A 56771-nucleotide genomic window follows, 5' to 3' on the forward strand; every position below is an offset into this window, starting at 1 on the left:
ATGAACATGATGTACTCCGTCGATCCCATCCAACTTTTCGAGTGCCAAAACGATCCGATCAAACTCCAGCTCGTCGGGAACCGCGCCCATCAAGAGCCGGACTGTCCGCGGCATCAGGGTCACCCCCTGCCAGATGACATAACCGGCGATGATTAGGGTGATGATCAGATCCGCGATGTAGAGATCGTATAGCAGGATCAGCGCGCCAGCAACGATCACACCGACCGACGCGAGAGCATCGGAGACGTTGTGCAGAAAGGCCGCCTTCATGTTGATGCTGTCATGCGAACCGCGATAGACGATGAAGGCAGTCACCAGATCGATGACCAGCGCTATGCCCGCCACGCCTATGACGGTCCATCCCTCGACCGGTTGGGGATCGGCGAACCGGTTGATTGCCTCCACCAACAGGTAGAAGCCGATGATAAGCAGCGTCGTGAGGTTGATGAGTGCGGCGACGACTTCGCCTTGCGCATAACCGAAGGTCATAAGTTTGTCGGCGGGTCGCCGCCCGATTTTGCGCGCGAACCAGGCCAGGCCAAGCGAAGCCGCATCGCTGAAATTGTGCAAGGCGTCGGCTATGAGCGCGAGCGACCCTGAGACGATCCCGCCAATGATTTGGGCAACTGTAAGCAAAACGTTGATCGCCACTGCAAAGATCAGCTGGCGATCGCTGAGATTTTCTTCGCCGTGACTATGTCCGGCGTGACCGTGGGATTGCTCCATTACTCGCGTCCCATTGTGAAGGGTTCAATGCTAAACGCGACTGCCGGTCGCTCTGCGGGATGCTCCAAACCCGAATTCGGAAGATCCACCGCGTCTGATAATTCATCAAGCCCGGCGAAAATGAGTGCGAGAAGGGCGAACCCGACGAGAAAAACAAGAAGCGATTTGAAGTGCCCCGCTGTGTGTGCCGCTTGATGAAGAAGCAAAGCTCTTACCGCCGCAGCCAGGAGCAACCCTGCAAGGACGGTGAGGAGCCAAGGCAGCCCGAAACTATCGACACTGTGTACCATCCAGAATGCCAACAGCGCAGAACCGATGAAGGCCAGAGCGAGACCGACCTGTAGCGCGATGCGGTCCATTCGGCTTGAGCTAGCGGCTATGAACCTGGAGCCAATCTGACGACTGACCAAGACATTCGCCATGGCCAACCCTGCCGCGGTGACTATTGCCAAAGTCACGGAAGCGGCTGCTGCAATACCGAGGGTCAAACCATAGCCGATCAGATCGACGATGGAGAAGATCGACGATACAGCAACATTGGACAAATCCTCGTCATGATCATGCTGCTTTCTTTTGCCGTCCGCGAAACGGCCTCTGAGATAGCCGGCTGCCTTGCACAGAAGAACATAGGCTCCTCCACCGAGCAAAAAGAGCACAGGGATGGCCCAGCTGTCGACTGCCGATTGGACGAACGGCGTAACCGCTAGCGCAGCGGTCGCAAACAGAACGCCCGCAGCAGCAGGATACAACAGATCGGACCGGCGCAATCCCGCCCCCACACGTTCGACCCACAACGTCCCTACGACCAAGCCGGTGCTTGCGAATATCGCAAGAAGCAAAACATGCGATCGGCTTTGTGTCTCAAAGATAGTGTCGAAAAGGCTCATTAGCTTTTCAAACCCCGTACCGCCGGAAGTTCGTCTGCGACTTTCTTCCGCGCGACAGGCAAATCTCCATCAAAATCTTTTCGGGGAGATGTCCTCATAAGCAAGGGCTGATCGTCATGATCCTCTTCGCGGTGGCTATGGCCGCTCCGTTCACCCTGATCTCGGTTGTCATTGCTCATCCGGCTCCTCCGGAGACTTGCAAAGGCTTCACCCACAGGAATATTACGGCAATAAAAGCCGCATTGGCTGCCCAGAACGCGAAGATGTGCCATCGACCAAAGCCTCTTTTCTCTTCGTCTCCCAACGAAAGAAAGAGAGCGTATAGCGCGGCCATCAGCACGACGAACGCGAGACTGACCCAGAAGAGTTGAAAATTCTCGATCGGCGTTCCGATGATGGTGAGCGGGATGAAGGCGAGCGTCATGGTCACGACATGGTCGCCGATCACGCTTGTGCTGGCGGAGGTCACCTGACCGGAGCGCGCGACGCTCCAGGTCGTGAACACCTCGGGCAGCGATGCGACGGCGGCAGTGATGAAAAGACCGCCGACGATATTCGGGATGCCGAGTGCGCTCACGATCCTTTCGGTCGAGAATACGGTGAAGTAGGCCCCGACCGCCAGGGCGCCGACGCCCGCTATGGCCATCCATTTCTCCTTTAGACTCCACTCTACCTCCTCTCCCTTCTCTCGGCCCCGAACGAGAGCCTGAAGGAGATAGGCGAGATACGCGATCAGCAGCAGCCATCCATCGATCGGCTGCAACCCGCGCCAAGGGGCGGGAAGCGTCAGTAGAGCGAAGACCGCGAGGATCGCCAGGTAAGGCAGCGCCTGGACGGTAAGAGCCCCCTTATCGACCGCGACGTAATGATCACGACGATGCTTCTTGTGCTCCTTGTCAGCACCTTCAAGGGCCCCTTTACGGGTCGCCAGATAAGCGGTCGTCACGATCACCGGAATCACCAGAACGGTCGAACCCAGCATGGCGCCAAGGCCGATATCGGACACATCACGAGCAGCGCTCGTCACATTGATGCCCATCTCTGGCGAAGCGGCGGCTAGACCTAAAAAGGAGCCCCCCGCCGCGACGGAGAACCCCCATTGCTTGCGTAATTTCTTGAGCGGTGCGGACAGGCGTTCCGCGCCCCAATGAGCGGCCCAGACGGCGGCGAGGAGAACCGCTGCCCAGACCGCGATCACTTGCGCCAGCCCTCGTGCTCTGTGCCCTCTTCCTCATGGATGTCCATATGCGCATCGCGCAGGATCTCGATGCCGCCGTAGATCGCTATGCAGGCCACACCGATCCCGACGACGAGATCGGGCCAATTCGATCCGGTGAAAAACACTACGATACCCGCTATGATAATCCCGCCGTTCGAAACGAAATCATTCAAACTGAACGTGGTGGCTGCACGTAAATTGACATCCTTATTCTGCAAACGTTTCAGCAGGTAAAGGCACCAGAGGTTCACCGCACCGGCAACCAGCGCCATCACCATCATGACGCCGCCGATCGGATCCGAACCCTCCATGAAGCGCCGGATGGCATCGAGAATCACACCGCCTGCGAACACAAGCAGCATGACCCCGGAAAAACGCGCGGCTCCGCGCTTCCAGACCCGGGAGCGGGTGAGCGCAAGCAGGCTCAATGCATAGACAATCGCGTCCGACGAATTGTCGAGCCCATTGGCAATCAGCGCGTTGGAATCGCCGATTACCCCGGTGATGAAAAACCCTATCGCAATCGCCACATTGAGCCAGAAAACGATCCAGAGAGTGCGGCGCTTTTCGGCCGAATCGAGGTTGAGTTCGCCTTCGCCGCTCATGACGCATTCCTTCCGTCTCTCGCCCAGCTTTCGGCGGCAACCCGCTCGACAGGTGTGAAAAACCTCATCTCCGCGCGGAATAGCGGATCGAAAAGCTTGGTGCCCCACTCTTCCCAACTACTATCGCCGACCATCGCGATCCGGCCGAAGCTGTCCTTGTGCTTCGCATCGAATTTCAGGTCGCGCCAGAGACCGCCCATATCCCAGCCAGAAAAGTCGGGAGCAAGTTCGATAAGCATCGGAACCGTCCCAGGAACTCGCGCCGCGACGCGCTCGAAAAACGGAACGAAGCGGTCATAGTCGCTATCGGAAAGCGTTCCGTCCGCCCTGATGAGCAACAGACCGTTATCTTCGATTGCGGTGAGCATGGCGATTTCTCCTCTTGAATGTTCCGCGCGACCGTCGAGCGGCTTTGGCGCGTCCTCTGGACAGCGGTAAAAGATGCGCTCGAAACCTCGATAGTTGCAGGTGAAGGGCCGTCCCGGGCTACAATCTTCGATCGTAAGATGGCGCACTTGCATTGGCCGCGCATGCCGTTCGAAGGGCTTATGGTCATGGTATATGCGATGGCCTCACCCTCATCGCGCCAGATGCCGACAGCGGACAGATCACCGTCCGAAGGTTGCACCTCTGCATAGAAGCCATCGGCGAAAAACACCCACGCCGTGCCCGTATCGCAGCCGGGCGTTCTGCCGAGGCTCCGCGCGCCCGCAATTGAGTCCGATACCGGATCGCTTCGAGACTTGTCAGTCCCGAAGCGATCTGAGGCAGACAAATTGACCTAGCTAACTTCAATTAGCCCTCCCCTTCAAGTAACATCCCGAAGTTCTTTACGTTCCTCAGGCGTGACGTTGCGACGCAGGCGGTCCCACCATCTTTGGCGCCAGCTTCGCTTCTCCTTGCCATCATCGAGTACCAGGCGAGCGATCGCTGGCAAAACGAACAGCGTGAGCGCAGTGGCTGTGATCAGCCCGCCGATAACCACCGTAGCCAAGGGACGTTGCACCTCAGCACCTGTTCCTGTGGCAATCGCCATCGGCACAAAACCCAGCGACGCCACCAACGCGGTCATGAGCACCGGTCGCAGTCGCGCCAGCGCGCCATCGGCAATCGCCTCATCCAGTGACATCCCGCTGTCGAGTCGCTGCCGGATCGCGGTCATCATGACGAGACCGTTGAGCACCGCCACGCCGGAAAGCGCGATAAAGCCGACCGCTGCCGACACCGAGAATGGCAAGCCTCGCAGCGCCAGAGCGAACACCCCGCCAGCCAAGGCCATGGGAATGGCACTGAACACGGCAAGCGCTGGAACCCATCCACCCAAAGCCATGAACAGCAAGAGGAGAACCAGAGCGAAGGCAATCGGGACGACGATGGTGAGCCGCGCCTGCGCTTCCTGCAGGTTCTGATACTGTCCGCCCCATTCGATGAAGGAGGCCGGCGGCATATCGACGCCGGTCGAAACCCTTTCCTGCGCTTCCTCAACAAAGGAGCCGAGATCGCGCTCGCGTACGTTGGCCGAGACGATCACAAGCCTTCGGCCCTGCTCTCGCCGAACCTCGGCAAGGCCATCGACGACCTGAAAATCGGCCAATGTCCGCAAAGGAACGGTGACCCCGTTTTCAAGCACGATCGGGAGCGCGCCGAGCTGGTCGAAATCGTCGCGCGTAGCATCCTCGAGGCGCACGACAACATCGAAACGGCGATCGCCCTCGAACACCAGTCCTGCTGGCCGCCCGCCGAGCGCGATAGCAACCGACTGTGCCACTTCCTCGACGGTCAGACCATAGCGCGCGATGGTCGGGCGATCGAAGGCGATGTCCAGCGTAGGAAAGCCGGTCACCTGCTGCACCTTCACGTCCGCGGCGCCTTCGACACCTCCAAGCACGCCCGCGACCTCGCCCGCAGCTTCGGTGAGCGCAGTGAGGTCATCGCCGTAGAGCTTGACCGCGACATCGCCGCGCACACCGGCGATCAGCTCGTTGAAGCGCAGCTCGATAGGCTGGCTGAACTCGTAGAGATTGCCGATGAGGCCTCCGAGCGCGCTTTCCATTTCACCAACAAGCTCATCTTTCGGCAAATCGGGATCGGGCCATTCGTCGCGAGGCTTCAGGATGACATAAGCGTCCGAAGCATTGGGGGGCATTGGATCGCTGGCGACTTCGGCCGTGCCCGTCCGTGAGAACACAAGATCAACTTGGGGAAACTCTTCGAGCCGGTCTTCGACCCGCCGCTGCATCGCCAGCGAGCGTTCGAGCGATGTCGAGGGGATGCGCAAGGATTGCACCGCGATGTCGCGTTCATCGAGCTGCGGGGTGAACTCGCTGCCCAGAAAGCCGAACACAAAAACCGCTACTGTGAAGAGACCAACCCCGGCACCAATCATCGGCCAGGGCCGCGCAATGACCTTGCGCACGGCGGGACCGTAGCGCTCTTTGGCCCAGCGAATGGGCTTCACCTCCTTTTCGGTCAGCTTCTTGTTGAGCAGGACCGCAATCATCGCTGGCACGAAGGTCAATGAAAGAACGAAGGCCGAAGCCAGCGCGAGCATCATCGTGATCGCCATGGGCGAGAACGTCTTGCCCTCGACCCCGGTAAAGGTCAGCAGCGGCGCGAAGACGAGGAAGATAATCGCCTGACCGTAGACGGTCGGTTTGATCATTTCCTGCGCTGCGAGACGCGTTTCGGTCAGCCGCTCACCCAAGGTAAGCAAGCGTCCTTCGCGATGTTGCCGGGCCGCAAGCCGGGCGACGCTGTTCTCGACAATGATGACCGCACCATCGACGATCAGCCCGAAGTCGAGCGCGCCCAGGCTCATCAGATTACCTGAGACACCAAGCCGGTTCATCCCCACCGCTGCCATCAGCATCGAAACGGGAATGACCAGTGCGGTGATTATGGCGGCGCGGATATTGCCGAGCAAGAGGAACAGGACGGCGATCACGAGCAATGCGCCTTCGAGCAGGTTCTTTTCGACGGTGGAGATCGTCGCATCGACTAGTGAGGAACGATTGTAGACAATCTCAGCGACAACTCCGTCCGGAAGCGATGCGCGGACCTCTTCAAGTCTCTCGGCAGCACCAGCCGCAACGGTCCGGCTGTTCTCGCCCGCGCGCATCAACACGGTTCCCACCACCGCCTCTTCACCGTTCAGTGAAGCAGCACCGGTTCGCAGGTCGCCGCCGATCTCCACATCGGCCACATCGCCGATGCGGATGGGCACGCCCTCGCGGGTCGCAATGACGGCTTCTTCGATGTCGGCAATGCTGCCCAGCCTCGCGTCCACGCGGACAAGCAGGGCTTCGTCGGCACGATCGACGAAATTGGCGCCTGCCGCCAGATTGGCGGCTTCTAGAGCATCGATGAGTGAGTCGAATGACAGGCCATAGCCGGTGAGACGTGCCGGATCGGGCTGAACAAGGAATTGCTTTTCGAACCCGCCAATCGAATCCACGCCGGCCACGCCGTCGATCGAGCGCATCAACGGCGCGACCACCCAATCCTGCACAGTGCGCAGATAGGCCGCCTTAGCCACCTCACTCTCGAGGCGGTCGCCGCGTTCGGTGATGAAGCTGCCATCGGACTGCCAGCCTGTGCGGCCACCAGTGGTCGCACCCTTGCCACCGGGATGCTCATACTCGATCGTATACATCAGCACTTCGCCAAGGCCGGTGGAGATCGGCCCCATGGTAGGCTCCGCTCCTTCGGGCAATGAAGCGCCAATCGGCGCGAGCCGTTCGTTCACCTGCTGCCGGGCGAAGTAGAGGTCGGTGCCCTCCTCGAAAATCGCGGTGACCTGGCTGAAGCCGTTGCGCGAAATCGATCGTGTCATCTCCAGGCCTTCGATCCCGGCAAGTCCGGTTTCGATGGGGAAGGTCACCTGCGTCTCGACCTGCGAAGGTGAGAGCGCGGCAGCGCTGGTGTTGATCTGGACCTGCGTGTTGGTGATGTCGGGAACCGCGTCGATCGGCAGGCGCACCAGATTGAACGCTCCGTAGATCGCTGCGAACACGGTCAGGACGATGATCGCCCAGCGGAAACGAACGGCGACATCGAGGATGACTCCGATCGGGCCGTGACGGTGGCTACCTTCGTCCGAAGACATGGGAGAAGATGCCGTGGTTTGATCAATGGCCATGTTCTGCGCCCTCCTTTTCGAGCTCGGACTTCAACAGGAAGGCATTGGCAGTCGCGATCCGCTGACCGGGCTCGAGCCCGGAGAGGATCGTCACCATTCCGGCAGACCGGCTGCCGATCTCGACCTCCCGAGCCTGAAATCCGCGTCGTGTCCGCACGAAGACAACATCGCGTCCTTCGAGCACCTGCACAGCATCTTCGGGTACCGCGATACGGCTCTGGTCCAATTCGCCCGAGGGGCGAATACGCGCCTGAAGGAACGATCCGGGCTGCAGACCGGGAACGGCGCGCGTCAAGGTAAGAACCGCTGTCGCGCTACGGCTCTCGGCATCGAGCGAAGGCGTTACCGACCGGACGCGAGCGCCGATCTCCCTTCCATCGCCGAGGATCAACGCAGCCTCGTCGCCAGGCTGGATGCGTGAAGCATCTTCGGAAGGCAGCGCAACCTCGATCTGCAAGCCGCTGGGATTGACCACGCTGTAAAGCTCCTCCCCGGCGTCGACGAACGAGCCGAGCACGATTGGAGCGGCGGTCACACGGCCCGAAAGCGGACTGGTGACAGCGAGCGAGCGTCCATCGCCGCTCACGCCTGCCGCGGCGACGGCCGCCTGCGACCGGTTCAGTTCGGAACGGGCAACGTCAAGATTGGCGCGCGCCGCTTCGAGATCCTGGCGTGCGGTCACGTTGGCTTCGAATAGCCGGCGCTCCCGTTCATAGGCCGCCGAAAGCTCGGTTACGCGGGCGCGGGCGGCACTAAGCTGGGAAGCGAGTGCAGCCGCATCGGCGCTTTCGATCCGAGCGACGGTCTCGCCCTGCCGGACATAATCGCCAAGCGTCTTGCCAACGCTGCGCACGACACCGGAAGCCCGTGCATCGATGCGTGCGCTGGCGGTCGGACTTGCCGCAACCGTTGCAGGAAATACGAGTTCGACAGCGGCACCCGTTTGCACCGCTGCGACCTCGATCTCGGCGGTGCGGATCTGCTCTTGCTCGATTAGCACGAGCCCCTCGGGCAGTTCTGTCTCTGCGACCTCTTCGTCCGCGTGGGTGTCGACCTGGCTGTCAGGCCAGAACATCAGCATCAAGGCCGAAACAAGTATGACAATTCCGGCGATGATCGCCAGTCTTTTGCGGTTCATTTTGGTATTCCTCATTGTGCGGCCAGCCTGATCAGTTCGGCGGCAGCTTGTCCCCGGTCTTCTTGCGCAGCAATCAACGCCTCGCGAATGGCATCGCGCGCTTCGGCTGCGCTCAACACTTCGATCAACGGAAAACGGCCATTGCGATAACCGATGCGGACGAGCCGAAGAGCCTCCTCGGCCTGGGGGAGTGATGTCGTGGAAAGCGTCTCGACGCGCGCTTCGGCAGCAAGATATTGCGATCGTGCGCGCGTCACGGCTTGCTCGAAATCGGCCAACGCTACAGCCTCGCGAGCATTGGCGGCGCGCAGCCTTGCTTCGGCTGCAGCGATATTGCCCTGATTACGATTCAAGAAGGGAAGCGGGATCGAGACACCGAGAAGAAAGGCACTGTCATTGCTTTCCTCGAAGCGTCGAACACCGGCGGAAACGACGGGATCGGGAATGCGCAGGCTGCGCTCACGATCGATCTCGGCGGCGGCGGCGGTGCTTTCCGCACGCGCCACTCGCAATTGCAGACCGCTTGCTGTCGCCATTACAGCACCGGGCGGTTCGATCCCGGGGAACCTGCTCGGAACAAGCGGCGGCGCCCCCTGATCGCCCCATAGCGAGGCGAGGGCCGTTCGGGCTGCAAGACTTGTCGCTTCGGCGGCCTGAAGTTCGGCTTGCGCTTCCGCCAAGGCCGCTTCGGCCCGAAGAGCACGGAGCGGGGGCTCGCGCCCGACTTCTACGAGGAGACCGGCAATGCGGGCGAGCTCTTCGTTTCGCTCAACCACATCGAGGGCCAGTTCGACGCGCGAGGCTGCTGCAGCCGCTGCTACGTAGCGTTCACGGACAAGAAATCCGAGTTCGGCCCCCGCAAGGTCAGCCCGCAGATCCGCCAGCTGTGCCTGCGCCCGGGCAGCCTCGACGCGTGTGCCGCGTTTACCTCCAAGTTCGAGCCGCTGTCCGACAGCAAGCGTATATTCGGTGGCGCTTAGCCCGGAGAAGGCCCCACTCCCGGCGATGTTCTCGACCTCGAGCGATATTTCAGGGTTGGGCCGCAACCGCGCCTGTCCGACAAGAGCCTGCGCCGCCTCGGCTTCCGCTCGAGGGCCGACGATGCGCGGGTTTAACTCGGTGTTAGCGGGTTCGGCAACCACGCCTGTCCGGCCCAACGCCTCGTCGAGCGTCAGAAGCTCCCGCTCCTGCGCTGCCACAGGCGTGACAATTGCGGCGAGGGTTAGCCCTGCTATCAGGGCCCCTCGCCATTTGATGGCTGGCATTTTTCAAAACTCTCTCTGCTGACAAATCGAAATGCGCTGCGTCAAGCAGCGCAGTGACGGTCGTCAGGCGCGAGGAGGGCGTTTGGGTAAATTGCTCGCATCGCCGAATAATTCTTCGGCCATATGCGACCCAACCGTGATGTTAAGCCGGTCGGGCATGTCGTTTAAAAGCTTCGATTTCAGTGCTGCGGCGACGTGATGGCAATGCCCGTGGGCGCATTCCTGCTGCTCCGGGCTTTCGTTTTGCGGGCTCTCGTCCGCATCAATGTCGAACATCTGGACCGAATAGGCTATTTCTGACAGCTCGTCCGCACATTGCGCTGCTTCGACCGCCGGAGACGCCATCAGCGCTGCGACCGCCAAAAGGGCGGCGACAATCCTGACGGGAATCAAGGCGTTCAGATCGAACATCCTGTGGCCCCTAACAAGGTGAAACGAAAGTTGAAACAAAAATCTTCTCGGTTGCTGTAATGTGATATTGTCACGAAGCGTCCGGACAATGAATATTGTTCGAGTAGTTTCTTTTTCGACCAAATTCCATGGAATGAATGCAGCGTTCTTATAAGGCGAAAGCTGATTAATATTCAAATTACCCAAGTTCCGTCATAATCAGCCATCCAATCCTAGATCACGACATCAGAATCTGGATTATCACGATGATAACGCTTCCAGCGACTGGAGGTGCAAGCACTTTTTTTGCTGTCTGGGTTCGGTGTCCATAGTCCCATTATAGCTTTCGCGTCAGCGACCCGCGGAAGAGGCGGCTGGGTTTCGAGAAAGCGTTTCGATGATTTTGCATTCGGAAACCTCGCCGCCCGTGCAGGCCGCGACCACACTTCTCAGTTCGGAACGAAGCGCTTGTAGCCGACTGATGCGCTCGTCCACGGCTCGAAGGTGCCGCAAAGCGATGTCACCCGCCTCGTCACAGCTCTGATCCGGTCTCGCCTTCACGCTTAAAAGCGAGCGTGTTTCATCGATCGAAAACCCCAATTTTCGAGCATGCCGAATAAAGGAAAGGCGCTCGACGTCCTGCTCTTTGTAGGTTCGCTGCCCCGCTGCCGTACGCGCGGCTTCGGGCATCAGTCCGATATCCTCATAAAACCTTATCGTATTGACCTTGGTGCCCGTCGCCTTCGAAAGACCTCCGATAAGCATGAACTCACTCCTCCAGCTCCGAAACCGCGAACCATTCGCAATTTTGGCTTGCTCCTACAGTTGCTAGAGGTGTTACCTAATGCCTCATGTCGAATAACGAAACATCGGATTGCGGCTGCACAGGCGATACGCAAAGAGCAGGCGCAGACCCCGCCTATCGCCGCGCCCTTTGGATCGTCGTATTGCTCAATCTGGGCTTTGGCGTTTTCGAGGCCTTCGGCGGGTTTCTGGCGGACAGCCAAGCGCTCAAGGCCGACGCTCTCGACTTCATCGGCGATGGATCGATCACGCTCATCGGCATCCTTGCTCTTGCGTGGACTGCCCGCACGCGCGCCCGGGTCGCGCTGGCACAGGGGCTGTTTCTGGGCGTACTAGGCCTCGGAGTGATCGGTCTGGCGGTCTGGCGATCGCTTAACGCGGTCGCGCCGGAAGCCGGCTTGATGGGCGGGATCGCCGTCGCAGCCTTGATAGTCAACATCGCGGCGGCGCTTGTGCTGATGCGGTTTCGCGAAGGCGACGCACATGTATCCGCGATCTGGCTGTTCAGCCGCAATGACGCGATCGCCAATGTCGGAGTGATCATCGCTGCTGCCCTGGTCGCCTGGACCGGGCAAGCCTGGCCCGATCTGCTGGTCGCAGCGGTGATCGCACTGATCTTCCTGCATTCGGCCTATCTTATTGTCCGGCGTGCCACCGAGGAACTTCGCGCGCAGCATGTTTCGGCTCTCGGAAAGGCCGCCTCCAAATGACGCTACGTGCTTTTGCGGTCCAATTGATCGCTTTCCTGTCGATCGCAGTCGCAATGCCCGCTTCTGCAGGCACGCATGACGCGGTTCAGACGACCTGGCGCCTGCTCGATTACATCGCCGTGGATTACACCGAAGCCGTTAGCGGCGGTGAAGTCACGAACGAGCTGGAGTATGCCGAAATGCAGGAATTTTCTGCCTCGGTAGCCGAACGCATGGCTGCCCTGCCCGCAAACGCGCACCGTGCCCAGCTGGTTGCGGAGGCAGAGGCTCTCGTCGAGTCAATCTCGACGAAGGTGGAGCCTGCTGTCGTCGCACGAGACGCGCGCAGATTGGCAAGCGAGCTGATCGCGGCGTTTCCCGTTCCGCTTGCTCCCGAGGCGGCACCCGACCTCGCGCGAGGTGCCGCGCTGTACGCCCAGAACTGCGCAAGCTGTCATGGCGTGAGCGGAGGAGGCGACGGCCCCGCGGCAGAGGGACTCGATCCCCCGCCAATCGCGTTCGACGACGTCGTCCGTGCCCGCGAGCGAAGCGCTTTCGCGCTCTACCAGGTCATTGGACAGGGTCTGGAGGGAACGGCCATGCCGGGCTTTTCCGATCTCGGGGCGGAAGATCGCTGGAGCCTGGCCTACTATTCAGGGTCGATCGCATTTGAGGATGTGGAGCGCGGCAGACGGATCTGGAACGACGATCCGGAAATCCGGGCGCGTATTCCTGACCTCGCCGCTCTATCCGGCCTTACGCCGGCAACCCTTGGCGAGGCGATCAGCACCGAGCGTGCCGATGCCGTTATGGCCTATTTGCGGGCTCATCCCGAAGCCATGGCGAGCGATACGACCGGCTCACTCGCTTTGGCACGCAAACGCTTGCAGCAAAGTCTTGCCGCTTACGAAGCGGGTAATGAGGCCGAAGCGCGCGAACTCGCACTCTCGGCCTATCTGGATGGCTTCGAACCATTGGAAGCCGTTTTAAGCACGCGCGATGCAGACCTGCTCGCATCTGTCGAAACCGGCATGGCGGAGCTTCGAGCGGCAATAGGTCGCGGGGATCCGCTGGCCGCCGTCGCCCAAAGGGTGAATGCGCTCGACGTTCTTTTCTACCGCGCCGAGACGGTCCTCGCCCCGGACAATGCCAGTGAGGCGTCGGCATTCGCAGGAGCCTTTGCGATCCTGTTGCGCGAAGGGCTCGAGGCATTGCTGATCGTGATCGCGATGATCGCGTTCCTGCGCAAGGCCGAGAGAACGGAAGTTCTGCCCTTCGTCCATGGCGGATGGCTGTCGGCCCTTGTCGCCGGTGGCCTGACTTGGGTGGCAGCGACTTACCTGATCGGCATAAGTGGAGCAGGCCGTGAACTCGTAGAGGGGTTCGGATCGCTTTTTGCCGCGCTCGTCCTGCTGTCGGTCGGTATTTGGATGCACGGCAAGTCGCAGGCCGGCGAATGGCAACGCTATATCCAGAAAACCATGCAGCACGCTCTCTCGCGCAGGTCCGCATGGTTTCTGTTCGGGCTGGCGTTTCTGGTGGTTTATCGGGAGGTCTTTGAAACGATTCTCTTCTTCGCGGCGCTCTGGACTCAGGGGCATGCCGACGCAATTCTCGGCGGCGCCGCCTCCGCAGTCGTGTTGCTCGGACTAATCGCCTGGGCGATGCTGCGCTACAGTCGCCGGCTGCCGATTGGAACATTCTTCGCGTACAGCTCGATCCTGATCGGCATTCTTGCCGTCGTTTTGGCCGGAAAGGGCATTTCGGGCCTCCAGGAAGCCGGACTGCTGGACATCACTCCGCTTCCGAATCTGCCTCGCATACCGATACTGGGCATCGCACCAGCACTTGAGCCGGTAGCGGCGCAAATCCTCACGCTCGCCATTATCGGTTCGGGATATTGGCGCAACAAAATGAAAGGCCTGCAAGTCCGGACGCCGCAAGCCGAAACCGGCTGACGACGTTCCGGGAGCTGGAAAGCGATATGATCGACAGACGTTCCATTCTTGGCGGTGCGATGCTTGGCGCAGGTGCATTGGGGATAGCCGCATATGCCGGGCGCGACCTGTTGATAGGCAAGAAAGCAACGCTTGCTTCGGGAACGGCACGCTCGCAACTTCTCATTCCTCCTCTTTATTCAGGCGAACGAGAAGGCGGCGAGAGGGTTTTCGATCTCAATCTGCGCCACGGCGTCTCGCAATTTTTTGACGGGCTCGAAACGCCGACCATCGGTATCAACCAATCCTATCTAGGCCCCACGCTTGAGATGTACGCGGGCGACACGGTGCGGATGAATGTCACGAGCGATCTGTCCGAAACGGCAACCGTCCACTGGCACGGTTTTCATCTGCCGGCGCGCGCCGATGGCGGACCGCATCAACCGATCGAGCCGGGAGGCAGCTGGACCGCGCGTTTCGATGTCCGCCAGCGCGCATCGATGTTCTGGTATCATTCGCATGCGCACCGCCGCTCGGGGCCGCAAGTCTATCAGGGTCTGGCCGGAATGATCTACGTTCGCGACAGCGCGAGCGAAGCGCTCGACCTTCCGAACGATTACGGCGTCGATGATATACCGCTGGTCGTACAGGATCGCGCTTTCGCGCGCGATGGAAGCCTCATTTACTCCACACGCATGCATAATGTCATGATGGGGATGATGGGTGATACAATGCTGGTCAATGGCATCGTCGAACCCGTCTTCGAGGCAAGGTCCGATAGCCTGAGGCTACGCCTGGTCAATGGTTCGAACGCACGCTTTTACCGTTTCGGGTTCGACGATGGCCGCAGCTTCCATCAGATCGGAACCGACGGCGGTTTGCTCGCCGCGCCGCTGCCAACCGACAATGTTGTTCTCGCCCCGGGCGAACGCGCGCAGGTAATCGTCGATGTCAGTGATGGAAGGCCGGTTTCGCTGCTTGCGGACGGGCTCGAAATCATGGGCATGGGAAATAGGGGCCGGGGAATGAGAGGGCCCGGACCCACGCGCGATTCCGACCGGCCGGTGGACAATTGGATGATGGGCGAACGGGAGCGTCGCGATGGGATGATGGGCGGTATGATGGATGAAAGGCGTCGCTTTACCGTGCTGGACATCCGGCCGGCCGCAAGCCGCAGGCGGGCGATCGCTATGCCGCGCCAGCTCGCTACCTTGCCTCAGATCGATCCAGGCGACGCGGTCCGGACGCGCCGTTTCGTTCTCGATATGGGCATGGGAATGCGCATGATGCGTGGAGGCGGTTTTACCATCAACGGCAAATCGATGGACATGCAGCGTATCGACGAGACAGTGCGGGTCAATACCACCGAAATCTGGCAGGTCGAGAATGCCTCGATGATGGCGCATCCGTTCCACATTCATGATGTGCAGTTCCGTATCCTCGACCGGAACGGCCGGGCACCTGAGGCGGCGGAACAGGGGTTAAAGGACACGGTCGTCGTCTATCCGGGCGAGACCGTGCGGCTCCTTTTGCGGTTCGAGGACTACACCGACCCGGATTTGCCTTACATGTACCACTGCCACATCCTCGAGCACGAAGATGCCGGCATGATGGGGCAATTCACCGTCACAGCCTGAATCAGTAGCCGAGCAGAAGACCTGCCACCGACAGCCTCCAGGCCCTCACCAATGCGAGAACCATTCCATGAAAGCATCCGATCTTCTTGTCGCCGCGTTGGAAGCCGAAGGCGTCGAGTATATCTTCGCGGTTCCGGGCGAAGAAAACCTCGATCTTCTGGAGTCACTGCGGACCTCGTCGATCCGTCTGATCGTTACCCGGCACGAGCAAGGGGCAGGGTTCATGGCGGCAACCTATGGACGTCTTACCGGTAAAGCCGGCGTATGCCTTGCCACGCTGGGACCAGGGGCGACAAACCTCACGACGCCCGCAGCTTATGCCGCTCTGGGCGCTTTCCCTCTGGTCATGATAACCGGCCAAAAACCCATCAAGGTCTCGAAGCAGGCGCAGTTCCAGATCGTCGATGTCGTCTCGCTTTTCACCCCACTATGTAAGATGGCGAAGCAGATCGTGAATGGGGAGCGCATTCCTTCGTTCGTGCGCGAAGGTTTCAGGAGAGCTCAGGAAGAGCGACCCGGTGCAGTTCTGCTGGAACTGCCTGAAGATATTGCCGAGGAAGAAACCTCCGAACCGGTCGTTGCGCCCCACCCCCGCCAATATGCGGTGGCCGGAGATGCCGCGCTAGACGAAGCTGCCGAGCGAATTCTCGCCGCCGATCGCCCGCTGCTTTTGGTTGGTGCCGGGGCCAACCGACGTAGCGCCTGCAAGGCGCTCCGAAAGTTCGTCGACGATACCCAATTTCCGTTTTTTAATACGCAAATGGGCAAGGGAGTGCTCGATGAGGCAAGCCCCCTGTATCTGGGAACGGCGGCTCTATCGTCGGATGACTATGTTCATTGTGCCATCGATCGCGCAGACCTGATCGTCAATATCGGCCATGACGTGGTCGAGAAACCGCCCTTTTACATGGAGCCTGACGGACGCACCGTTATCCATATAAATTACAAGGCCGCAGAGGTCGACCAGGTCTATTTTCCGCAGCTGGAAGTCATTGGCGATATTGCCGGATCTGTCGAGCGACTAGGAAACCGGCTGCGCGGCAAACACCCTAGTGACCCGGCAGCCTACGCCAATGTCCATGAGGACATCGCGGCGCACATCCGCCAAGGCAGCGACGATGGCCGCTTTCCGATGGTGCCCCAGCGCATCGTTGCAGATGTACGGGCGGTCATGGGCCGGGACGACATCGTCGCACTCGACAACGGCATCTACAAGATCTGGTTCGCCCGCAACTATATCGCGCATGAGCCGAACACGATTCTGCTCGACAACGCGCTGGCGACGATGGGAGCGGGTCTCCCCTCGGCGATGATGGCAGCGATGCTGTCGCCCGAGCGCCGCGTGCTCGCCGTATGCGGCGATGGCGGGTTCATGATGAATTCGCAGGAGGTGGAAACCGCGGTCAGGCTCGGCCTCAACCTTGTCGTACTCATTCTCAATGATTCCGCTTACGGTATGATCCGATGGAAGCAGGAAGAACTTGGCTTTCCCGAATACGGTCTGAGCTTCGCCAACCCCGACTTCGTTGCCTATGCGAAGAGTTATGGTGCGACGGGCCACCGGATCGAGAGCAGCGAAGCACTGGTACCGACGTTGAATGAAGCGTTCGAAAGCGGCGGCGTTCACCTCATCGACTTACCGGTGGATTATTCCGAGAACCGCAAGGTTCTGATCGATGAACTGAAGGCGATGGAGTGTCCTCAATGACGTGGCAGGTCCTCAATCCCTACGACCAGGAATGCATTGGCAGCGTGGAGCTGGTCGACTGGCCACAAATCGATCGTTGGCTCGACGAGGCGCGCGCGCTGCACGAAGACCGGCAAGCGCGGCTCCCCGCCCATGAACGCATCGCCATCCTGCAGCGCGCCAGCGTGCTGATGCGCGAGCGCGCGGAGACGCTGGCAATGCAGATTGCGCGCGAGGGCGGCAAACCCATCATCGACGCGCGCGTGGAAACCAGTCGCGCCATTCAGAGCGTCGAACTGTGCATACACGAATTGTTCGCCAGCGGCGGGCGCGAAATCCCGATGGACCTGACGCAGGCGGGGGCAGGACGCAAAGCCTATACCTTCCGTGAGCCGATTGGGCCGGTCGTGGCGATCTCCGCTTTCAATCATCCTCTGAACCTGATCGCCCATCAGGTGGGACCGGCAGTCGCAAGCGGATGCCCTGTTCTGGTGAAACCGGCCAAGGACACGCCCCTCTCCTGCAAGAGTTTCGTCGAAATCCTTTATGAAGCCGGACTCAATGAAGATTGGTGCCGTTTCGTGCCGTGCTCGGACGAGGTCGCCGAAAAAATGGTCACCGATCCACGAACTGCGTTCTTCTCCTTCATCGGTTCGGCCAGAGTTGGCTGGATGCTCCGCTCCAAACTGGCCCCTGGCACCCGCTTGGCGCTGGAACATGGGGGCGCGGCCCCGGTCATCGTCGATGACAGCGTTGCGCACGCCAAGGTAATTCCTCCGCTCCTGAAAGGGGGCTTTTATCATTCTGGTCAGGTCTGCGTCTCGGTGCAGCGCGTGTTCGTTCCGCGCGCCGAATTGCCGGACTTCGCTGCCGAGCTCGCTGCGGGAGCAGAAGCGCTGACGGTGGGCGATCCGACCAATGCGGAAACCCAATGCGGTCCGCTCATTCGTCCTGCCGAAGTCGACCGCGTCGAATCCTGGGTCGATGCAGCCGTTCAGGGCGGCGGCAGGCTCGCCGCAGGGGGTAAGCGCACGGGTTCTACCCTTTACCAGCCCACGGTCCTTGTCGATCCGCCCGACGACGCCGATGTATCGCGGAAGGAAGTGTTCGGCCCTGTGGTCTGCATTTACGGATACGACGACGTCGATGCTGCGATCGGCCAAGCGAACGCGCTTCCCTACGCCTTCCAGGCGGCTGTGTTTACCGACCGAATGTCCTGGGCCGATTACTGCGTCGAAGCGCTGGCCGCGTCAGCCGTAATGGTCAACGATCATACCGCATTTCGCGTCGACTGGATGCCGTTCGCAGGACGCCGTCAGTCGGGTCTCGGAACAGGCGGTATCGGTTACACGATGGCCGATATGAGCGAAGAAAAGATGGTGGTCGTAAATGCACCATCCAGCGTCCGATGACCTTGAGCGCGGCGAAACGGCTTGCGCCCGTTTTGATTCTGGCCAGCTTCGGCCTCGACCAATTGTCGAAAACCTGGGCGCATTCTTTCGTTGGTTCGGGTAACGTGATCGCAGTGTTCCCGGGCTTCAATCTAGTCGCCATCACCAATAGCGGCGTGGCATTCGGATTGGCTGGTGAAGCAGCACCGGTTATCCTTATCGCGATCGGCGTTTTGCTTTCGGGACTACTCGGGATTTGGCTGATAAGAACCCGATCGCCCATCCATGCGCTCGGCTTGAGCCTCGCGATTGGCGGAGCGCTCGGCAACGTTGCGGACAGGCTGATGTTCGGTGCTGTCAGAGACTTCATCGATTTATACTGGGATACTCTTCATTGGCCATCATTCAATCTGGCCGACGTCGCGATCGTAGTGGGACTGGGGCTTTTGGTCCTGGTGGGCGAAGAGCAGCCTGAAAACCGCCCCGATATGAACTGAGTTAAAAATAGCGTAAGGCAAGGAAGGGCCTAGGGTTCCGCATAGCGCGGGCGAGCGAAACACCAGCGCGCTCCTGATGCCGTCCGTCGCGCCAGAACGCCGCTCCGTCGCGATCTCGCTTGCACCTACAGTACCTGTAGCACCCATCTGCTGATGGAACTCGCGCTATGTTAGCGCTCACCACAGGAGATTTTCAATGACACTTCAACTTGGCGACACCGCACCCGATTTCGAGGCCGACACAACCGATGGCACGCTCAAGTTCCATGAATGGATGAGTGACGACTGGGCGGTGCTGTTCTCGCACCCTGCGGATTTCACTCCTGTTTGCACGACGGAACTTGGTGAGGTTGCCCGCCTGAAACCGGAATTCGACAAACGCGGCGTTAAAGTGATCGGTCTCAGCGTTGATCCACTCGAAGACCACCGCTCCTGGGCAGGCGACATAGCCGAAACCCAGGGTCATGCTCTCAACTTTCCGCTGATCGCGGACCCGGATCGTGAAATCGCCGATCTCTATGGAATGATCCATCCACAGGCCGACGACACTCTTACAGTACGCTCGGTCTTCGTAATCGGATCCGATAAAAAGGTGAAACTTACGCTGACCTATCCCGCGAGCACGGGTCGAAATTTCGAAGAGATCCTGCGGGTCATCGATTCGCTGCAACTGACAGCCGACCACAGCGTGGCCACGCCTGTGAACTGGCAGCATGGCGAGGACGTCATCATCGTGCCCTCGCTCAGCGATGAAGAAGCGCGTGAGAAATTCCCCAAAGGCTGGGAGACGGTAAAACCTTATCTGCGCGTCACACCGCAACCGCAGGATTGATCGCAGCATAAGGGGCAATGCGAGACTTATCGGCGGGAGCATAGTCAAAAGCGAGCCGGTTGGTTTCGCTGTGGCTGGCTCGGCAGCGATATGCCAAATCGAAAGGACGGTATTGGTCTATGAATCGTTCCATAAAACAGAGCGAAGAACTCATACCGCAAGGGCCCGTCGACAGCACACTCCATTTCCTGAGACGGCCCTATGACTTCGTAAGCACGGTCTGCTCGCGAACCGGTGGCGATATGTTCGAAACCCGCCTGTTGCTCCGGCGGACTGTGTGCCTGCGCGGCGAAGCTGCGGCCGAGATGTTCTACGATAAAGCGCGAATGTCGCGCGACGGCGCGATGCCGGAACCGGTTCGGGCGACTTTGACTGGCAAGGGCGGAGTCCAGGGTCTGGATGGCGAGCGGCATCTGCGGCGCAAGGAAATGTTCGTGTCGTTGCTGACGCAAGAGCGTGTCGAGGCTCTGGGAGAGAAATTCGAAAAAATGTGGTTGGCCGAACTCCCGGCATGGACCCGGGAAACGCAGGTAATCTTCTACGAAGCGCTGCATCCCATATTGGCCGAAGCAGTGTGCGACTGGGCCGGAGTGCCATTACCGGCTGAAGAGCGCATCAAGCGAACTCGCGACCTTGTTCTACTCTTCGACCGCGCGGCCGCGCTCGGCTTGGGCCATTTTCGGGCCCGGCGCGCTCGCAGCCGTTCCGAAGCGTGGCTTGCTTACGTGATCAAGGATGTGCGTGACCGTCGCCTCGTTCCACCCACTGAATCCGCGCTGGCTGTCATTGCTGGGCACCGGGATGAGGATGGCGCGCTGCTAAGCCCCAGGATCGCTGCCGTCGAACTGCTGAACGTCCTGCGTCCAACCGTCGCGGCGTCCGTTTACATTGCTTTATTGGCGCACGCTCTCCATTCGTTTCCCGAGGTGGCACCGACCACTGCATCCGATCGCTCCGAATTGTATCGTTTCGTACAGGAAGTGCGCCGGTTTTATCCGTTCTTCCCCGTGGTCGCAGCCAGAAACTGGAAGGTCTTTAGCTGGCGAAACATCCGTTTTCCAGCTGGGCGACGTTTCCTTCTCGACTTGCATGCAACCAACACTGATCCGTGTCTCTGGAATGAGCCGGAAACCTTCAATCCGGAGCGCTTTCGCAAGGAAGACTTTTCCGCGTTCGCATTAATCCCTCAGGGCGGCGGCGATGTCTCCAAAAATCATCGCTGTCCCGGCGAGACAGTCGTACTCGAAGTCATGGAGCGCGCGTTGCGTATGTTGCTTTGCGAAATGGAATATCGGCTTCCCGCGCAGAATCTGCGCATCGATCGTTCCCGGATGCCGGCGCTGCCAGTCAGCAAGATCATTCTCGCGGATATCCGGCGCAGTGAGCGGTCTTTGAAAGAGACTTGAGGAGAGTCGGGAACGCGTTGAGATCTCTCAGAAAGGAACGTCCGATTGCACAGCAGCTAAGACGAAATCGCTCTTTGAGAAGCACCGACGCTCCATGGGAGGGCAGCATGATGCTCGGATTTGGATGGGCACTTCTCGACGCCCAAACAGGAGAGAACCGGCCGCACAGTCATCTGGCACACCAGATCAGTCTTTCGCTGGGCGACTCTTGCAGCATTACCGCTGACCGAGATCTTCGCTTGTCGCCCGGTGAAGCCGTTCTCATCCCTGCCACCACGGTTCACCGCTTGACGCCATCCGGTGCCATCCTGCGAAATCTGTATGTCGATCCGTTTTTCATGGGAACCCGTGACCTCAATAAGAGTGTTGGACTGGAACGGCTTTCGACCGCTGAAGCGAATGCATTGGCTCTGGTTCGATCCGGGAACGACGCACGCAAATGGATAGAGGGTTTTTTGAACCGAAAGAGATCGAGGCGAATCGACCCGCGCCTCCGCTCTGCGCTGCAACGGATCGGACCCGGGGCAACCCCTTCGGAATTGGCCAAAGCCGTTGGCGTTTCCACCACGCGGATGCGGGAGATTGCGGTTCGGGATTTTGGAGTGCCGACAACCAAGCTCCTGCAATGGTTACAGGTTCAGCGTGCCATCGAGAGCTTCGACCAATCTCATAGTGTCGCTGCCGCAGCGGCCGCGGGTGGGTTTTCCGATCAAGCGCACTTTACCCGTCGTTTGGTCGAATGGTTCGGCGTGACGCCATCACTGGGTCTTGCAAAAATCGCGATTACCATCGTGCGTTAAAACACCACCGAAACGTTCAAGACCGGTGGGCGACGGGAGCGTAAATGGATCCATCGTTTGATGGAGGCTCCAGTGGTCGTTTTTCGTTATCTCTATGCCCCACTCTATTTTTTTGGTTTTGTCGGGGGCGCTACGGCGATCGTGTCCTCGGATAGTTCGCCGGCCTGGCTGTTAGTTCTGGTCATCGCTGCGATCGGGACCTCACTTGCCGCCGAGCATATCGCGCCTTTCGAAAATCAGTGGAATTCGAGCCATGGGGATGGCGGGCGGGACGTTTTGCATGCCCTTGTAAACGAAGGGTCTCTTGTGGCTATGGTGCTGCTTCTTCCGCTCATCGCAAGCCTTGTCCCTTGGGAATCAGCCTGGCCAACGACGCTGCCCTTATGGGCTGATGCGGCCATCGCAATCGTGCTTCTCGACCTAGGGATAACCCTTGCCCATTTCGCCAGTCACAGGGTTTCGTTTCTCTGGCGTTTTCATGCCGTGCATCATTCGGTACGCCGCATGTACGGCTTCAACGGGCTATTGAAGCATCCGGTCCACCAGTTCTTCGAGGTTTCCGCCGGTGCCTTGCCATGGCTTCTATTGGGGATTCCTCTAGATGTCGCTGCCGTGGCTTCCTTTGCGGTGTTGATCCAGCTCCAGTTACAGCATTCGAATGTCGAGATGCGGGTCGGGCCGCTGGCATATGTCTGGGCCGTCGCCCCTGTCCATCGGCACCACCACCTTGCGTCCCAAACGGACGGCGACGTCAATTTCGGTCTGTTTCTAACGCTCTGGGATGTTCTGCTTGGTACAGCGCGCTTTGGATCGAGTGAGCATATCAAAGCCGGGGCGATCGGCCTCGCTGGCATCGAAGATTATCCTAATGCGTACCTCGCACAGTTGGCCGAACCATTTAGAACGCAGGCGTAAACTGGCCGGCGCCGACGCCCGAAGCGAAGGATGGGCATGACGGAACAGCAAGTATCCTACGCATCACCAGCCGGTTGTCGTGCCCTCACTCCGCTTTTCGGCATGCCGGAGAAATCCAATATGTCGCCGAATGCCTGAGAGCAACGACGCAACCCAAAGTTACCGCGGCAAGCGAACTGCTCATATAAGGCCTTCTCCCGCTGCGGAAGCATTGAGCGCTTAAGTTCCGCCACCTATTCCAAGTGCCAAAGCCGTCGAGATCTGATCGCTCAGTGTTGCGATTCCGAGCAGCGTAATGCGCGTAGCCGCAAATTGTCGGCGGATCTTCACCTTACCATCAGCAGGCCGATCGCGCCCAGCACCATCGAGGCCGATCCGAAGATCGTCTTTGCGAGGGACATTTTGCGAGCGACGGCACCTCGACAAATCCGCTTTCTGACCTTGTCCAGGCCGGTTCTGAGGCCTGCCGTTCCGTCCCAGACATCGATCATTCCCCAAGTGAGGAGAGCGCCAGCGACGATACAGGCGTAGCTGTCGGCCTCGAGACGACCCATGGCGAACGATATGGTCGCACCTGCCATCACGGGCAGCATAATGATCTTCACGACGTCGATCGCGCTCAGAACCGACCGATAATGCCGCGAGGAGATGAAAGGGAGCAGGAAAAGGGGCCGTGCGCAGAGCGTGCAGGTTTTGCCGGGATAGCGCGACATCCATCCCGGCATAAGACCCCTGCAGAAGGGGCATCGGACCTGCGGCTCGTCGATGATCGCGGCCCTTCCTCCCGAGCTCACGCCTTCTTTTGGCATTTCGTTTTCCGGCAATCATTCCGAACATCGCATTTCGCCTGATCGCCGCAGTCCTGCTTCTCCTGTTTGCAGTCGTGGCATTTGACCATTTCGTCCAGCGACATACGGCGCTGCTTGCGCTCGACACTGTCTTCGAGCGTCGCTTTCGCCTTCGCTTCCCGGGCGACAAGATCGAGCATCTTCCGGGCGACATTGCCGGTGCTCTGATTCACCCCATCGGCGATCGTCTTCGTGGCGGCAGCGTGTTCGTGCATTTCATCCGCCGCTAAGGCATCCTGTGCTGCTGCCGGTACGGCCATGAAAGCTCCTGCCATTGCAGCGGCTGCCATCATCTTCTTCAACATTGTTAGTTCCCTCTTCTTTCCGGTTGCCCGGGTGGTTGATGCGCCGGTGGCGCGTGATGCCCCTTGCGGAGCGGTTTCGCGGAAGGTGAATGCCTCCCGGACCTTTGAGGCGCTTGCGCGCGAGCATGGGCGTCATCGCCAGAAGCCGTCGCGCCTTTCGCCGCTGCGGTTGTCGTAATTTTCCTTGTCGTCGTATCCGCTCTTGCGAATGCCGACCTCGACGCGATCGCCTCCGGCGTTGCGGATGTGGAGGTCGCGCAGGTCCACCCTGTTACGGTGTGCCCAGTCCTCGGCGGCTCGCTTGCTTCCGAATGTGCCTACGTCTTCGTAATCGAACGCCATCGTGGTCCTCCTTCAGGTTTGAGTTGCTTGCCAGGGTGATTGGGTTCGGTGCGCAACGAGCGGTCCGAGCGCGGCTTCGATGTGCCGTTCGACGCTCGTCTTGGTCGGCCGCTCTCCGGCCGGAAGGCGGACGGTCGTATAGCCTGCGTGTCGGGTGAGAGCGTCGCGATCGGTATCGCTGCGGCGGCACCTTGAGACGGGAGAGCTCCCGGCGCGGCAGACCGCTCCAGATCGCGGCTGTCGCGATGATGACGCCGGCGATGACGAGGAACAGGAGGGTCTGGCTTGTCCATGACGTCAGTTCTCCGTCGATGAGCGCGGGTCGGCCCAGAAGATCAAGGGTCAGTCCGGTCGCCACGGCGAGGACGACGCCGGTCGCGGAGAGCTCTTCGGGCGTGGCGGGGAGAAAACCCCACGGGCCCGTCAGGAGGTGTGTCATGTCGTACTGCCATTCCAGAATTCGTTCAGGCGGCGCGGAAAGAGCGCGTAGACGCGGTTCATTCCGAGCGGCGCTGCGAACTTTGTTGCGAGATTGACGAAAGTGACGGCGATCGAACCAACGATCACCGCGATGAGGATGGCGAGACCGATTGCGACGCATTCGGCTACCATCTGCTGGTTCGCGACCATTTCGCGCATGTCGGCGCATCCCTGGACCCCGTGCAGATCCAGATCGCACGCCACGAAATTGTCCCCCTCCACCAATTCGGCGAGTTCCTGCAGTCCCGCCTGCTTCACGAAGTTGGAAAGCGTCGGCTGTTGCTCGAGAACGGAGTTTAGACTGTCCTTCTGCGGGGCGTTGGCGATCAGGTCATGCTGGGTCTTGTCCATTGCCGGTCTCCTATCGGGCACGTTCGATGTTGCGTTCGGGAAGGTCGATCTGCGGCACCGCGCGCAGGCTCTCTTTGTCGACCGAGGGCAGGCGATCCGCGCTTGCTTCTCCGACCTTCAGGTGTTCGGGGATCTTCGGATTGAAGTCGGGGGCTGCGCGATCAATGCGGGCATCCGCGATCCGCTTCTCGCCAAGCGTCTCGAGCGCGCTGGTCTTGTCACCGGGGTTGCGGCCGATCTGGGCGAGCAGCTGGTCCCTGTCGTTGGTGACGATCGTGATGTCGTCGCGCACGCGGGTCATCATCACCAGCGCGAGCCGCTGGTTCGAGAGATGGCGCGCCGACGAATGCATCTCGCCGATCGCCATATCACGGGTGTCGCCCTGCGCCTGGTGCATGTTGATCGCGTAGGCGAGGCCCATGCGCTCGAGCATCTTGTCGTTCTGCTTGAGTTCGACCGTTTCCCCGTGACGGTTCTCGACCGTGACGACGCCGTCCTTGACGCCGAGGATCTTCGCCTCCTCTGACTTCATCAGCTTGCGGGCGTCGTCCTTCTCGGTCCAGCGGACCTTGTCGCCCTCGTGGATGGTTTCCTTGGTCTTCTCGGACAGACGCAGTGCGTCGCGTTTGTCGACCGGGTCGATGCGCGACGGGTCGAAGCGCTTCAGCTTGCCGTTTTCGTCGCGCAGAAACACCCTGCCCTTCGCGTCCAGGCCCTCGACATCGTATCTGCCGCGAGAAAGCCCTCCAGGGGCATTCTGGCGCATCACCTCGAGCAGCTGACCCTTGGCGTAGGTTGCTGCGTAGCGAAGCTCCTCGCGGGTCGCATGGGCCGGCCTGAGCGTATCGAGCGTCAACCCCTCGCCCTTGATCGATCCTTCGGCGCGCAGCCCGTCCTGCACCATCCGGTTGAGCGATGCGCGTGCGTCGCGACCGGAGGAATAGATCGCGGTCCGCTCGCGGTCCTCCGGGGGTAGATCGAGCCAGGTCTTCGCCGCAACCTCCAGATGGTCCTTGCCCGCCTCGACCACCTTGTCGCCGAGCAAGGCGAAGCTCTCCCGGAACCTGCCCGCGCGGGCGAGGCCCGAGGCTTCCTTCATGTGCTCGGTGCGCTGACGTAGGCTCGTGTCGAGCCGGGCCAGCGCGGGATAATCCGCCTGGATCAGCGAGAAGCTCTTGCCCGCCTCGATCGGTTGCAGCTGCGCCTTGTCGCCGATCATCACCAGCTTCTCGACACCCAGGCGATTGGCGATGGTGAGGAGGTCGTTCATCGGCTTGTTCGCGACCAGCGAGGCTTCGTCGAGCACGAGGACCTTGCCCTCGAGCGCAGCGCGCGATGCTTCGAAGGTTGGTCCGCTGCCATGAAGCGCACCGCGCAGGTGCTGGTTCACGAACGAGGAGACGGTCCTAGCTTCGATGCCCTCCTTCACCGCCTCGCCGTTCGCCGTGCGTATCTCGGTCTCGTTGCGCAGGTCATTGACCATCTTGTTCGCGAAGGCGAGGCCGATCACGTCCCTGCCCTCCTCGCGCGCAACGCTAGCGATCGCGGAGATGAGCGTCGTCTTGCCGGCTCCGGCCACGCCCTGAATGACGACGGTGCGGTCGTCGCTCGACAAGGCCAGCGTGCCGGCAGCGATCTGCTCGGCGTTGAGATCGTACTCGCCCGACACCGCGCGCAACCGCTCGGGGGCCCCGCTAGCCTTTATCATGCCTGGACTCGCGTCCTTCCCCGCAGTCACGTTGGCGAGGGTCGCCCGCTCTATCGCCACGTGTTCGGGGGTGGTGTATTTCTCGATCGCCCCATCGAGCCGGGCGCTCTTGCCTGGCAGCATCTGGCCCTTGTCGACCAGCGCTTCCATTCGCGCTTCGACGCCTTCGACTGTCACTCCCCTGGCGCCGAGGTCGAGCGCGGTCTTCACCAGCTCGCCGCGCGTCCACGACGTCTCGCGCTCGCCGATCACGCGAACAGCGGATGCCGTTACGAGTTCGGTGCGCAGCTGCGTCGGGGTCAGACCCATGCGCTGCAGGCCGTTCGTGGTCAGTTCGTCGGCGGGACGCGTGTAGAGCTGCGCGGTCTCCTGGACCGCTGCGATCACTCCGCGGACGCGTTCGGCCGTTCCCAGCGGTCCCTCGCGGCCGTTGTCGATGCGGGCGCGCGTTTGTTCGACCATCGCCTTGGCATCGAACTCTAGTCCTTCGGCGCGCTTCGCCCATTCCTGGCGAAGCGCCTGCTTGTCATCAGGATTGAGTTTCGGATCCCGGGTGTTCTTGGTGACGCCTCGCAGGAATTCGGTCTCGTTCGCGCGTCGGCCGAGCTTTTCGGCTGTCGCGAGTATGTCCAGTCTACGTTGACTGAAGGCTTCGATCACCTCCCGCGAGACGCCTTGGATCTCGAACTGTCCGTGTTTTCCGGTAAGCTCGGTCCGATAGCCAAGCTTCTCGAGGTTCGTTCGGAGCGCGGCATTGTAGATCGAGCCCAGGACGGAATTGTTCTTCCAGACCTCGCCGTTCCAGAGTGCCTTCCAGTTGCCCGCCTTGTCCTGGGTCATGGCGGCGATGACGGCATGGGTGTGGTTCTGCGGATCGAGCTTGCGGCTCGTGTCGTGCTGGAAGAGCGCGTACAGCAATTTTCCTGTCTGAACCGCTTCGCCATTCGGATTGCGCGAATAGTCGCGCGCCTCGGCGAAATGCTTCTCGAGATAGGTCATGGTCGCCTTGACCGCCGCCTCCTGCGCGGTGAGGACGCGCTTGTCTCCGCCGAGCTGCGCCATGAGGCTTGCGGACTTCGGCATGGAGAAGGTGAGGTCGATCCCAGCTCTCCGGTTCTCGTTGCCGTTGACGATGGTCCCGTCGGGCAGCTTGCCATCGAGGACCTTCTCGAAATCCTCCTTCGTGACGGGACCGCTCAGGCCCAGCGCCTCGGCACCCTTGCCGCCCCACTCGCTGAGCTCGGCAGGGCCATCGCCGACATAGTAGTCGTCCTTGGCGAAGTAGTTCGCTGCTCCGCCTGCGGAGGAAACCGATGCGACGGACAGCATCAGACGCTCCCGAGCCTGATTACTCTTCGAAGCATTCGGCCGCGGCCGCGGAGGAGCCAGTCGGCGCTTATGCCGAATTGCTCGCCGCCGATCCCGGCTCTCACCTCATTGTCGAGGAACCGCGTCTTCGTAGCTTGATGGGGCAGCGCGGCGATCATGTGGTCGCTCCGGCTTCGGCGCATGGATGGAGAGGGGGTCACCGGCCCATCTCCTGATCCTCTTCGATGGAGACCTCATGGTGCTCTTCCGTCTCACGGCCGAACCCTTGACGGTTCTCCCGTTCGAGGATGCTTTCCTGGCCGTCGTCGCGTCCTCTGACCTGGCGCGTCTGCGCGACGACGTTCCGATTGGACGCGTTTCGCTCTTCGACGTCCCGCTGGGCCAGGCGCTGCCGTTCGCGATCGTCGCGCTTGCCGGTGTGCTTGAACTTCGACAGGTCGTCGTGAACGCGCTGGTCGCTGGTTCCGTCGACCACTTCCTTGGCAGCGGTCCTGTGCTGCAATTCGCCCGCGGTTTGCTCCACCGAACGATCGAGCGAACCCTCCACCTCCTCCCGCAACTTCTCGGCTTCGATCTCCGCCTGGCTGAGGACGACATCAACCCCGTCGCGCGTGTCCTTCGGCACGTTGTCCGGCCCCTCCCCCTCGCGCCCCCCGACACCCATTTCCGCGGCTTCCTCTTCGGTCGGCACGTATTCGGCAGCGCGCATGTCGGTGACGCGGCAGAAGCCTTCGGCGCGTTCGGGATAATCGTTCCAGGTGAGCCGGATGCGTGACGCCGGGAAGCCGTCGGGGAATTTGATGAAGCCGGTCAGGCTTTCCAGATTGCTGATGTCGTCCGGCATCACGAGCTCTTCGACATCCGAGCGCGGCGTGATGGTGGATGCGTCGCGGCTGTTGTTGTACCCGTAGGAATAGGCTTCATCCATCAGCCGAACCTTGCGGTTGCCGATGAATTCGGAGCATCGCCGGGAGGTTTCCGGATCGGCAGTCTTGAGGATCAGCTTGGTGCCGGCAAGCGAAGCGAGATTGGTCGCGCCATGCTCGCCGTAGGTCTCTTCCAGCTTGTCGAAGGAATGCATGCCGAGGACGAACGCACCGCCGAACGCGCGGGCGGTCTGCAGGCCGTGATCGATTGCGGGAAGGCGGTGGAGCGCATGGACCTCGTCGATGAGGAACCATGTGCGCAGATTCCGGCTCCGCCTCATTTGGAACAGGGCATTGACGGCAAGGTCCATCCACAGCGTCAGCAGCGGCCGATTAAGTACGAGATCGGGGTGGGTGGAGGTGATGAAAAGGATCGAGCCTTCCCTAATGTCCTCGCTCATCCATTGCTTGATCGAGAAGCCCTCTTCGCCCGGCTTGGGTTCGGGCAAAAAGCGGAAGGCGTTGGCGTTGGCGATGAAGGTAGTCCGGATCGATTCCGCCATCTTCGCGGCGGATGGGGACATCATTGGTCCGGCAATCGTGCCCTCGAGCTGGGCATGGATCGTCTTGAGGTCCGACATCATCAGGAAGTAGGCGAGACCCCCATTCGAGCGGACGCCCATCTTGAGCATCTTGACGCACATCTCGACCATGAGTGTGCGGGCTGACTTCTGCCAGAAATCGTCCTCGACCGATTGCCCGCTGGGAACGAGCGCTGTGGCCGCGCTCATGAACTCGGCGTAGTTGCTGCAATCGTTGAAAATGGACCAGGGTTTGCAGCGCTTGTCCATCGGGTTGAGGATCACGTCGGTGTCCTCGTTGTAGAAGCTCTCGACGAAGGTTCCTGTGAGGTCGAAGATTACACAGCGATGGCCGCGTTCGCGCGCCTGCTTGACGATCTTCTTGAGCTCTGTGGTCTTACCGGCGCCGGTCGTGCCGACGAACATCGCATGGCTCTGTTCGAGGCGCCACGGATAGGGCAGTCCGGCAAGCCTGTAGGGGTGGTGAAGGCCGCGTCGGATTAAGTCTTTGAGCGGCTCTTTCAGAACAGCGTTGGGATCTTCCGGCGGGGTGCGCGAGAGGCATTCTTTCTGATGCTCGCGCCAGTTGTGGGCGAGGATGGATTGCTTGAGGATCGAACGCTCGACCAGGACGGCGCCGCGTTCGTGGCGCTCGGTCAGGATGTCCGATCCGCGCTTGCGCGAAAAGTCGATGAACCAGATGGTCAGCGGGACGCAGATGAAGGCCGCGCCGAGCATCGAAGATACGGTCACTTGGATAGCCCGCGACCACGCGGCTTCGACGGCGGGATGGTAGGGCACCATCGACATCGTCCCCTGCACCACCTGGCCGGAAGGAAGCGTCAGGTTGATCGCCTTCATCGGATCCAGCGACATCCATCCCCAGACCGAGGAAAGAAGCTTCATCAGGACGAGGTGGATTTCGTGATTCTTGAACGTGAAGTAGCCCAGCACGAAGAGCAGGAGGGCGGTGGTTCCGATCCATGTGTAGAGCGGGATTCTGATCCCCGCCCAGGTCATCAGGATCTCGTGATGGAACAGCTGCGATCCGCGCGTGAAATTGCCCGCGTTCCGCTTCACTTTTCCCCGCGCAGAAGCGTGCGTCAGAGTGATCGCCTGCTTGTTGTACCTGATGTCTTTACGCATGGTGCTCTCGCACGTTGCGCATGGCCGCACGGATCAGCTCGTCACTGTCCTCCGGATACTGTCTTTCGACCAGGAGGGAGAGCGCAAGCTGGGTGTGCTCGAGGATGGTGAGCGCACGCTGGCCATTGAGTGCGATACCCAGCTTGAGCATCGGCAGGCCGATATTGACGGAGGTGCGTATTACCTCGGCACGCGTTATGCCTTGTGCGGCCGCGTAGGCGTCGAGGGCTTCGAGAGCATCGGGGGAGAACCCTACGCCGATGCCTTTGTAGGTACTGGCCATGCAAACTCTTTCCGAGTTGTGCATGGTTTCTCTATCGCAAGCCCTTTATATATCCGCCGAAACGGAAAGGGAAGCGCGTTTGCGGACGAAAGATATTTCGGCGCTAACGCGCTGATGTACCGGCATATTCCGATCATATCGCTTCTTTCGTCCTTCGCCGAAATATGTTTCGGGAGCGCCATTCTGAACTAAGTGGCTGTTCCAAAGCCTATTTTGTCCCGAAAAGAGCTACGGCGCAGCCGTGTTCGGTGTGCATAAATCAGGGACTTGGCGGTTCTTCTCTTGGTCTGCTGGTCTTGGGGGAGTCGTAGAGGAGCTGGTCATCCAGCTGGAGGTGCCGGCTTTCTAGCCGGAATGAACCTCACGCTTGGTCCGCAGGGCTGATCCTCGATACTGCCAGGGCGGACAAGAGTGGACCGACAGGTCCACGTCGATCGTGACCCGCAGGGCCGAGACAGGCATCGCCCGGCTCGGTGGAGCTTGATGACGAGACGGCCCTAGCGAAGCCAGGGCAGTGAGGAACCTAGCGCAATAGAGCGCGGTCCTGAGCGGCGCAGTCCGCGAAGGATGGCCCGAAACCCTCCTTCCCGAAACGATAAAAGAGCGAGAGCAGATCGCAAAAAAACATCTCGAAATTGCAGTCAGGATCGGCCATCAGATTCCACCTCGATCATTCCGGAAATGGAGTTGAAAATGGTGTCGAAAGTGGAACGCGAACGGGCGGCGTTGGAAGCGGCCGAACAGGACATTGCCGAGCGCAAGAAAAGGCTCGCGCAGATGGAGAAGGAAGAGGCCGGAAAGGTGCTTGCGCGACTGGTCCGCAAGGTCGGGCACGAACGGTCCGTGAGACTGTTGGAGCTGGCCGTCAGCGTGAAGCCGAAGAGCGCGATAGAGGCGCTCGAAAAGATGGAGCCTGCGGGTCAGAAGCAGGCGTCCTGATGGGCGGCGTCCGAGAGGTCTCGGCGGCCGCCCATACCCGTCAGTATTGGTCGTCCATCTTGCCGGTTGCGGTGTAGACTATGTCGTCGATGAGGTGCATCGGGAGCTCGCCGTAATCGCCTTCTTCTATCAGGATGTAACCTTCCTCCGTCTGGACGACATGGACGTCGAAGAAGGAGTGGTAAGAGCGCCGCTCCGCTTGCAGAGTCTTCTCATCGAGTGCGATTGTATCGGTGTTGATCTGGCGCGTCGTGGCGGTGTCAGCTTCGAATGTTTCCGTGGTGTAGCACATGGGTAGCCTCCTGTCGTTGGCGGCTCGTCCGCCATGCCATGAATCAGCGCTCCGGCGGTGCGCGGGTCACCGGAGCGAAGCGGAGGGGAAACGAAAATTGATCGAGTGGTGCGGAAGGTGCGCAGCACCTTCACGGTCGGTCCATTTTCGTTTGACCCGTGCATGGCCGGAGTGCTCATGGCGATGGTGGCGGACGGGCCATCGGCGGGAGGCTTAGATTATCTCTGCACCGCATGTTCGAGGCGCTGCCGGGATGCGCCAGTGCTCCGATTGGCTTGCATGAGAAAAGGGTGCCGCGGCGCGTGGCCGGGCACCCTTCCCCAGGCATCGTTCCAGCGGGGAGGCTAGTCGCTGGTCGATGGGATTTCGCGAGAGGCTGCACTCTGTTCGATCGGGCAACACTGCACGCAATGTGGAACGCCGGTGACGGGATGCGGCTGCATGACATGTCGTTCGCCCGAAACGCAGTTTTCGGTCAAGCCTTCGTCGGGTTCTGATCCCATGATCGCGCCGGTTTCGATGTCGATCCTGTCGAAGTGGTCATCCCCTTCGTGCTCGCATTCGATTCAGGTTTCACGATCGTAGACGCCGCCCAGCTCCCGTCGCTGATTGGTCTCGTCCCAGGCGGCCCACGCGTCCTTGCAAATCGATTCCGAACCGCAGTTTGGGCACCGCATCTTTAGCTTGGGGCGAGGCTTTGCGACCGCGTTCATGAGGCCCACGCCAGAACAGGACGTTGTTCGCCGCAATTCGTGAATGCGAGGTATGCCAGGCTGTCGTAGATCGGCATGATCTTTGCGCCGCGGAACGCGTCGTAGGTGCGATGGTTCTGCAACAGGGTCCGCAGGCTATCGAGCGTGAGTTCGCCGGCATCCGCATTGTCCCGGCCGAGCGCGAACAGCACCTTTCCCGCGAGGTCTGGTCCCATCATCAGATCGCGCGCGAGAGCGATATGCTCGGAGACCTCGATCGTGATCGGAGCGAGACGGCCGAGGTGCCGGACGCGCAGCGTTCGCCCGAGAAATTGCGCCTCCTCGACAATCGCGATGATCTCGGCGCGGTGGTCGAAGCAGGCCGTGAAAGCGGCCATCGAAAGTGAGTTCGCGTTGATCTCGAAGTTGAGCGGCGCAGCTCCGAATTCGTTCGCATCGACGTCCAGTGCGATATCGCTTGCATGAAGCCGCCGTGTCAGCGCGGCGAGTTCGAGCGCCGAAATTTCGGCGGGCGTCGAATGAAGCTGGGTGTGCGTGTCTTCGATGCGGAATGTGACGAGCATCCTTGCCTCCTATGATGGCTCGTCTCCCTCCTTCCCTCTCCCCTTTGATGCGCTGCCCTGGCATTGTCGGATGAGCTTGCCGGTTGCGCAGAGCCGTCGGCATTCGGCTAGGCGACAACCTGCTCCGGCAAGTGACCGCTGTCTCAGGAGGATTGTGATGGCGAAGCGCAGGCGAACGTATGTTCGTCAGCGAGCCGGAGCGATGCGGTCGTGGTCAGCCGTTCGAACGCGAGGGTTTGATACCCGAGGAGGGCGACGATATCCGCAGCGGCCTGTCTTTACGTGGCGGTGGCACTGACATGACTCGCCTCGGCAGGCGACACCTCCATGTCGGAAAATTGGGTAGGGAGCAGAATGGCAGCTTTTGAAAACGACGTTCCGGAAAACCGCCGTTGAGCGAAAGACTATCCTAACTTGCTCTCTAACCGAGCTTTCTTCGCATCGCGAAGAATTTCCAGAGCTTCCTTGACAACATACAACCCTATCGCTGCGCCCACGAAGAGGTCGAAATAGCCGATACTGGTAAGCAGAACCGCAACGCCTGAAGCAATGACAGCAGAGTTGGCTACGATGTCCGCGCGCGTAAAAATCCATGCCGCGCGGATATGGACCTCGTCCCGTCGCTGCTTACTCAATAGGCGAAGAACAATGATGTTCACGAGAAGCGCGACCAGCGCGACAGCGATCATCCAACTGCCTTCGGGAGTTGACCCGACAATCGCACGTCGGACGACATCCGCAAGAACTCCGATGCCGACGAGCATGAGCAAGCTACCGCTCAGTGTTGCGGCTTTGGCTTTGAAGTTTGCGCTTCGCCCAATTGCTGCCAATGCAATCGCGTATGCGCTTGCGTCCGTCAGCATGTCCAAGCCGTCTGCGATCAGGCCAGTCGACTGGGCGATAATGCCCGTCGTGGCTTCGACGACGAACATGATGCCGTTCAAGATCAATGCGATCCACAAGGCACGGCGCTGCTCTTTCGTTTCGGCTTCGGTTGGTCCGCACCCACAATCGCTCATGGATTGCAGATAACCGAGTGTCGCAAAGCCGTAAACACGTGGTCCCCCAACGATCTAACCCGAGAACACGTTGGTATTGCCCATGAGCCTGCCGACAACTCGATCACGACCGATTACGGCGATTTCATTCGGAAATGGCTGTGACTGCAACGAGGTCGGAAGTTGCCAGCGCAAGCCATGTTGAATGCCACCGCCATTTACCCGCAGTCGACTGGCCTGACCGCGAAGGCTCCAGAAACATCTAAATCCGGGCAAGGCAGCCATGCCGGTTCGGCCAAGGCGGACCGCGCTATGCGCAGGCGACTGAATAGTCGCCAGCGAGCAAGTGATCGCCGGGGTCCTGTGATGCGCCCACACGGGCGACGGGGGCTCGATGCCACCCGAGCCCGTTCTGCTGAGACAGAAAAGGAAGGGAGGCCCCGGCTTCCGCCGGAGCCTCCCGAGAGGCGCTCACCCGAAGGTGGACGCGCCGACCCGCTGCGTTTGCGGCCGCTGATCGGCGATGCGGCGGACGTGAACCGGCACGCCTGCCTGCCGCAGTCGCTGTGCCAGGTTCGACTGGATGCCGGAGCCTTCGCCCACGACTGCTTCGACCGGGCTCAGCTTGACCATGTTCTCGTTGCGGAGGAACGGAGCGCGGTTGCCGTGGCGTCGGTCAGGCATGAAGAGGATCGTCTGCACGCCGTTCTTCTGTGCCCATGCGTTGGCCATCGCGTCGACACCCTTGCGCATTCCGGTCGTTCCGAGGACCATGTTGGGCACGCGCGACTTGATGTCGTCGAGGATGTCCCAGATCATCTCGTAGTCGTGCCATTCCTTCATACCGCCCGACACCACGACCAGCGGCCCTTCGGGCTGGAACTGCGCCCTGCGGTCCTTGGCCCGTGCGGCGAGGAAGTCGCGTGCCTGGATCTGCGAGGCGGTCACGCCGTTCTTGCTGACCTGCGATCCGCGGGTGGCGGTGAACGGACGTCCGGTCTCGACCCGGTATACGTCCGAAGCGTGATCCCGCATCGCCTCGAGCGCTTCGCGGCATCCCTGAAGGGTCTGCACCAGCATTTGCGTCTCTTCGAGCTCGACCGCGTAGATTTCGGAAGGATCGAAGTGGCGAGCCATCTCTCCCAGCTTCTTCGCGGCATCGTCCTCACGTCCTTCGACCAGGCGGGCTGTCATGTGGAAGGAATTGACCATCCCCCAGGCGAGCTGCTGGGCGAATTCCTCCATGCGGGTGTCCTTCAGGACGTCGAACACGGTGCCGATCGCCAGTTCTACCGCAGCCCGGGCCATGTCCGGATCGGGCATCTCGGCGGCCATCGGCTCTTCGACGACGCTCAGCTTCGCCATGTCGCTCTGCTCGAGGAAGGCGCCATCATACGCGGCGGTAACATCGGAACGGGTGTCTGCCAGTTCCATGCGGGCGTTCGCGAGATCGGCGAAATTGTTGAACTTTTGCATTGTAAGCCTCCATTGGTTTTGTGTCCGTCATCTTGTGATGACGGGGTCCAATGGTGCGCAGCGGACAAGCGAGGTCAGGGACGTTGACCGGGAAGCCGGCACGTCAGTGCCGGACCCCGGTTAACGCCTACGGGCCGTGGGGGAGCCGATTTTTTCCCGTCTGCTGAAAGCAGACAAATGCGGGGAAAAAATTGGGGGAACCGCGGATCCTTGACCGGATCCTTGCCGCAAGTATCCTTCGGACCCCATCACACGAGGATGCAATCAAACACACCCTCCCCCTCCCCTTTGCTTGAGAATATCGGGCTCCCGCAGGAGCTGCGGCAGACAGGCCGGGGCGTCTCGCGCGCGCGGCAACGCCAGGGGTCGTTGCCCTCGCGCGGCCGCTTCGGACGCGAGCGGCGGGACCGAGAGCCCGCGGTGTGGAATCATAAAATGGAGGCCCGACCGTAGGCCGCATCGCCCTCTTTGGAGCGCGGAAGTCTGTTGGACGCCAGTTAGCCTTCGAGGCCATGCGGGCCGCAGGACGAGCCGATGCATTCTGCCCCGCTCTTCTGGCCGCAGCGCGATAGCGCGGTGCGCGGCTGTCCCGCCATGCGATCGTGACCCGGATGGGCCGAGACCCGCAGGGTCTCGGTGGAGCTTGATGACGCGGCGAGCCCCAGCGAAGCCAGGGCCGCAAGGAAGCTAGCGCAATAGAGCGCGGTCCCGGCCGGAGGACGGGAGGCGGCAACTATTATAGTGTCACCTGCGCAAGAGTCTCACTATCCTGACGACGATCATGGAACGTCCAAGGCACTTAAACAGTCTCGGCTATGTAATTGCAGGGAGCGCCACTGAGCGCGCGTCCTCCCAGGCTATGATCGCATGAGGTGAGAAGCCGCGAAGAGTGGGACCAGTACCTTGGAAAAAGCGTATGATCCTTTTGGTTCGGTAATGCTGGAACCGCTGCAGCGCGAACTTGATCTGTGGGCGGCCACTGGGTTTTCGTTGGGGTAAATCTATGGCGAAGAAGCGGATCTCTCGGAGTTCTTCAACAACAACCCTCGGTCAATTCAACAGAATGCGGAAGGACCGACGCTTCAACAACCTGCGTTGTACGGCGCGGGCGGCTCTGGCCCCCGCCCCGGCACAGCTGGTTTGCAACATATACGGCCGCTCGTAGAGCGCCGTCAGGGCTCCCACACATAGGGGACATAATCGTCCGGCTTCACGACGTAGTAGCGGGCGGAATGCGGCCCACTGTGAAGCTGGTTCATGCTCTGAGCTTTCTCTTCGGCGGCCCTTGCACTCAGGCCGGTCGAGACGACGCGGTCGCTGATGTGGTCGCGGCCGAAATTGTCGATCGCGATAACTTGCATGGCGAGATCTCCTTTCAGGCTGCGCGCGGAAGCGTTGCGGCGATCTCGGCACGTTGTGCTTCAAGCGTCGCGAGATGGTGAACATAGATCGGGCCGAATGCGAGCGTTTCGGCAAGATCCTCGTCGGTCTCGAGAATGTCGAACGCGGTGTTGCGATCGAGTGCATCGAGATCGATGGTTTCCAGAAGCTGTTCGCGACGTTCTGCGAAGCGGGTGAAGTTGTTGAGCTTGCGTTGCGCATGTGCGGCGTCGCGCTCGGCAAAGAGACCGAAGTCCTTCATGGCCATTCTCCTGCGATAGATGGTGAAAGGGCGGCGCTTTCGCGCCGCCCCCCTGGTCGGTCAGATGAACTCGACGTTTTCGGCGATGATCTCGCAGCCGTAGCGATCGTTGCCGTCGGCATCCTGCCAGCGCGAGTAGTGCAGGCGGCCGGAGACAGCGAGCTGGTCGCCCTTCGACTTGTGCTCGCGGAGCGGAAGACCCATGCCGTTGAAGACGGTGATCTTGTGAAACTCGGCGTCCGTCTTGGTGTAGCCGGTTTCCGGATCCTTCTGGACGCGGCCGTCGCGGATGACGGGACGTTCGGTGACGAGCAGCAGCTCGGTGACCTTGGTCTTGGCGCTGTCGCGGGCGATGGGGTCCTTCGCCAAGCGGCCCACCAGATTGATGTTGTTCATTTCGTAATCCTCCATTGGTCCCGGCGGACCGTCCGCCGGTGCCCTCAACGAGCCCCGGAAGGAGGGATGGGTCACCGCGCACTCGTGCGCGGGAAACCTCGAAAATCGAGGTGGTGCGGGCAGCTCGCGAAGCGAGCAACACGGCTCGCATTTTCAGGTTGGCCTTAATCCCGATCGGAGGGGCAGGGGCACTAGGCGGCGGACGGACCGCGCAGGGAGCAATGGGACCGATCCGAGTATCGACGACGACCGGCATGGTCGCTTGGCCCGTAGGACCTTGCTCGCGACTTTAGCGAGATCGCGCCAGCCACGCTGATTTCGGCTAACCAGTGAATTCGGCCACAAGGCCGTGATATCCGGTTCGAACCGCTACTCCTCTGGAGCCGGTCGCAGGATCATCGTCTCCGGGCGTTTCTCGCGGAAGTGACCATGTGAGTGCCCCTGCCCATCGGACGCTATGATCGTGCCGGGAAGCCGGGGGCTATACGCTGACATGGGAGCATCCAGAACGCAGTTCGCGGCGCAGGGGCGGTGCGCGAGGGCCGCTCAGTTTGGCCCGAAGCCCGATCGACTGTCTGCTACAATTGGATAACGGTTTTCAGCGCCACGATTTGTCGTTTTTCGGAAGGCGGCGGTCCTGATCGATTACGCGTAGTATGGCCTCGCTATTCACGTTCCAGGCCCATAGTGCGACATTCTCGAGGTCATTGTGCATGGATGCATAGGACGCTCCATGAAAACCGTCGGCAGCAAGGGTATCTGCCAGATCCCAGGTCGGGGCTTGGGTCTGCTCCACTACGTGTGTGTACCAATTGGTAGCGAGCAAATCAGGGGTGATATCGTACTGGGCGTGTGTGTTCGGATCACGTGTATCGAAAACTCTGGCATTGCGCAGTACGTAGGAGATGAGCGTGACAGGTTTGAACGGGTCTAGACTGGGCTGGCTCTCGACCATCGCTGTGGTCGGGTCGGCACTCAGATAGAGCATTTCGACTCCTGGCGGATTCCAGCGTCCTCCGTTTGAAGCGGCTCCTGCACCGCTCAGAGGCGCGCAGGAGCTGGCCGCAGTAAAAAGGCCCGCCCGCGGGGTCGCGCGGACGGGCCTTCGCAGTTGGCCTGTGCGGGAGGAGTCGCACCGGCCCGGGGGACGCTGTTGGTCAGGCGTCGGCGGTCTCCTTCGCCTTGGTCTTCGCCTTCGGCGAGGGAGCGGTGCTCTCGCCCAGGCCGTCGCCGCCGACGGTGGAACCGGGCTGCTCGGGCTCGCTGCCGGTCGCGGTCGCGTTCAGCGGCGGCAGCGCCTCCTCGCCTTCGCTGGCCATGCCGGGGAGCGTGCGCTTGCGCTGCGGGCGGCGCCAGGCGACGTTGTAGGCGCCGTCTTCCTGGCGGAACATGGCGACGTCGATCGGCTTGTCGAGCGAGGGATCGTCGACCCGGCCCGAGAGGAACACCTCGCCGGTGTCGTTCGACGAGTATTCCCACAGCGCGCCGACCTTCACCCAGCTGCGGCGGTCGGCCGACAGCGCCATGACGTCGAAGGCGGGGGCGCGCTCGTTGGTCGAGACGAACTCGCGCAGGGCGATGGTGGCAGCGAATGCCATGGTGACGATGCGACCGATGTGAACGCCGTCCGCATTGGCTTTGAGGGTACCGATGTTCATGGGAAGTTCTCCTGATGCTTTTGCCCGAACCCCTTGTCCGGACCACCTTCCTTCATCCCTCCTTCCCCCCGGGCGCAGCCCGGCAGCGCGCGAACGCGCGCAATCCGCACCCGGACCCTAGGGCGGGTGCGTCACCGACTTGTGGTGGTTGTTAGGCCAAGTCGCGCTTGTCGCGGGCTTCGAGACGAGCGAGGAAAGCCCTCGCTTCGACTTGATTGGGCCCGTCGGTTTTCGCGAGCGTCTTCATTCTGTCGATCTCGAGACTGGCGGCGGTCTCGGCGGGAATGTCGCAGTAGGGCTCGAGCAGCCTGATCGCATCGATGGGCCGCGGCAGTTCGGCCTCGACGGTTCCTTCCCACAGGATCGGAACCTCTTCATCCTCGTCCTTCGGGTCAGTGGCGAAGACCTGTGCGAAGAAGGTACGCAAAGGACGATCCCAGCCTATCCATGCGGATGTCGCGGGCACGCCGTCTCGCAGCTGAAGCTGATGGCGGCTCATGCTTGCGTCCTCGCACGGCGGTGGTCGCAGTTGCGCCTTGCCCTTTCGATACTTTTGATGGCGTTTCGCACTTTTTCGAGGACGCGTGGGCAGTTCGTTTGGCGGAGTTTGGTTCGGCCCGCACGCAGATGGCGCAGCGCGCTCTCAACGCTCGCATGGGTTGAATCGTCCGCTGTCCTGATCGTCATGACTCAGTAGTCCTCGGGTTTCATGAGCGTAATCGCTCGCCGTGTCTCTGCCGCGTTCGCCGGATCTTCCGAACCGTACTCGAACGCGGCGTCGTAGTAGTCGATTTTCATCATCACCTTCACTCCGTCGACCTCGAACCAGGCCATGTCCCTCTCGGGTGAACCGTCTGAAAAGGTGCAGTCGCGCATGGCCTTCATGATGCGCGCCTGTGCGAGGATGTCGTTGCGGCGGGTTCCGTCGCTGAGGCTGTCGAGCAGATTGAGCGTGAAGATAATTCGCGCGGTACAATCGAGCCCGAGCCGGGCGCGGTCGTTTAGAGTGGCGATCCTTTCAGTCGTCGAAGGTGGGGGTTGAACAAGCATGTCAGGCATGGTGGATCTCCTGTGCGTGGAACCGCTCGAGCCAGGTCGACATCGGTTCGCGAGCTTCGACGGGTTGCTGCGCGGCGCGCTCCTGGAAGGCGACCAGGTCGGACGGGGCGCTCTCGATGATGCGATTAATCTCGGCCTCTTCGAGGAGCGCTTCGCCGTGGATGAAATCGGTCATTCGTCCGGGCCGCGTCTTTGTCGACTTCCGCTATAATCCCTCTACCGTCTTGAGCCGCGGCGCCGCGCGCCCCGATCAGAACGATCGTGCGCAGCCATTCAGCGGATAGTGCGCGGACCTCGTCGGGTTTCGTTGTCCGTCACGCGGTGACGCATCGTAACCGATGTAGCGCACAACCTTGGCGCCTTCCGCCCAGGCGTCGATGGCTGGTTGCCAGGGCTTGTTGAAGGCTTCCTGCGGGGCGGCCTTGTATTCGAGACTGCAACTGTGCCGCTCGAAGGCGATCGATGGGGGGCACCCGTTGGTTAAGAGCAATTCCGTGAGGTCGCGATATGGCGGCCAGTTCTTGGAGCGCTTGGCCTCGTAGCGCACGACTTCGTACGCGATGGAGCGCTCCGCCATCCAGCGCCCATGATTTCTTGGAAGGCGTAGATCTCGATTTTCTCCGCGCCGGTGTCCGCGGTGAGGACGAGATCGGGGGCCTCGCGATTTGCCAGCTCGATCAGCAGGGCGGTGCTGTCTACGCCGATACCATAGCAAAGAACGCTTGATGGCTTCACGTCGCCTGCTCCAGATCGGAAACGGCCACATCGATCGGGCTGTCGTGCGTAAAGCCGATCGTTACGCTTTTACCCTTGGGCAGAGTCCACATGATGCGCGCCACCGCGTCGCGGAATTGGGATGCGATGGCGGCGTTCTCGCCGACCAGGATGCGGTATGCGAGCTCTCGTGCGTCCCGGAGGAACCGGTCGTGCTGTGTGTCCCAGCTGTCGGCGTCGGAATCGTTCCAGGCTGAGAAGCACGCGTTGTCTAGGAGGTCCACGAGGCCATCGGGCTGAAGGCTATCCGATGACACGTAGGCGATGGTAACGTCCTCGATCCCGTCGGAGCAGCAACCGTCCGGGAAGGTGAGAACGATGTCGGCTTTCACCCGTTCGCGCTGAGCGGTGCTGCAGCCTTGCTCCTTGATCGCGTATTCGAGGTGGATTTCCTGCGCGGCGCTGATCGCGGGGAGGGGCGGATCGGCGGCGATCGCGTCGACCGTGTGGATCGTACCATCGGCGTGCACGATGAAGGTCGGATCGCTGAGCTCGCGCAGCTCGTCATACCAGCTATACCCTTCGAAGGCGGTGTTACGATCGACCAGTTTGGCGCGGATTGGAGTGCCGTGCAGCGCGCGGGCAATGATTTGTCCGAAATGCGCTTCTTGGGCGTCCATCAGGAATTCCTCACTGGTGATCGTCCGGCGCTGCCCGGCCTCGCTGCCGCTTTCGTTGTCGGCAATGTCCGGTTCCCACGCATTGAGAACGGCCTCGGCCTCCGCGAGGTTGATGCCGAGCTCGGCGGCTCTGCGGTAGCGTTCGAAGCTGAGGCTGTGCGACGTCTGGGCCGCGATCGCGCGGTAGCAGGCGGCCTCGCAGGCGACTTTTAACGCGTCCAACCCGGCGTTCTCCACGAATTCTTTCCGCGCCGGGAGAACGAGCTGCAGTTCGGGCGTATGCCCGATGTCGATCCGGGCGTGCATTTCTTGCTTGCCGATCTGCGGTATTTCGAAAAGCCGCGCGAAGACAGCGACGCCGTGGAAGTTCACCGTCGGTGCCCGGTGATAAGTTCGGCCTTGGAAGACGCCGATACGACTTCCGCGCCAGTCTTCGACATGGATCGCTCCGCAGAGGAAATCCTTCTTGGGCATTTCCTTGCCATGAAAGCAGACGGGCACCGGGAAGAATTGCACGGCTTCCCGAAGGGCGTTTTCGGCTGTGCCTTCGTCAACGCCGGGGACAACGAATGAGACTGAGGTTCCCGTGGTCCTGTTGGAGCGGTCGACAACGATATCGACGTCTCCCGTCCAGGCAGCGGGCGCGATTTCGATCCGCCAGGCATCGCTCGACGAGCTAGGTCGGGATTCGATCACCGTTGCCTTACCGGCCAGGCTGAACACGCCCATTCCTGCGGGGTCTTCGCCGTTGGCGACGGCGGCGTCCCATCGCGATGCTCCCAAGGCGAGAACGCGTACCGGATCGTCAATCCCGCAACCATTGTCGTCGAGGGTAATTCGCAAACCGTTCTCTTGAGGCGTCGTGGTGACGTTGACGACGCTCGCGCCGGCCCGGCGAGCGTTCTGCAGGAGTTCGTTCAGGATGTCGCTTAGCGAGCCGTTGAACAGACGCGTTACCTTTCCGATCGTCTCGGGGCTCACGCTCGCGCGAATGGGTTCGTATTTCATCGGGTTCCTCCTTGTCGGACTGATTCCCGTCTTCCTCTCCCCCTCCTCTTTGCCCGAGATGGCCTGAAGCGATGGCGCGGGCGTTGCCCAAATTTCTTCGTCGGTGGTCGATCAAGCCGCCTTGGCGGCGTGAAGCTCGGCAAATCGCTCGCGGATCGTCAGCGCGTCGGGCCAGTGGTTTACGAGGTTGTGCGTGGTGGTCATTTCCCTCCGCACGCGGTGAATGGTGTGTGCTTCGTCGAGCGTGGGAACGCGCGGTGGCCACCCCTTCATGAACCGGAGGTCGTTGGGTAATTCGCTCTCGATTGTACGGCGGCGTTCCGCCATCAATTTGGCTTTCCTGATCGCAGCCGTTCCCTGCGCGTCGAGGAGCTGTGGGCTGACGTCGGCTAGCCAGCGCCCCGGTTGGAACGAGAATCCGGATTTGGCCTCGATCCCGACGATGGCGCGATAGGCCGGGTGGTTTCCCTCGCATGTCGACGAGACGGCGAGGTTGTTGAGTCCTGCGAGCACGCAGTAGCTGCAGCTCAATCGGTCCGCTCCGCGGCCGTAGGCCTCGTGCAGCGGGATGCGGCGCGTGGCGTGATAGGCGAACACGTCGCGCGCCGACCATTCGACTATCGGATGCCACGTCAGCATGGTCGTCCCTGCCCGGTTTCCGATAGGCGCAAAGCGGGTATCAGGCTTGCTGATCGGGGCCTTGGACCGGACGATGCTTTCCTCGCGGCGAATGCCGACCACAGAAATGACGGTTTCCCCGGCAAACCTCTTCCTGAGATTTGCGCCGATCGGTTGCACCTTGGTCTCACCCGTACAGAAGCGCAGGCGTGCGGAGGAAAATGGCGGCACGAGCTGGTACGTCTCGAGGTTCTCGTATCGGCGGAGCGAACTCTTCCAGCGCTGTTCCCATCGCTGAACAAGCCCGCCGGCCTTGCGCCTCACGACGGATAGGTCGACCGCGAGCATCGTCGCGATTGTTTCGACGAAGCCTGATGTGGATGGCCATTCGATCATGCCGAGATCCGCATGGATTGCATGGCGCCGATCGCGCGGATGTCCGATCCGGTCGAGGTAGGCATCGACAACAAAGGCGGCCGCGCTGGAATCCTTCCCGCCCGAAAGGCTGTAAACGACGTGTGTGCCATCGGACAGAGCCGAGGCGACGGCGTCGTCGATGGCGATGTCGTTAACCTGCGTGGTCATGCCACTCTCTTCGACCGAAGCTCGGCGGGCGGATCGATAATTTCATGCGGTATCGAGGCGAGCATGGTGACCTCGCCGCGCTGGGCGTAAGCATCCTTGTCGATCAACGCGCAAACCTCATCGTCGGCGTACGTTGGGCGCCCGAGGTGATTTACCGACGTGAGCCGGCGAGCGATGACGCCGGTCTTACCCTGCGGGACCCAATCGGCCCAATCGCCCCACGCGCTGGTCGTGCAGAACTCGCCTATGGCGGCTTGGTATGCTGCACGAGTACGCAGGATATGCGATTCATTGGGCGCGACGGTTTCGCTGGTATGCGCCGTGAACCGGTCTGAGTGCCAACACCGGGCGGTGTCCCGCGCGAGCTGCAGGAAGCCTGCAGTGCAGGTTTTCTGCTGTGCAAGTTCTCCTTCGAAAGCCAGGTAGACCAGACACCAGTCGGCGTCTTCCTCGTAGGCGTTCTCATCGAGACGGAGCACATCGGGCATTGCGTCCTGTCGCGCATCCGAGAGGAGAAGGCCGCCGTGGCTGGCCGTCATTACGGACCAGATGCCCGGTGCGAGCTGATCGGCCTGCTGGATCGCCCCCCAGGGCGAATTTACCGGTCGTGGCGTGGCGGGGAATACTGACATGAGCGAAACCTCCTGATTGTTCGCTCAAATCCTTCCCCCTCCCCCTTTCAGCTTATGATCTGTCTCGCGCGTTCGGCGATGATCTGTACTGTGATCTCATCCAAGGGCAACGCTACGACCGGGCCTATCTCGAGAAGGCGCTCGTGTTCTATGCTGCGCAGTTCGAGATAGCCGCTATCGGCAGACTGGAGGATCTGCAGGGCGAAGGTAATCTGTCGCTGCGACGCCTGGTCTTTCACCGCCACAAGGAAGTCAGGTCTGGCTGAACCGTGTTCGGTCTCGATATCAAAGAGGATTTTCTTGACCGCCATGCGGATGCCGTGACGCCGTAGGCTGTATTGCGCTTTCTGGAGTTCCAGCAGGATATCCCGATCGTGGTCTCGTTCTGCCGGTACGAACTGGTTGCCGGTGAATACGGGCTGCGCATAGGCCCGCAAAGCTCGGTAGCCCTCACGCTTGCTGTGTTCACCGACGACGGCGAGAACTAGGAAAGGGGGCTGGACTTCGGCTCGAATGATTCCGGTGTGCTGTATGCGATTTCGGATCTGCACTGTGCCGAGCCCGGTCACGATCTCGCTGCTTGTCACCTCGCTCGCTTCAAGAAGGAGGAAGGCCTGCGGCGCGTATTCTTCCGGCCAGTCGTCTTCGGCCTCGCGCAGCCTCGCATGGACCTTGCATTTCTCGTACTCGATCGCGTTCGTGTAAAAATGATGAGCGAGCTTGATGCCCGGGGCGATTTCGAACTGTCCGGCCACCTCGCGCAAGCGCCTCATCTCTGCGCTTATCGAGCCGTCGCGCGGACCCTCTGGCGGAAGCTCGCGCAATACGTTTGATCGCGCGCGTTCGAGCAAAAGCCAAAGGAGTTTGCCGAGCCTGGGGATGGCGACGCCGCGGGATCGGTCGTCTGGCTCGCTTTCATCAGGTTTCTGGGCGAGCTTCTCTGGCGCTTTCTGGTGCGCGTTGAACAGTCCCTTGGGCTGCTCGATCTCGTAGAGTGTGTCGCGGCCGGTTTCGCGGATACGTTGTGGCGCTTGCGGCATGTAGAACGGGCACCTGGGGCTGTGGCTCGGACGAGCGGTCAGGCGGCGGAGATAATAGGTTTCCTGGAAGCTGAGATAAGCGGGGCTCATGAGCGGCGGCGATCGATCTTCCGCCAGACAGTCGCAGGCTAGCCATTTACCGTTTTCGCGTGAGGTCACGACGAGCGAGACCGAGGCTCGGTGATCCGCCTCGTCGCCTTTGCCGATATACCATCGCACCAGCGCCGCTTTCAGCCCGTCGCTGATAGCGACGCGGTTCGTCATGCCGCTGGTATCTTTGGGTATGAGCCACATGATCTAGACCAGTTGACGCGCCTCTTTGTTCACTCTATGTTCATCGCATAGAGGAGTTTTGCGTGATGAACAAGGCATTCGCGGTTGGTCGGTTCGATCTGGATATTGCGCTTCGCGATGCGTCGCTCGACGAGATGAACCGCGTTGCCCGCCGGTCGCTGGCGAATGCGTCGATCGGCGTCGAAGCGTTCGACGCGTATCATTCGGCCCGGGAGCTTTTCGAGACTCTTGAGGCCCTTCACGAAGGCCAGCGCGGAGCCAAGCGCAAGCTCGCCCAGGTTCTTTCTTGCGAGTGCGACGATTATCAGCGTTGTCTGTATTACACGGTTGCCGGTCGCGGTGTCTTGCAGATGCTGGACGATCTGGAATGGCTGATCGACCTGCTCAAGGCGCGCTGCGAGGTTTCTGCCGGTCTCTTCCGTTCAGGGACGCTGCCGCTCGTGCAGATCAATCCTTACGTCTCGGCCGAGCCGGATGGACCTGTACCGGCGCGTGGTGGCGAGTTCGAGCAGGGCGCTTCGTGGTTCCTGGATCCGGCCCTCGGCGGCCAAGTCGGCGAGTAGTCAGAGCAGGATCACCTGCAGCTCGAATGTTGCCGGATCATGGCCATGCGACGGCATGACGCGCAGCGGCTGCAGCGGGCACTCGGTGCGCACGACGGCGTGATCCTCGCCGGTGGCTTCCGAAAGCCGGAGCGCCAGCCTTTCGGCGTTGTTTCTTCCGCATAGCTGGCGGCGTCTGGGATCGAGACTTTCGCATTCCATCATGGAAAATCCGGTTCATGCGGCAGGGAAGAAAGTCTTCGCGACCTTCGGTTCGCGGACGATCTCGAACCGGCGCTCGAGAAGGCGGGAGATCTTAAATCGGCCGCGACCGTCGGTTAGCGTCAGGACGGTCTTCTGCCCTCCCCGCCGAAATCGAAACTCGCGATGTTCGCTGCCGTCGCTGAAGCGCATGGGTGCGGGGAACCGGATGAGGTCACCGTCGCCGAGGCGCCGCCCCTTGAGAGCGAGCAATCTGTAGCATCGTCGCCTCCAGTCGAGCGCCCAAGGATGGCTTGTCGGTGTCAGGAGCTCCAGAACACTTTTCGGGCAGGCCGTTTCGACGGGCCCACATGTTTCGTCGAGGTCCTTGTAGGCGAATATATACCCGTCGGCAGCGCGAGGATTCCAGCGAACGAGACACACGACCGCTGTGATGTCGATCGTCTCGTCATGTTCATCGTAGCGCTCGGCGGCGGCGTAATAGGCTGATCCTGAATAAACGCTCTTGAGCACCCTGAGCGCGCGAAAGGGCGTCTCATCCGCCGCCGGATGTTCGTAAGTCAGCTGAGCATCCAGATAGGCCTTCGGCGTGTCGTAGGCACCCATCCCCATTCGGGTCATTGAAAGCCATCCCATATCGGTTTCCTTCAGATGAGGCCGGCTTGCGCCGGCGCCGGGAGTTTCAGTTCGCTTGCGATCCGTTTCGCGAGGGCCGGAATGTCTTGCAGCACCGTGATCGGGGCCTTGCGCATCGTGGCTCCGGGCGGTTTCCAGTGCGGGTTTCGCCAAGCTACACCTGGTTCGCCGAAGCGCTCAGGGGAAATGCGGATATACAACCCTCTCGCTTCCAGCGTGTGATCTCCGGCAAGCGATTCCTGCGGCGTCGTGTATCCGAGGCGATAGTCGTTGTGCGCCATGCCGAGTTCGAACGCGATCATGCGGAGGGTCCGCGATCCTTCGCGGCGATAGTGGCGAAGCTCCTCTTGCCGGTAGTCGATGCCGCGTCGTACCAGCGCCACGATCGCGGGCGATCGCTTCAAGTCTGCAAGCTTGTCGATGCACTGCCGTCGTAGGTCTGCATCCTCGGTATCTTGGCGGGTTCGCACCCCTTCTGCGATCCGGGAGAGAAGCCGCGTAAGTAGGAGCACCGCTGGACAATCCGCGGCCGATCTTCCGGCAAGGCGAGCATCTTCGATCGCCTCGTTGAGCGCGCGGATCGCAGTATCGTATGTCGTTAGACCATCGGGCTCGAGGGCTCGGCGGTAGCGGTAGTCGATGTCGCAGATCATGAGTTCGCCCTTCCATTGCTGATGCAATGGCCCTCTCCCCCTCCCCTCAATGCAGCGACCTAGATATCGCCGTGAGCGTATTTCCTGGCAGCGGCTCGAAGGCGATCGGCTTGAGAAATGCCTCGGGTGCGACCTGCTCGAGGATCCGGGCGATGGCGGAAAAGGCGACGCCGGAACCCTCGGTGGAGACCACCAGCAATGATCTGCCGTCCTCGTGTCCTGAAAGGTTCCATCCGGCGGGACCTTCGCCCAGAAGGCTGTCGAGTACGTCGCGGGGTTCTCTGGCCGGGAAGTTCAGCAGCATCCGCCCCCTGAGCGCCGGTCCGATCAGTACACGCTCGCCATCCACGAGATCAGTTGCGTATTGATGGAGTTGAGCGAGACGCACGATCGCCTTGAGACCCGGTTCAAGCGTAAGCTTGAAGTGTAGCCGTTTCATGGCCCTTCTCCTCAGCTTCGCTGTCGTATCCGGAGAACGCTGCGAGATAGTTGAAGGCCTGGTCGGCCTTGGCGGCGGCGGTGATGATGGCGCTCTTGTCCGACTTCAGGATGTCGAGCCAATGGCCGATATAGCTGGCATGGCTTTCGTGCAGATCGGCGGGAAGGCCGAGCTCGTAGCAGATGCGGGCCGAAATCTGTTCTGCGACGAGCTCTTCGAAGGCGTAACCTTTGTCTCCGAATCGTTTTCCGAAGGTGCGGGCAAGCCTGCTGGGATGGCCCGTCCAGTGGCCCGTTTCATGGGCGATTGTCGCGACGAGGCCATCCTCATCGACGAAGCTGTGCCGGTGAGGCATCTGGATGAAGTCGCTGCCTGGGGAATAGAACGCCCGATCACCGCCATAGCGGACCTCGGTCGGAATGGGTGCGAAGAATGCGTCGATCGCCGCCGCTTTCTGCGATGGTGTCGGAGGTGCCTCCGGGACCGGGTCGGGATAGAAATGGGCCGGCAGATCGTCGATCTGCGACGCGTTGAAGACGGAGTAGGCGCGCATGAATCGGATCGTTCGCGAAGATTCCTCTCCTGTAGCCCGATCGACCTCCGTTTTCTTCGTCGTATTGAAGTAAATGCTTGGTTCGGCAGCTTCCCCCCGACGGACCTGTCCGCCGAGCTCCTGCGCCTGGCGATAGGTCATCCAGTAGCGGGATTCGTATCCCATCGCGTCTGCAGCGGCCCACAGGTAGAGCCGGTTGATGCCGGTGTACGGCACGCCGTTCGCGCGCAGCGGCGCGCCGCCGGCGCCGGTCTTCTTCCAGGGGCGGCGCCAGGGCAGCGTGCCCTCTTCGATCTTTCGGATGATTAGGTTCGTAATGTCTTGGGCGACGTCGCGCTTTGCGGATCGTTTCATGATGTGTCTCCGGGCATGAAAAAGGCCCGGTCGCTTGGTGGAGCGGCCGGGCCAGTGCATCAGGAGGGTTGCGGCGCCTTCAAGCGTCCACCGCCGCTTCTTCGTCGACGTCTTCGGGTTCCTCGAAGGTCGGTTCTCCGTTTGCGTCCGCGAGATCGGGGTCGTCGTCGGGTTCGACCGGTGTATCGTCCTCGCCGCCGGGATCCTGAGCGAAATCGAATTTCATCGCTTCGGGCAGCCAGGCGAGAGCGCGTTCCTTGATGTCTTCCTCGACGATCGCATCACCGGAAAACAGCTTCTCGCATGTCTTGGAGAGTTCGGCCTTCTTGGAGGCGGCGTACCGGGCCGCGAGTTCGGACCCGCCGATGTCGATCAGCGCAGCGAGGCAGGACGTCTTGTTGATGCGGTCAAAGAGATTCTCCGAAGTCGGCCGCCACATGGCTGCGACGTCGACGTCGAGGATACTTCCGAGGACCGCATGAATCGGATGGTATTCCGAGTTGTAGCCCTTCTTCGCCTCCAGCGAGACCGCGACTACGTAAGACAGCCATGCGGCCTTGGTCTCGTCGTCGAGTTCGCGGAAGGCCAGGAAACGCTGGGCGACCTCCTTGGGCTCGTGCCAAGTCTTGTCGAGTGCATCTTCCGCCTGTGCGAGGATGCCTTCGGCTGCCGACTGCGGGATGTCACCGTAGGCCGGATCTTGGGGCTTGCCCGCCTTGAGCGAGGTCCCCTTGCTCTCGTAGCTGCGATCGTCGCAGAGCGCGAAGATGGCATAGTCGAGCGCCAGTCCAGGATCGCCGAGAAGCGATGCGGCGAGGATGTTTCGGCGCTGGACGGAGAGCTCGTCGAACAGCTTGGCGCTGATCGGCTTCTCACCGCCCGGGGCGACTGCTTCGGGGGTCGACGGGCGAGCGGCCGAGCTGCCGGTGCTCCCGCTGGTCGGCATGTCTTCGCTGGTCGCGGTGATGTTGCCGTCTTCATCCTGCTCGAAGCTCAGCCGTTTCTCGCTGTAATAGTCGCTTTCCAGGACCATTTCGCCTTTGTTGGTCAGGATGAGGAAGCGTCCGGCTTCGCCGTGCCATTCCTCGGGCAGCTCACGGACCGGATTGTTGAGATCGTCGCGTTCGTTCGACAGCGTGTCGTATTCGACCTCGAGTTTGTCGAGATCCACGCCGTCTTCTTCCTGCGCGCTCTCGTCCTCGAAGATCGCGTTGATGTCGTCCATCCGTGCGTCGATCTCGTCGATGCGAGTGCGTGCCTCCTCGGAGAGCGGCGCAGGAGGCAGGCGCACCGGATTGAGGCCGAGTTCGCTGCGGGCGCTCCACGAATTGGTGGCAGCGACGGGGTTGATCCAGGCGAGCCCTGTTTCAGCCGCCACACGTTCAGCCTCCGCCTCCATCTTGGCAGCCGCGAGCTGATGCGCGATTTCCACGTCGATCCAACGATCATCGGCCGCTTCGCTGAAAAGGTCGCGTTCGATCTTGCCACCGGCCGCGACATAGGTGTCTTCACCGACGAGAAGCGCGATCGGATCGTTGCCGCGGAGCGAGCCATCCGCGATCATTCGCCGGATGGCGTCCGCGCTGGGGTTCCATGCGTGGCGCATCTGTTCGAATACGCGCAGTTGTACCTCGTGCTGGTCGGTTGCGGCGTAGGCCTTGGCGATGTCCAGCGTGATGTCGCTGGCTGCGAGTGCTTCGAAGATTGGACCGGCAAGGTTGGCGAGGCGCAGGCGCCCGTCGACGAAACGCTGCGTCAGTCCGAAGCGCTTCGCAACCGCAGCCGTATCGCCGTCTTCTTTGATAAAATGCTGGAACGCCTGGCATTCCTCAGCAGGCGTCATCTGCAGTCGCTGGAAGTTCTCCGCCAGCGAGACCTCGCTCGCATTGTGTTCGCGGCGATCGATGACGAGGCACGGTATTTCGAAGTCCGCGTCCATGGCGCCCCGCTCGACGATGCGGTGCATGGCCCGCATCCGCTTCCCGCCGCCTATCACCTCGAAGCGGCCGCGCTTTTTCGCCTTGGCGACGATGAGGTTCTGCAGCACGCCGCGCGCCTCGATATCGAAGGACAGTCGCTCCTCGAATTCGGAATTGGGCCGCTTGCAGACATTGTCTTCGCTCTGATCGAGCTTGCTCAACGGGATGAGTTGCATGATCGTATCTCCTGATGGTCGACCGGCGATTCACCGGACACCAATCCCCCTCCCCCTCCCCTTTGACCGGGCATGAGCCATCAGAGAGGCGCGAGAAGAGCCCTGACGACGGGTTCGGGATTGTCGGCCGGAACGAAGATTCTGGTGCGGTACGCGATGATCTCGGTGAAGCATCCGATGGTCTTTAGCCATTCGATCTGATCGGCGGGGACTCCGGCGATTTCGATGCGAAGATCCCCTGCCACGCGCGAGCGCTTCAGGACCGCGCCGAACGGCTGCTCGATGGTGATGCTGCGGTTCTCCCGCAGTGCCTTCACGACAGCCTCATCGGTGAGCTTCACGCTCGAATTGACACCGAACGCCTTCAGCACGTCGGCGACATCCGTGTCGTAGACGATGCGGCCGAGCCAGCTGCGGCCTTCGAGGTCTACGATGCGGTTGACCTCGAGATAGTCGCGGGGAAGGTTTGACCAGATCGGCAGCAGCAGTCCGGTTGCGAGGTGGATCGTCTCGGTGTGCAAACGCGAAGCGCTGTCTTCGGCCTCGGCCAGCCACAGCTTTGCGAAGCGAAGCTCCGCACATTCGACCCAGGCGGATTCTTCGAGGTCACGCAGCTGATGATATTCGCGGCGTAGCGGTCGGTGCAGGATGACCCGCTGGATAAGCTCACCCTTCTCGGTCATGAAATGCCGTGAGGGCTCGCACAACGCCGCCTTGTCGCTCTTCGTGTTGCGCATCAGGATGCAGCCGTCCGACCATTCGCGTCGCTCCAGCACCCTTTCTAGTGTGGTCGGCTGATACCGGGTCGTCAGATCGATTCGAAGCAGATGCGATGTCGCACCGGTGCGCTCGTCGGTGCGAAGGATGATATCCTCGTCGACGCTCGCGCTTTCGACTTGGATGGTCTCGATGCCGACATCCAATGTGCCGGCATCGCGCGCGGCGGATATCCGAGCTTCCACCAGGGCCAGGAATTCGTCGAATATCGCGTTCTGCATCGCGATCGGTAGGGCGAGGATGCGATTGAGCCAGCGCTGGATGGGCGGAAGATCCTCTTCCAGGATGCCGTCGGCGGAGGCGATCTTAAGACCACTGCGTTTCTGGAAATCGACCAGCGTGGCGCTGGTGAGTTTGCCTTCGGCTAGGAGGCCGAACCATGTCACGAGCGCCGCCTTGGCATATTCGCTTTCGAGGTTGTCGGCCGGGTCGAACAGGTTCTGTCCGCCGGTCTGGCGCTGGCCGCGCGTGAGCGCGCCCAGGCTGTCGAGCCGGCGCGCGATCGTACTGGTGAAGCGCAGCTCGCCCTTGCAGTTTGTGGTCACGGGGCGGAACAGCGGCGTTTCGGCCTGATGCGTCCGGTGCGTGCGTCCGAGACCTTGGATGGCGCGATCGGCCCGCCAGCCCGGCTCGAGGAGAAAATGCACGCGCTGGCGCCGGTTATCTGCGTCGAGGCTTGCGTGGTAGGAGCGGCCGGTTCCGCCAGCGTCGCTGAACACCAGAATGTTCTTGCGCCCGTCCATGAAGTGATCAGTTTCGGACTGGTTCGTACGCGCCGACCTCGTTTCGAGTTTCTGGCTCCCGTCGCCCTGCGTTACGAGCCGCTTGGTGCGTCCGGTGACTTCGGCGACCTTCTCGGTGCCGTAGTGTTCGATAATGCCATCGAGGGCCGGCTTGATCGGGGGAAGCGCGCAGAGGTGCTCTATGAGCCGCTGCTTCTTCTCGATTGCTTCCGCATTGTGAACCGGTCGTCCCTCGTCATCGAACATTGGCATCGAACGCTCTTCACCGGTATCGTCGACGAAGACCTGCATCTGCTGGGTGGGAAAGGCACGCTCGAGATAGTCGATGACGTTCTCGCGAGGACTGAGGTCCAGATCAAGCTCGGCGCGTTCCTCGGGAGATAGACTGTCGAGACGCCTGTCCAGAATGCTCTCGGCCGTGGAGACGAGCTGGACGACGATCGCCTTGTCGTCGTCGATATGGCCATTGATTGCGGCGATCAGGGTCGGCAGCTTCATGGAGAGAAGGACCTGGTTGAAGAAGCGTTGCTTGGCGCCTTCGAAGCGAGAGCGGGCCGCGGCCTTTGCGCCGCTGTTGAGCGTGTCGCCGTCGAGATCGTCGACGACGTTTGTAAGCGCCAGTGCCTCCTCCATGTTCTGATGGATGATCGCCCAGGCGTCCGCATAAGTGTCGTAGATGCCGATCTGATCGTTTGTCAGATCGTGCTTGAGCACCTCGTATTCGACACCGGCAAAGCTCAGTGCCCTCGCCTGATAGAGGCCCAGCGCCTTCAGGTCACGGGACACCAGTTCCATCGCGGCGATCCCGCCCGACCGGATCTGGCTGATGAAGTCCTCGCGGTTCGAGAATGCGGTTCCCGGTCCCCAGAGGCCGAGGCGAACGGCATAGGCGAGGTTGTTGACGTCGGATGCGCCCGTGGCAGACGCGTATAGAACGCGGGCATCGGGGAGGTGGTTCTGGAGCAGGACACCGGCGATCCCTTGCAGGGAACCCGGCTTCGCGCCGCGCGCGCCCTCGCCTCCTGCCACGCCGCCCATCTCGTGGCTTTCGTCGAAGGCGATGACGCCGTCGAAGTCGGTGTCAGCCCAGTCGAGCAGCTGCTTCAGGCGTGTCGCATCCTGGCGTTGGCTGCGCAGCGTTGGATAGGTCACAAAGACGATGCCGTCGCGGAAGGGAAGTTCTTGGTCGATCTTCCAGCTGGAGAGCGGTTGGATGTCGGCGGGGAGCCCGCCGATCGCGGCCCAGTCGCGGCGGGCATCTTCGAGGAGGCTTTCGTTCTTGGATATCCAGATCGCTTGCCTGCGGCCCGCCAACCAGTTGTCGAGGATGCAGGCTGCAATTTGGCGCCCCTTCCCCGCTCCGGTCCCATCGCCCAAGAAATAGCCCTTCCGATAGGCCTTGCCGTTCTCGGACAGCGAAAGACCCACCCCCTCCTCTGACGGCACGAACTTGCCCGGAAGAAACTGCGTCCAGGCGTTGCCGGCGTAAATGATCGTTTCGAGCTGCGCTTCGGAGAGATGCGCCTCGTTCAGAATGCAATCGTGAAGCCGCGGTATGTAATCGGGCACCGGCGCCGGGATCGATCCCATGGCGACGCTCTCGACGAGGGGTGTCGGGTGTTTCCGGGAGCCCTGGATGTTGATCCGGCTCGGCCGATAGGGAACGTAGACGCCCGATTGCGCCCCGAGCGCGCGGGGCGCTTCCAGCTTGGCATAGTCCACCGTGACGATCTCGCGCGCCGCAAGCTTGCGCTCGATCTTAGGCGTGGTGCGCGGCTTGGCGCGCATCGACTTGAACAGGCTTGTCGCCTTCGGCTTGATCCGGGTGGGTCGTGCCGGCGGCGCTGTCGCGGGGTCGATCCGCTTCACGATCAAAAAGCATTCGGCAAGCTCGGAGACGGTGTCGCGTGCAATCAAGGACGGTTTCGAATTGCCCGGAACCTTGTCGATGACCAGCAACCGGACCGCCACGCTCGTGCCCTGCTTGTGATAGCATTTGGCGAGCCTGCAGGATGTCTGCACCGTGCAGTTTGCGAAGGTTTCCTCGTAGATCCGCAGCATCTTGGCGCTGGGGGTGAACCAGTCAGGCATGATGGCAACGACGCGGCCGCCCGGAAGCAACTTCGCCAAGGCCGCGCGCAGGTGACGGACCGCTGCGAATTGGTCGACCCCCCTGCCCTGCGAACGCGAAAACGGCGGGTTCATCAAGATCACCGTTGGCCGGAGGTCGTGCGCCGAAAGGGACGTCAGCATCGCACCGTCGAAGCCGGTGATCGTGGCTCTTTCGAAAAGAAGCGACAGCTTCGCACGGCGACGAGGATCGATTTCGTTGAGGTGGAGCTGCGCGACAGCCGGCAACATGCTCACGAGAGAGCCATGCCCGGCACTCGGTTCCAGGACGATGTCAGTGCTGCGGGGTTGCGCGGCGATCACGGCGAGCGCCGCCAGATCGGCCGGCGTCGAGAATTGCTGGAAGCGGATCTGATCTTCGCTTCGAACGGTGTGGGTGGGCAGCGAGTCGACCAGTTCCGACAGCGCAGGCACATCTTCGAGCAAGGGTGTCGAACGCGCCGAAAGATGAAGCGCCAGCCCCGCCTCAAGCAAATCGTAGGCATCGCGCTGCGTCCAGGATCCATTCGCCGATGTGCAGCCGTGCAGCTGCTCCATGATCGCAAAGAGGCTCTTCTTCGAAAGGATCGAGCCTGCGATGTTCTGGGCGACTTCCTCGATCGCCCCCTTGAGGCGGTGGTCGGATTGTTCGAATAGGTCGGTCACGGTCTGCTCCTGATGTTGATCCGCAACCAAGCTTCCCTCTCCCCTCCCCCTCGAACCGCAGTCCTATCCTCCAGTGTTCTCGTTCACCTCGGCCCAGTCGCCCGCCTTTCGTGGCGGAGGATCGCGGAGAACCGTCCGGTCTTTAGTCGCGTACGCCTCAATCGCCGCCAGTGCGCCAAGCCGCCCTGCCCTGTTGTTGTCCTCGGCGATCACGACCGTCTTTACGCCGTCCGGTATTCGGACAAGAGCCAGGCGTTCGGCTCCGAGCGTACTCCAGCACGGAATTCCTTTGATCCTGGTGTAGGCGACTGCATCTTCCATGCTCTCCGCAAGGCCGAGCGTGTCGCCTTTGAACGACGGTGACCAGGCGCCCATCCCCGGCCGCCCAAGCATGTATTTGCCTTTGTGGCACA

The 56771-nt window shown here is 61.0% G+C and carries 54 protein-coding genes (1 of these 54 running past the window's edge); 12 read left to right on the forward strand and 42 right to left on the reverse strand.

Annotated elements, in window-relative coordinates:
• The 10 genes from ACFDTG_RS03940 to ACFDTG_RS03985 form a co-directional block, all read right to left on the reverse strand.
• On the reverse strand, positions 1 to 726 hold a 726-nt coding region (locus ACFDTG_RS03940; RefSeq protein WP_375289742.1), incomplete at its 3' end, for a cation diffusion facilitator family transporter.
• On the reverse strand, positions 726 to 1613 hold the full coding sequence (locus ACFDTG_RS03945) for a hypothetical protein (protein ID WP_050600438.1): 888 nt from the start codon (positions 1611 to 1613) through the stop codon (positions 726 to 728). The genes ACFDTG_RS03945 and ACFDTG_RS03940, both read right to left, overlap by 1 nt.
• 175 nt (positions 1614 to 1788) lie before the next feature.
• The gene (locus ACFDTG_RS03950) at positions 1789 to 2811 is read right to left on the reverse strand and encodes a sodium:calcium antiporter (protein ID WP_050600439.1); all 1023 of its coding nucleotides are present in this window, start codon (positions 2809 to 2811) and stop codon (positions 1789 to 1791) included.
• Positions 2808 to 3437 (reverse strand): cation diffusion facilitator family transporter, encoded by a 630-nt coding sequence (locus ACFDTG_RS03955; protein WP_050600440.1) that lies wholly within the window; start codon positions 3435 to 3437, stop codon positions 2808 to 2810. The genes ACFDTG_RS03950 and ACFDTG_RS03955 overlap by 4 nt, the downstream gene beginning before the upstream one ends.
• Positions 3434 to 3805, reverse strand: coding sequence for an STAS/SEC14 domain-containing protein (locus ACFDTG_RS03960; RefSeq protein ID WP_050600441.1), 372 nt, complete (start codon positions 3803 to 3805; stop codon positions 3434 to 3436). Before ACFDTG_RS03960 ends, ACFDTG_RS03955 begins: the two co-directional genes overlap by 4 nt.
• Before the next feature lie 440 nt (positions 3806 to 4245).
• The gene (locus tag ACFDTG_RS03965) at positions 4246 to 7542 is read right to left on the reverse strand and encodes an efflux RND transporter permease subunit (RefSeq protein WP_050600442.1); all 3297 of its coding nucleotides are present in this window, start codon (positions 7540 to 7542) and stop codon (positions 4246 to 4248) included.
• A gap of 22 nt (positions 7543 to 7564) precedes the next feature.
• The gene (locus ACFDTG_RS03970) at positions 7565 to 8713 is read right to left on the reverse strand and encodes an efflux RND transporter periplasmic adaptor subunit (RefSeq protein WP_050600443.1); all 1149 of its coding nucleotides are present in this window, start codon (positions 8711 to 8713) and stop codon (positions 7565 to 7567) included.
• 11 nt (positions 8714 to 8724) lie between these two features.
• Entirely contained in the window at positions 8725 to 9978 is a 1254-nt protein-coding gene (locus ACFDTG_RS03975) for a TolC family protein (protein WP_050600444.1), read from the reverse strand.
• 63 nt (positions 9979 to 10041) lie between these two features.
• Positions 10042 to 10389, reverse strand: a complete 348-nt coding sequence (locus tag ACFDTG_RS03980; RefSeq protein WP_050600445.1) for a hypothetical protein — start codon at positions 10387 to 10389, stop codon at positions 10042 to 10044.
• A 330-nt stretch (positions 10390 to 10719) separates the two neighbouring features.
• On the reverse strand, positions 10720 to 11133 hold the full coding sequence (locus ACFDTG_RS03985; protein ID WP_050600446.1) for a helix-turn-helix domain-containing protein: 414 nt from the start codon (positions 11131 to 11133) through the stop codon (positions 10720 to 10722).
• An 86-nt stretch (positions 11134 to 11219) separates the two neighbouring features.
• Between ACFDTG_RS03985 and ACFDTG_RS03990 the strand changes: the two genes are divergently transcribed.
• The 10 genes from ACFDTG_RS03990 (at position 11220) to ACFDTG_RS04035 (ending at position 22963) form a co-directional block, all read left to right on the forward strand.
• Entirely contained in the window at positions 11220 to 11882 is a 663-nt protein-coding gene (locus tag ACFDTG_RS03990) for a cation transporter (protein WP_063506155.1), read from the forward strand.
• A complete protein-coding gene (locus ACFDTG_RS03995; RefSeq protein WP_375289743.1) occupies positions 11879 to 13819 on the forward strand; it encodes an FTR1 family protein in 1941 nt (646 codons plus the stop codon). The genes ACFDTG_RS03990 and ACFDTG_RS03995 overlap by 4 nt, the downstream gene beginning before the upstream one ends.
• 26 nt (positions 13820 to 13845) lie before the next feature.
• Positions 13846 to 15435, forward strand: a complete 1590-nt coding sequence (locus tag ACFDTG_RS04000; RefSeq protein WP_375289744.1) for a multicopper oxidase family protein — start codon at positions 13846 to 13848, stop codon at positions 15433 to 15435.
• 67 nt (positions 15436 to 15502) lie between these two features.
• Positions 15503 to 17143: an acetolactate synthase large subunit gene (locus tag ACFDTG_RS04005; RefSeq protein ID WP_185885833.1), complete on the forward strand. Its 1641-nt coding sequence runs from the start codon at positions 15503 to 15505 to the stop codon at positions 17141 to 17143.
• The gene (locus tag ACFDTG_RS04010) at positions 17140 to 18534 is read left to right on the forward strand and encodes an aldehyde dehydrogenase family protein (protein WP_375289745.1); all 1395 of its coding nucleotides are present in this window, start codon (positions 17140 to 17142) and stop codon (positions 18532 to 18534) included. The genes ACFDTG_RS04005 and ACFDTG_RS04010 overlap by 4 nt, the downstream gene beginning before the upstream one ends.
• A complete protein-coding gene (lspA, locus tag ACFDTG_RS04015; protein ID WP_375289746.1) occupies positions 18531 to 19010 on the forward strand; it encodes a signal peptidase II in 480 nt (159 codons plus the stop codon). The genes ACFDTG_RS04010 and lspA overlap by 4 nt, the downstream gene beginning before the upstream one ends.
• A gap of 196 nt (positions 19011 to 19206) precedes the next feature.
• Positions 19207 to 19842, forward strand: coding sequence for a peroxiredoxin (locus ACFDTG_RS04020; RefSeq protein WP_160662057.1), 636 nt, complete (start codon positions 19207 to 19209; stop codon positions 19840 to 19842).
• Positions 19843 to 20084: 242 nt separating this feature from the next.
• A complete protein-coding gene (locus ACFDTG_RS04025; protein ID WP_375289747.1) occupies positions 20085 to 21248 on the forward strand; it encodes a cytochrome P450 in 1164 nt (387 codons plus the stop codon).
• A 107-nt stretch (positions 21249 to 21355) separates the two neighbouring features.
• A complete protein-coding gene (locus ACFDTG_RS04030; protein ID WP_375289748.1) occupies positions 21356 to 22048 on the forward strand; it encodes a helix-turn-helix transcriptional regulator in 693 nt (230 codons plus the stop codon).
• Between the two features lie 72 nt (positions 22049 to 22120).
• Positions 22121 to 22963 (forward strand): sterol desaturase family protein, encoded by an 843-nt coding sequence (locus tag ACFDTG_RS04035; protein ID WP_375289749.1) that lies wholly within the window; start codon positions 22121 to 22123, stop codon positions 22961 to 22963.
• Positions 22964 to 23289: 326 nt separating this feature from the next.
• On the opposite strand, the gene ACFDTG_RS04040 is transcribed toward ACFDTG_RS04035, so the two are convergent.
• The 7 genes from ACFDTG_RS04040 to ACFDTG_RS04070 form a co-directional block, all read right to left on the reverse strand.
• A complete protein-coding gene (locus ACFDTG_RS04040) occupies positions 23290 to 23676 on the reverse strand; it encodes a hypothetical protein (protein WP_067501036.1) in 387 nt (128 codons plus the stop codon).
• Between the two features lie 77 nt (positions 23677 to 23753).
• Entirely contained in the window at positions 23754 to 24116 is a 363-nt protein-coding gene (locus tag ACFDTG_RS04045) for a hypothetical protein (protein ID WP_375289750.1), read from the reverse strand.
• Positions 24117 to 24248: 132 nt separating this feature from the next.
• Positions 24249 to 24458: a hypothetical protein gene (locus ACFDTG_RS04050; RefSeq protein ID WP_063612683.1), complete on the reverse strand. Its 210-nt coding sequence runs from the start codon at positions 24456 to 24458 to the stop codon at positions 24249 to 24251.
• 435 nt (positions 24459 to 24893) lie between these two features.
• A complete protein-coding gene (locus ACFDTG_RS04055) occupies positions 24894 to 25289 on the reverse strand; it encodes a hypothetical protein (protein WP_375289751.1) in 396 nt (131 codons plus the stop codon).
• Between the two features lie 10 nt (positions 25290 to 25299).
• Positions 25300 to 28326: a MobF family relaxase gene (mobF, locus tag ACFDTG_RS04060; protein ID WP_160728987.1), complete on the reverse strand. Its 3027-nt coding sequence runs from the start codon at positions 28324 to 28326 to the stop codon at positions 25300 to 25302.
• 196 nt (positions 28327 to 28522) lie between these two features.
• Positions 28523 to 30919, reverse strand: coding sequence for a type IV secretion system DNA-binding domain-containing protein (locus ACFDTG_RS04065; RefSeq protein ID WP_375289752.1), 2397 nt, complete (start codon positions 30917 to 30919; stop codon positions 28523 to 28525).
• Positions 30912 to 31202: a hypothetical protein gene (locus tag ACFDTG_RS04070; RefSeq protein ID WP_149036579.1), complete on the reverse strand. Its 291-nt coding sequence runs from the start codon at positions 31200 to 31202 to the stop codon at positions 30912 to 30914. Before ACFDTG_RS04070 ends, ACFDTG_RS04065 begins: the two co-directional genes overlap by 8 nt.
• Before the next feature lie 693 nt (positions 31203 to 31895).
• On the opposite strand from ACFDTG_RS04070, the gene ACFDTG_RS04075 reads away from it, so the two are divergent.
• The gene (locus ACFDTG_RS04075) at positions 31896 to 32141 is read left to right on the forward strand and encodes a hypothetical protein (RefSeq protein ID WP_375289753.1); all 246 of its coding nucleotides are present in this window, start codon (positions 31896 to 31898) and stop codon (positions 32139 to 32141) included.
• A 40-nt stretch (positions 32142 to 32181) separates the two neighbouring features.
• On the opposite strand, the gene ACFDTG_RS04080 is transcribed toward ACFDTG_RS04075, so the two are convergent.
• The 17 genes from ACFDTG_RS04080 to ACFDTG_RS04160 all read right to left on the reverse strand — a co-directional run bounded on the left by ACFDTG_RS04080 (position 32182) and on the right by ACFDTG_RS04160 (position 46215).
• A complete protein-coding gene (locus ACFDTG_RS04080; protein ID WP_202392059.1) occupies positions 32182 to 32433 on the reverse strand; it encodes a hypothetical protein in 252 nt (83 codons plus the stop codon).
• A gap of 709 nt (positions 32434 to 33142) precedes the next feature.
• The gene (locus tag ACFDTG_RS04085; protein WP_375289754.1) at positions 33143 to 33709 is read right to left on the reverse strand and encodes a hypothetical protein; all 567 of its coding nucleotides are present in this window, start codon (positions 33707 to 33709) and stop codon (positions 33143 to 33145) included.
• Positions 33710 to 34113: 404 nt separating this feature from the next.
• Complete coding sequence (locus tag ACFDTG_RS04090) at positions 34114 to 34728, reverse strand: cation diffusion facilitator family transporter (protein WP_063612691.1); 615 nt, start codon at positions 34726 to 34728, stop codon at positions 34114 to 34116.
• 450 nt (positions 34729 to 35178) lie between these two features.
• Positions 35179 to 36183 (reverse strand): DUF2493 domain-containing protein, encoded by a 1005-nt coding sequence (locus ACFDTG_RS04095; protein ID WP_375289755.1) that lies wholly within the window; start codon positions 36181 to 36183, stop codon positions 35179 to 35181.
• Between the two features lie 1172 nt (positions 36184 to 37355).
• On the reverse strand, positions 37356 to 37544 hold the full coding sequence (locus ACFDTG_RS04100) for a hypothetical protein (protein WP_063612693.1): 189 nt from the start codon (positions 37542 to 37544) through the stop codon (positions 37356 to 37358).
• Between the two features lie 14 nt (positions 37545 to 37558).
• Positions 37559 to 37825 (reverse strand): hypothetical protein, encoded by a 267-nt coding sequence (locus ACFDTG_RS04105; RefSeq protein WP_149036581.1) that lies wholly within the window; start codon positions 37823 to 37825, stop codon positions 37559 to 37561.
• A 60-nt stretch (positions 37826 to 37885) separates the two neighbouring features.
• On the reverse strand, positions 37886 to 38221 hold the full coding sequence (locus ACFDTG_RS04110) for a single-stranded DNA-binding protein (RefSeq protein ID WP_063612695.1): 336 nt from the start codon (positions 38219 to 38221) through the stop codon (positions 37886 to 37888).
• Positions 38222 to 38819: 598 nt separating this feature from the next.
• Positions 38820 to 39332 carry an RES family NAD+ phosphorylase gene (locus ACFDTG_RS04115; protein ID WP_375289762.1) on the reverse strand — a complete coding sequence of 171 codons (513 nt, stop codon included), beginning with the start codon at positions 39330 to 39332 and terminating at the stop codon, positions 38820 to 38822.
• Positions 39333 to 39378: 46 nt separating this feature from the next.
• Positions 39379 to 39879: a DUF736 domain-containing protein gene (locus tag ACFDTG_RS04120; protein ID WP_063612697.1), complete on the reverse strand. Its 501-nt coding sequence runs from the start codon at positions 39877 to 39879 to the stop codon at positions 39379 to 39381.
• Positions 39880 to 40030: 151 nt separating this feature from the next.
• Positions 40031 to 40378: a hypothetical protein gene (locus ACFDTG_RS04125; RefSeq protein ID WP_160728985.1), complete on the reverse strand. Its 348-nt coding sequence runs from the start codon at positions 40376 to 40378 to the stop codon at positions 40031 to 40033.
• Between the two features lie 191 nt (positions 40379 to 40569).
• Positions 40570 to 40938: a DUF3768 domain-containing protein gene (locus ACFDTG_RS04130; protein WP_375289756.1), complete on the reverse strand. Its 369-nt coding sequence runs from the start codon at positions 40936 to 40938 to the stop codon at positions 40570 to 40572.
• Entirely contained in the window at positions 40931 to 41113 is a 183-nt protein-coding gene (locus tag ACFDTG_RS04135; protein WP_227819749.1) for a hypothetical protein, read from the reverse strand. The genes ACFDTG_RS04130 and ACFDTG_RS04135 overlap by 8 nt, the downstream gene beginning before the upstream one ends.
• A 75-nt stretch (positions 41114 to 41188) precedes the next feature.
• Positions 41189 to 41515 (reverse strand): hypothetical protein, encoded by a 327-nt coding sequence (locus tag ACFDTG_RS04140; RefSeq protein ID WP_227819750.1) that lies wholly within the window; start codon positions 41513 to 41515, stop codon positions 41189 to 41191.
• 154 nt (positions 41516 to 41669) lie between these two features.
• A complete protein-coding gene (locus ACFDTG_RS04145; RefSeq protein WP_179408513.1) occupies positions 41670 to 43340 on the reverse strand; it encodes a sensor histidine kinase in 1671 nt (556 codons plus the stop codon).
• A 111-nt stretch (positions 43341 to 43451) separates the two neighbouring features.
• Positions 43452 to 44543 (reverse strand): phosphoadenosine phosphosulfate reductase family protein, encoded by a 1092-nt coding sequence (locus tag ACFDTG_RS04150; protein WP_063612701.1) that lies wholly within the window; start codon positions 44541 to 44543, stop codon positions 43452 to 43454.
• A complete protein-coding gene (locus tag ACFDTG_RS04155) occupies positions 44540 to 45175 on the reverse strand; it encodes a DUF7007 domain-containing protein (RefSeq protein WP_063612702.1) in 636 nt (211 codons plus the stop codon). Before ACFDTG_RS04155 ends, ACFDTG_RS04150 begins: the two co-directional genes overlap by 4 nt.
• A 47-nt stretch (positions 45176 to 45222) precedes the next feature.
• A complete protein-coding gene (locus ACFDTG_RS04160; RefSeq protein WP_375289757.1) occupies positions 45223 to 46215 on the reverse strand; it encodes a hypothetical protein in 993 nt (330 codons plus the stop codon).
• Positions 46216 to 46574: 359 nt separating this feature from the next.
• On the opposite strand from ACFDTG_RS04160, the gene ACFDTG_RS04165 reads away from it, so the two are divergent.
• Complete coding sequence (locus ACFDTG_RS04165; protein WP_063612704.1) at positions 46575 to 47072, forward strand: hypothetical protein; 498 nt, start codon at positions 46575 to 46577, stop codon at positions 47070 to 47072.
• Here ACFDTG_RS04165 and ACFDTG_RS04170 read toward each other — a convergent pair whose 3' ends face one another.
• From ACFDTG_RS04170 to ACFDTG_RS04205, 8 genes are all read right to left on the reverse strand, one after another.
• Positions 47073 to 47276, reverse strand: a complete 204-nt coding sequence (locus ACFDTG_RS04170; protein WP_063612705.1) for a hypothetical protein — start codon at positions 47274 to 47276, stop codon at positions 47073 to 47075.
• 12 nt (positions 47277 to 47288) lie between these two features.
• The gene (locus ACFDTG_RS04175) at positions 47289 to 47894 is read right to left on the reverse strand and encodes a hypothetical protein (RefSeq protein WP_375289758.1); all 606 of its coding nucleotides are present in this window, start codon (positions 47892 to 47894) and stop codon (positions 47289 to 47291) included.
• A 26-nt stretch (positions 47895 to 47920) separates the two neighbouring features.
• Complete coding sequence (locus tag ACFDTG_RS04180) at positions 47921 to 48589, reverse strand: hypothetical protein (protein WP_375289759.1); 669 nt, start codon at positions 48587 to 48589, stop codon at positions 47921 to 47923.
• A 19-nt stretch (positions 48590 to 48608) separates the two neighbouring features.
• A complete protein-coding gene (locus ACFDTG_RS04185; protein WP_179408515.1) occupies positions 48609 to 49001 on the reverse strand; it encodes a hypothetical protein in 393 nt (130 codons plus the stop codon).
• The gene (locus ACFDTG_RS04190) at positions 48970 to 49908 is read right to left on the reverse strand and encodes an ArdC family protein (RefSeq protein WP_063612709.1); all 939 of its coding nucleotides are present in this window, start codon (positions 49906 to 49908) and stop codon (positions 48970 to 48972) included. Before ACFDTG_RS04190 ends, ACFDTG_RS04185 begins: the two co-directional genes overlap by 32 nt.
• Before the next feature lie 79 nt (positions 49909 to 49987).
• Positions 49988 to 52063, reverse strand: a complete 2076-nt coding sequence (locus tag ACFDTG_RS04195; protein ID WP_375289761.1) for a ParB/RepB/Spo0J family partition protein — start codon at positions 52061 to 52063, stop codon at positions 49988 to 49990.
• An 80-nt stretch (positions 52064 to 52143) separates the two neighbouring features.
• A complete protein-coding gene (locus ACFDTG_RS04200; protein WP_342356018.1) occupies positions 52144 to 56358 on the reverse strand; it encodes a strawberry notch-like NTP hydrolase domain-containing protein in 4215 nt (1404 codons plus the stop codon).
• Positions 56359 to 56421: 63 nt separating this feature from the next.
• Positions 56422 to 56771, reverse strand: the 3' end of a protein-coding gene (locus ACFDTG_RS04205; RefSeq protein ID WP_063612713.1) for a toprim domain-containing protein. Its footprint extends 490 nt past the window's final position; the window shows 350 of its 840 coding nt (coding positions 491-840); its start codon lies beyond the right edge, outside the window; the stop codon is at positions 56422 to 56424.

The organism is Qipengyuania sp. (genome assembly GCF_042095715.1).
Lineage (GTDB): Bacteria > Pseudomonadota > Alphaproteobacteria > Sphingomonadales > Sphingomonadaceae > Qipengyuania.

Bases quoted from the DNA above. Each gene is read 5' to 3' on its own strand.
- ACFDTG_RS03945 (WP_050600438.1), bottom strand. From the start codon at position 1,613: ATGAGCCTTTTCGACACTATCTTTGAGACACAAAGCCGATCGCATGTT.
- ACFDTG_RS03955 (WP_050600440.1), bottom strand. From the start codon at position 3,437: ATGAGCGGCGAAGGCGAACTCAACCTCGATTCGGCCGAAAAGCGCCGC.
- ACFDTG_RS03960 (WP_050600441.1), bottom strand. From the start codon at position 3,805: ATGCTCACCGCAATCGAAGATAACGGTCTGTTGCTCATCAGGGCGGAC.
- ACFDTG_RS03965 (WP_050600442.1), bottom strand. From the start codon at position 7,542: ATGTCTTCGGACGAAGGTAGCCACCGTCACGGCCCGATCGGAGTCATC.
- ACFDTG_RS03970 (WP_050600443.1), bottom strand. From the start codon at position 8,713: ATGAACCGCAAAAGACTGGCGATCATCGCCGGAATTGTCATACTTGTT.
- ACFDTG_RS03975 (WP_050600444.1), bottom strand. From the start codon at position 9,978: ATGCCAGCCATCAAATGGCGAGGGGCCCTGATAGCAGGGCTAACCCTC.
- ACFDTG_RS03980 (WP_050600445.1), bottom strand. From the start codon at position 10,389: ATGTTCGATCTGAACGCCTTGATTCCCGTCAGGATTGTCGCCGCCCTT.
- ACFDTG_RS03985 (WP_050600446.1), bottom strand. From the start codon at position 11,133: ATGCTTATCGGAGGTCTTTCGAAGGCGACGGGCACCAAGGTCAATACG.
- ACFDTG_RS03990 (WP_063506155.1), top strand. From the start codon at position 11,220: ATGTCGAATAACGAAACATCGGATTGCGGCTGCACAGGCGATACGCAA.
- ACFDTG_RS03995 (WP_375289743.1), top strand. From the start codon at position 11,879: ATGACGCTACGTGCTTTTGCGGTCCAATTGATCGCTTTCCTGTCGATC.
- ACFDTG_RS04000 (WP_375289744.1), top strand. From the start codon at position 13,846: ATGATCGACAGACGTTCCATTCTTGGCGGTGCGATGCTTGGCGCAGGT.
- ACFDTG_RS04005 (WP_185885833.1), top strand. From the start codon at position 15,503: ATGAAAGCATCCGATCTTCTTGTCGCCGCGTTGGAAGCCGAAGGCGTC.
- ACFDTG_RS04010 (WP_375289745.1), top strand. From the start codon at position 17,140: ATGACGTGGCAGGTCCTCAATCCCTACGACCAGGAATGCATTGGCAGC.
- lspA (WP_375289746.1), top strand. From the start codon at position 18,531: ATGACCTTGAGCGCGGCGAAACGGCTTGCGCCCGTTTTGATTCTGGCC.
- ACFDTG_RS04020 (WP_160662057.1), top strand. From the start codon at position 19,207: ATGACACTTCAACTTGGCGACACCGCACCCGATTTCGAGGCCGACACA.
- ACFDTG_RS04025 (WP_375289747.1), top strand. From the start codon at position 20,085: ATGTTCGAAACCCGCCTGTTGCTCCGGCGGACTGTGTGCCTGCGCGGC.
- ACFDTG_RS04030 (WP_375289748.1), top strand. From the start codon at position 21,356: ATGATGCTCGGATTTGGATGGGCACTTCTCGACGCCCAAACAGGAGAG.
- ACFDTG_RS04040 (WP_067501036.1), bottom strand. From the start codon at position 23,676: ATGTCGCGCTATCCCGGCAAAACCTGCACGCTCTGCGCACGGCCCCTT.
- ACFDTG_RS04045 (WP_375289750.1), bottom strand. From the start codon at position 24,116: ATGTTGAAGAAGATGATGGCAGCCGCTGCAATGGCAGGAGCTTTCATG.
- ACFDTG_RS04050 (WP_063612683.1), bottom strand. From the start codon at position 24,458: ATGGCGTTCGATTACGAAGACGTAGGCACATTCGGAAGCAAGCGAGCC.
- ACFDTG_RS04055 (WP_375289751.1), bottom strand. From the start codon at position 25,289: ATGGACAAGACCCAGCATGACCTGATCGCCAACGCCCCGCAGAAGGAC.
- mobF (WP_160728987.1), bottom strand. From the start codon at position 28,326: ATGCTGTCCGTCGCATCGGTTTCCTCCGCAGGCGGAGCAGCGAACTAC.
- ACFDTG_RS04065 (WP_375289752.1), bottom strand. From the start codon at position 30,919: ATGCGTAAAGACATCAGGTACAACAAGCAGGCGATCACTCTGACGCAC.
- ACFDTG_RS04070 (WP_149036579.1), bottom strand. From the start codon at position 31,202: ATGGCCAGTACCTACAAAGGCATCGGCGTAGGGTTCTCCCCCGATGCT.
- ACFDTG_RS04075 (WP_375289753.1), top strand. From the start codon at position 31,896: ATGGTGTCGAAAGTGGAACGCGAACGGGCGGCGTTGGAAGCGGCCGAA.
- ACFDTG_RS04080 (WP_202392059.1), bottom strand. From the start codon at position 32,433: ATGTGCTACACCACGGAAACATTCGAAGCTGACACCGCCACGACGCGC.
- ACFDTG_RS04085 (WP_375289754.1), bottom strand. From the start codon at position 33,709: ATGCTCGTCACATTCCGCATCGAAGACACGCACACCCAGCTTCATTCG.
- ACFDTG_RS04090 (WP_063612691.1), bottom strand. From the start codon at position 34,728: ATGAGCGATTGTGGGTGCGGACCAACCGAAGCCGAAACGAAAGAGCAG.
- ACFDTG_RS04095 (WP_375289755.1), bottom strand. From the start codon at position 36,183: ATGCAAAAGTTCAACAATTTCGCCGATCTCGCGAACGCCCGCATGGAA.
- ACFDTG_RS04100 (WP_063612693.1), bottom strand. From the start codon at position 37,544: ATGCAAGTTATCGCGATCGACAATTTCGGCCGCGACCACATCAGCGAC.
- ACFDTG_RS04105 (WP_149036581.1), bottom strand. From the start codon at position 37,825: ATGAAGGACTTCGGTCTCTTTGCCGAGCGCGACGCCGCACATGCGCAA.
- ACFDTG_RS04110 (WP_063612695.1), bottom strand. From the start codon at position 38,221: ATGAACAACATCAATCTGGTGGGCCGCTTGGCGAAGGACCCCATCGCC.
- ACFDTG_RS04120 (WP_063612697.1), bottom strand. From the start codon at position 39,879: ATGAACATCGGTACCCTCAAAGCCAATGCGGACGGCGTTCACATCGGT.
- ACFDTG_RS04125 (WP_160728985.1), bottom strand. From the start codon at position 40,378: ATGAGCCGCCATCAGCTTCAGCTGCGAGACGGCGTGCCCGCGACATCC.
- ACFDTG_RS04130 (WP_375289756.1), bottom strand. From the start codon at position 40,938: ATGCCTGACATGCTTGTTCAACCCCCACCTTCGACGACTGAAAGGATC.
- ACFDTG_RS04135 (WP_227819749.1), bottom strand. From the start codon at position 41,113: ATGACCGATTTCATCCACGGCGAAGCGCTCCTCGAAGAGGCCGAGATT.
- ACFDTG_RS04140 (WP_227819750.1), bottom strand. From the start codon at position 41,515: ATGGCGGAGCGCTCCATCGCGTACGAAGTCGTGCGCTACGAGGCCAAG.
- ACFDTG_RS04145 (WP_179408513.1), bottom strand. From the start codon at position 43,340: ATGAAATACGAACCCATTCGCGCGAGCGTGAGCCCCGAGACGATCGGA.
- ACFDTG_RS04150 (WP_063612701.1), bottom strand. From the start codon at position 44,543: ATGACCACGCAGGTTAACGACATCGCCATCGACGACGCCGTCGCCTCG.
- ACFDTG_RS04155 (WP_063612702.1), bottom strand. From the start codon at position 45,175: ATGTCAGTATTCCCCGCCACGCCACGACCGGTAAATTCGCCCTGGGGG.
- ACFDTG_RS04160 (WP_375289757.1), bottom strand. From the start codon at position 46,215: ATGCCGCAAGCGCCACAACGTATCCGCGAAACCGGCCGCGACACACTC.
- ACFDTG_RS04165 (WP_063612704.1), top strand. From the start codon at position 46,575: ATGAACAAGGCATTCGCGGTTGGTCGGTTCGATCTGGATATTGCGCTT.
- ACFDTG_RS04170 (WP_063612705.1), bottom strand. From the start codon at position 47,276: ATGATGGAATGCGAAAGTCTCGATCCCAGACGCCGCCAGCTATGCGGA.
- ACFDTG_RS04175 (WP_375289758.1), bottom strand. From the start codon at position 47,894: ATGACCCGAATGGGGATGGGTGCCTACGACACGCCGAAGGCCTATCTG.
- ACFDTG_RS04185 (WP_179408515.1), bottom strand. From the start codon at position 49,001: ATGAAACGGCTACACTTCAAGCTTACGCTTGAACCGGGTCTCAAGGCG.
- ACFDTG_RS04190 (WP_063612709.1), bottom strand. From the start codon at position 49,908: ATGAAACGATCCGCAAAGCGCGACGTCGCCCAAGACATTACGAACCTA.
- ACFDTG_RS04195 (WP_375289761.1), bottom strand. From the start codon at position 52,063: ATGCAACTCATCCCGTTGAGCAAGCTCGATCAGAGCGAAGACAATGTC.